The organism is bacterium, from assembly GCA_037147175.1.
Classification (GTDB): domain Bacteria; phylum Cyanobacteriota; class Vampirovibrionia; order Gastranaerophilales; family UBA9971; genus UBA9971.
The window spans coordinates 1-44,843 of the sequence record JBAWVS010000019.1; the positions used below are offsets into that span (position 1 = coordinate 1).

At 33.7% G+C, this 44,843-nt stretch carries 45 protein-coding genes and 1 pseudogene; 33 read left to right on the top strand and 13 right to left on the bottom strand.

Annotated features, from left to right (window positions below):
- Positions 1-56 precede the first annotated feature (56 nt).
- The gene (gene glgA, locus WCG23_06060) at positions 57-1,544 is read right to left on the bottom strand and encodes a glycogen synthase GlgA (protein MEI8389433.1); all 1,488 of its coding nucleotides are present in this window, start codon (positions 1,542-1,544) and stop codon (positions 57-59) included.
- 317 nt (positions 1,545-1,861) lie between these two features.
- Between glgA and WCG23_06065 the strand changes: the two genes are divergently transcribed.
- Entirely contained in the window at positions 1,862-2,227 is a 366-nt protein-coding gene (locus tag WCG23_06065; protein MEI8389434.1) for a hypothetical protein, read from the top strand.
- 48 nt (positions 2,228-2,275) lie between these two features.
- Here the strand turns inward: WCG23_06065 and argF are convergent, their stop codons facing one another.
- A complete protein-coding gene (argF, locus tag WCG23_06070) occupies positions 2,276-3,202 on the bottom strand; it encodes an ornithine carbamoyltransferase (protein ID MEI8389435.1) in 927 nt (308 codons plus the stop codon).
- A gap of 121 nt (positions 3,203-3,323) precedes the next feature.
- Here argF and WCG23_06075 point away from each other — a divergent pair, with 121 nt between their 5' ends.
- Positions 3,324-4,136 (top strand): HAD family hydrolase, encoded by an 813-nt coding sequence (locus WCG23_06075; protein ID MEI8389436.1) that lies wholly within the window; start codon positions 3,324-3,326, stop codon positions 4,134-4,136.
- 14 nt (positions 4,137-4,150) lie between these two features.
- On the top strand, positions 4,151-4,648 hold the full coding sequence (gene ispF / locus WCG23_06080) for a 2-C-methyl-D-erythritol 2,4-cyclodiphosphate synthase (protein MEI8389437.1): 498 nt from the start codon (positions 4,151-4,153) through the stop codon (positions 4,646-4,648).
- Here the strand turns inward: ispF and WCG23_06085 are convergent.
- Positions 4,638-6,254 carry a 5'-nucleotidase C-terminal domain-containing protein gene (locus WCG23_06085; protein MEI8389438.1) on the bottom strand — a complete coding sequence of 539 codons (1,617 nt, stop codon included), beginning with the start codon at positions 6,252-6,254 and terminating at the stop codon, positions 4,638-4,640. The two genes, ispF and WCG23_06085, sit on opposite strands and share 11 nt — an antisense overlap.
- Before the next feature lie 170 nt (positions 6,255-6,424).
- Here WCG23_06085 and WCG23_06090 point away from each other — a divergent pair, with 170 nt between their 5' ends.
- From WCG23_06090 to WCG23_06120, 7 genes are all read left to right on the top strand, one after another.
- Complete coding sequence (locus tag WCG23_06090) at positions 6,425-8,296, top strand: ABC transporter substrate-binding protein (GenBank protein MEI8389439.1); 1,872 nt, start codon at positions 6,425-6,427, stop codon at positions 8,294-8,296.
- Positions 8,297-8,318: 22 nt separating this feature from the next.
- Positions 8,319-9,287, top strand: coding sequence for an ABC transporter permease (locus WCG23_06095; GenBank protein ID MEI8389440.1), 969 nt, complete (start codon positions 8,319-8,321; stop codon positions 9,285-9,287).
- Between the two features lie 4 nt (positions 9,288-9,291).
- Complete coding sequence (locus WCG23_06100; protein ID MEI8389441.1) at positions 9,292-10,386, top strand: ABC transporter permease; 1,095 nt, start codon at positions 9,292-9,294, stop codon at positions 10,384-10,386.
- A gap of 157 nt (positions 10,387-10,543) precedes the next feature.
- Positions 10,544-11,014: a hypothetical protein gene (locus tag WCG23_06105; protein ID MEI8389442.1), complete on the top strand. Its 471-nt coding sequence runs from the start codon at positions 10,544-10,546 to the stop codon at positions 11,012-11,014.
- Between the two features lie 26 nt (positions 11,015-11,040).
- Positions 11,041-11,844: an arginine deiminase-related protein gene (locus tag WCG23_06110; GenBank protein ID MEI8389443.1), complete on the top strand. Its 804-nt coding sequence runs from the start codon at positions 11,041-11,043 to the stop codon at positions 11,842-11,844.
- An 83-nt stretch (positions 11,845-11,927) separates the two neighbouring features.
- Positions 11,928-12,800, top strand: a complete 873-nt coding sequence (locus tag WCG23_06115) for a VWA domain-containing protein (protein ID MEI8389444.1) — start codon at positions 11,928-11,930, stop codon at positions 12,798-12,800.
- 48 nt (positions 12,801-12,848) lie between these two features.
- Positions 12,849-13,373: a hypothetical protein gene (locus tag WCG23_06120; protein ID MEI8389445.1), complete on the top strand. Its 525-nt coding sequence runs from the start codon at positions 12,849-12,851 to the stop codon at positions 13,371-13,373.
- Between the two features lie 14 nt (positions 13,374-13,387).
- On the opposite strand, the gene WCG23_06125 is transcribed toward WCG23_06120, so the two are convergent.
- Positions 13,388-14,170, bottom strand: coding sequence for a hypothetical protein (locus WCG23_06125; GenBank protein ID MEI8389446.1), 783 nt, complete (start codon positions 14,168-14,170; stop codon positions 13,388-13,390).
- A 301-nt stretch (positions 14,171-14,471) separates the two neighbouring features.
- Here WCG23_06125 and WCG23_06130 point away from each other — a divergent pair, with 301 nt between their 5' ends.
- The 5 genes from WCG23_06130 to hydE all read left to right on the top strand — a co-directional run bounded on the left by WCG23_06130 (position 14,472) and on the right by hydE (position 18,484).
- Complete coding sequence (locus WCG23_06130; GenBank protein ID MEI8389447.1) at positions 14,472-15,572, top strand: transketolase C-terminal domain-containing protein; 1,101 nt, start codon at positions 14,472-14,474, stop codon at positions 15,570-15,572.
- Between the two features lie 159 nt (positions 15,573-15,731).
- Positions 15,732-16,499, top strand: a complete 768-nt coding sequence (locus tag WCG23_06135; GenBank protein ID MEI8389448.1) for a thiamine pyrophosphate-dependent enzyme — start codon at positions 15,732-15,734, stop codon at positions 16,497-16,499.
- A complete protein-coding gene (locus WCG23_06140) occupies positions 16,499-17,062 on the top strand; it encodes a 2-oxoacid:acceptor oxidoreductase family protein (GenBank protein ID MEI8389449.1) in 564 nt (187 codons plus the stop codon). The genes WCG23_06135 and WCG23_06140 overlap by 1 nt, the downstream gene beginning before the upstream one ends.
- 100 nt (positions 17,063-17,162) lie before the next feature.
- Positions 17,163-17,435 carry a 4Fe-4S binding protein gene (locus tag WCG23_06145; GenBank protein MEI8389450.1) on the top strand — a complete coding sequence of 91 codons (273 nt, stop codon included), beginning with the start codon at positions 17,163-17,165 and terminating at the stop codon, positions 17,433-17,435.
- Between the two features lie 14 nt (positions 17,436-17,449).
- Entirely contained in the window at positions 17,450-18,484 is a 1,035-nt protein-coding gene (gene hydE, locus WCG23_06150; GenBank protein ID MEI8389451.1) for a [FeFe] hydrogenase H-cluster radical SAM maturase HydE, read from the top strand.
- Positions 18,485-18,493: 9 nt separating this feature from the next.
- Here the strand turns inward: hydE and WCG23_06155 are convergent, their stop codons facing one another.
- From WCG23_06155 to WCG23_06170, 4 genes and pseudogenes are all read right to left on the bottom strand, one after another.
- On the bottom strand, positions 18,494-19,276 hold the full coding sequence (locus WCG23_06155; GenBank protein ID MEI8389452.1) for a glycosyltransferase family 2 protein: 783 nt from the start codon (positions 19,274-19,276) through the stop codon (positions 18,494-18,496).
- Positions 19,277-19,283: 7 nt separating this feature from the next.
- Positions 19,284-19,502: a hypothetical protein gene (locus WCG23_06160; GenBank protein MEI8389453.1), complete on the bottom strand. Its 219-nt coding sequence runs from the start codon at positions 19,500-19,502 to the stop codon at positions 19,284-19,286.
- Positions 19,503-19,513: 11 nt separating this feature from the next.
- Positions 19,514-21,568 (bottom strand): glycine--tRNA ligase subunit beta, encoded by a 2,055-nt coding sequence (gene glyS, locus WCG23_06165; protein ID MEI8389454.1) that lies wholly within the window; start codon positions 21,566-21,568, stop codon positions 19,514-19,516.
- Between the two features lie 42 nt (positions 21,569-21,610).
- A pseudogene (locus WCG23_06170) lies at positions 21,611-22,375 on the bottom strand (thiazole synthase).
- A 391-nt stretch (positions 22,376-22,766) separates the two neighbouring features.
- On the opposite strand from WCG23_06170, the gene WCG23_06175 reads away from it, so the two are divergent.
- The 4 genes from WCG23_06175 (at position 22,767) to dusB (ending at position 26,995) form a co-directional block, all read left to right on the top strand.
- Positions 22,767-23,057, top strand: a complete 291-nt coding sequence (locus WCG23_06175; protein MEI8389455.1) for a hypothetical protein — start codon at positions 22,767-22,769, stop codon at positions 23,055-23,057.
- A gap of 208 nt (positions 23,058-23,265) precedes the next feature.
- On the top strand, positions 23,266-23,625 hold the full coding sequence (locus WCG23_06180; GenBank protein ID MEI8389456.1) for a hypothetical protein: 360 nt from the start codon (positions 23,266-23,268) through the stop codon (positions 23,623-23,625).
- 159 nt (positions 23,626-23,784) lie between these two features.
- Positions 23,785-25,998 carry a tetratricopeptide repeat protein gene (locus WCG23_06185; protein ID MEI8389457.1) on the top strand — a complete coding sequence of 738 codons (2,214 nt, stop codon included), beginning with the start codon at positions 23,785-23,787 and terminating at the stop codon, positions 25,996-25,998.
- Positions 25,970-26,995 carry a tRNA dihydrouridine synthase DusB gene (gene dusB, locus WCG23_06190; GenBank protein ID MEI8389458.1) on the top strand — a complete coding sequence of 342 codons (1,026 nt, stop codon included), beginning with the start codon at positions 25,970-25,972 and terminating at the stop codon, positions 26,993-26,995. The genes WCG23_06185 and dusB overlap by 29 nt, the downstream gene beginning before the upstream one ends.
- Before the next feature lie 65 nt (positions 26,996-27,060).
- Here dusB and WCG23_06195 read toward each other — a convergent pair whose 3' ends face one another.
- Entirely contained in the window at positions 27,061-27,360 is a 300-nt protein-coding gene (locus tag WCG23_06195; GenBank protein MEI8389459.1) for a hypothetical protein, read from the bottom strand.
- Between the two features lie 234 nt (positions 27,361-27,594).
- On the opposite strand from WCG23_06195, the gene WCG23_06200 reads away from it, so the two are divergent.
- From WCG23_06200 to ruvC, 14 genes are all read left to right on the top strand, one after another.
- Positions 27,595-27,954, top strand: coding sequence for an NADH-quinone oxidoreductase subunit A (locus WCG23_06200; GenBank protein MEI8389460.1), 360 nt, complete (start codon positions 27,595-27,597; stop codon positions 27,952-27,954).
- Positions 27,955-27,988: 34 nt separating this feature from the next.
- Positions 27,989-28,615 (top strand): NADH-quinone oxidoreductase subunit B family protein, encoded by a 627-nt coding sequence (locus WCG23_06205; protein MEI8389461.1) that lies wholly within the window; start codon positions 27,989-27,991, stop codon positions 28,613-28,615.
- Positions 28,616-28,633: 18 nt separating this feature from the next.
- Positions 28,634-29,101, top strand: a complete 468-nt coding sequence (locus tag WCG23_06210; protein MEI8389462.1) for an NADH-quinone oxidoreductase subunit C — start codon at positions 28,634-28,636, stop codon at positions 29,099-29,101.
- Positions 29,101-30,294 carry an NADH-quinone oxidoreductase subunit D gene (locus WCG23_06215; GenBank protein ID MEI8389463.1) on the top strand — a complete coding sequence of 398 codons (1,194 nt, stop codon included), beginning with the start codon at positions 29,101-29,103 and terminating at the stop codon, positions 30,292-30,294. The genes WCG23_06210 and WCG23_06215 overlap by 1 nt, the downstream gene beginning before the upstream one ends.
- A 25-nt stretch (positions 30,295-30,319) precedes the next feature.
- Positions 30,320-31,447: an NADH-quinone oxidoreductase subunit NuoH gene (gene nuoH / locus WCG23_06220; GenBank protein MEI8389464.1), complete on the top strand. Its 1,128-nt coding sequence runs from the start codon at positions 30,320-30,322 to the stop codon at positions 31,445-31,447.
- Between the two features lie 4 nt (positions 31,448-31,451).
- Positions 31,452-31,928, top strand: coding sequence for an NADH-quinone oxidoreductase subunit I (locus WCG23_06225; protein MEI8389465.1), 477 nt, complete (start codon positions 31,452-31,454; stop codon positions 31,926-31,928).
- A gap of 35 nt (positions 31,929-31,963) precedes the next feature.
- Complete coding sequence (locus WCG23_06230; GenBank protein MEI8389466.1) at positions 31,964-32,554, top strand: NADH-quinone oxidoreductase subunit J; 591 nt, start codon at positions 31,964-31,966, stop codon at positions 32,552-32,554.
- Position 32,555: 1 nt separating this feature from the next.
- The gene (nuoK, locus tag WCG23_06235; protein ID MEI8389467.1) at positions 32,556-32,894 is read left to right on the top strand and encodes an NADH-quinone oxidoreductase subunit NuoK; all 339 of its coding nucleotides are present in this window, start codon (positions 32,556-32,558) and stop codon (positions 32,892-32,894) included.
- Between the two features lie 26 nt (positions 32,895-32,920).
- A complete protein-coding gene (gene nuoL / locus WCG23_06240; protein MEI8389468.1) occupies positions 32,921-34,846 on the top strand; it encodes an NADH-quinone oxidoreductase subunit L in 1,926 nt (641 codons plus the stop codon).
- 110 nt (positions 34,847-34,956) lie between these two features.
- Positions 34,957-36,507, top strand: coding sequence for a NuoM family protein (locus WCG23_06245; protein MEI8389469.1), 1,551 nt, complete (start codon positions 34,957-34,959; stop codon positions 36,505-36,507).
- A 30-nt stretch (positions 36,508-36,537) separates the two neighbouring features.
- Positions 36,538-38,049, top strand: coding sequence for an NADH-quinone oxidoreductase subunit NuoN (nuoN, locus tag WCG23_06250; GenBank protein ID MEI8389470.1), 1,512 nt, complete (start codon positions 36,538-36,540; stop codon positions 38,047-38,049).
- A 121-nt stretch (positions 38,050-38,170) separates the two neighbouring features.
- Positions 38,171-38,392 (top strand): hypothetical protein, encoded by a 222-nt coding sequence (locus WCG23_06255; GenBank protein MEI8389471.1) that lies wholly within the window; start codon positions 38,171-38,173, stop codon positions 38,390-38,392.
- 275 nt (positions 38,393-38,667) lie between these two features.
- The gene (locus WCG23_06260) at positions 38,668-39,249 is read left to right on the top strand and encodes a Maf family protein (GenBank protein MEI8389472.1); all 582 of its coding nucleotides are present in this window, start codon (positions 38,668-38,670) and stop codon (positions 39,247-39,249) included.
- Positions 39,249-39,725 carry a crossover junction endodeoxyribonuclease RuvC gene (gene ruvC / locus WCG23_06265; protein MEI8389473.1) on the top strand — a complete coding sequence of 159 codons (477 nt, stop codon included), beginning with the start codon at positions 39,249-39,251 and terminating at the stop codon, positions 39,723-39,725. Before WCG23_06260 ends, ruvC begins: the two co-directional genes overlap by 1 nt.
- Before the next feature lie 22 nt (positions 39,726-39,747).
- Here the strand turns inward: ruvC and WCG23_06270 are convergent, their stop codons facing one another.
- From WCG23_06270 to WCG23_06285, 4 genes are all read right to left on the bottom strand, one after another.
- Positions 39,748-40,428, bottom strand: coding sequence for a biotin transporter BioY (locus WCG23_06270; protein MEI8389474.1), 681 nt, complete (start codon positions 40,426-40,428; stop codon positions 39,748-39,750).
- A 17-nt stretch (positions 40,429-40,445) separates the two neighbouring features.
- Positions 40,446-40,976, bottom strand: coding sequence for a ribosomal protein S18-alanine N-acetyltransferase (gene rimI, locus WCG23_06275; protein ID MEI8389475.1), 531 nt, complete (start codon positions 40,974-40,976; stop codon positions 40,446-40,448).
- A gap of 127 nt (positions 40,977-41,103) precedes the next feature.
- On the bottom strand, positions 41,104-43,248 hold the full coding sequence (locus tag WCG23_06280; protein ID MEI8389476.1) for a polyribonucleotide nucleotidyltransferase: 2,145 nt from the start codon (positions 43,246-43,248) through the stop codon (positions 41,104-41,106).
- Positions 43,249-43,443: 195 nt separating this feature from the next.
- Positions 43,444-44,709, bottom strand: coding sequence for a hypothetical protein (locus WCG23_06285; GenBank protein MEI8389477.1), 1,266 nt, complete (start codon positions 44,707-44,709; stop codon positions 43,444-43,446).
- Positions 44,710-44,843 lie beyond the last annotated feature (134 nt).

Sequence of the window (44,843 nt, forward strand, 5' to 3'; positions counted from 1 at the left end):
GTGCTTTCGCAAAAAATATTTCATTTCTTAATTACTTTTTCAGAGCACTATAATTCTTAGAAAAATACTTTTTGTCTTTTATTAATTGCCAGTTCGTAGACTTCCACATATTTTTTTGCAGATTCTTCCCACGTGAAACGCTTTTTCATTGCGTTTTCAATCAGGCGTTTCATTGCATTTTTATTATTATAATAAGTATACACAGCCCATCCAACTGTGTTAAAGAGTGATTCAGAATTTAAATCATCAAATTTAAACCCTGTACCTTCCAATGTTTTTTCGTCAAAATTTTCTACTGTATCATTAAGACCGCCTGTGGCTCTGACTAAAGGGAGAGTTCCATACCTTAAACTGTATATTTGATTTAATCCGCAGGGTTCAAATTTTGAAGGCATCAGGAAAAAATCAGCTCCGGCCTCAATTTTATGCGCAAGTTTGTTATTATATCCAAAATAACAACCCATTTTATCCGGTAATTTATGAGCAGCATCTCCAAAATAAAAATGTGACCAGATTTCTCCATCGCCAAGCAATACAAACTGTGCTTCGAAATCAAAAAGTTTATAAATAGTTTCAGCAAGTATATCAACGCCTTTTTGCCTTACCATCCTTGAAACAATCCCAAAAACAGGAACATCGTCTCTTACAGGAAGATTAAAAGTTTTTTGCAAGTCCCGTTTACATTCTTGCTTGCCTGAAAGATCGTTAATTGAATAATTTTTTTTAATAAATTTGTCAGTTTCAGGATTCCATTCATCGTAATCACAACCGTTTAGTATTCCGTATAAATCAGCTGATCTCTCTTTGACTACTCCTTCTAAACCCCATCCGTATTCAGGAGTTTGAATTTCACGTGCGTATCCTTCGCTAACGGTTGTCAATAAAGTTGAATGATAAATTCCGCCTTTCATAAGGTTTACTTTATTGTCAAATTCGAGTTCCAAAAAATTAAAATGCTCCCAGCCAATGCCGAGAACATCCATAAGACCTTCATAAAACTCGCCTTGATACTGCATATTGTGTATTGTAAGAATGCTTGAAGCCTTTCCAAGTTTATCATTCTTATAATCTGTATTTAAAAATACTGGTATTGCGGCTGTTTGCCAGTCATTAGCCTGAATTACATCAGGATAAAAATCTAATTTTTTGCAAAGCTGAAGGCAGGCTTTTGAGAAAAAGGCAAACCTGTTGTCATTATCCATGAACCCCTGTCCATTATCATCGTTATATATGCCTTTTCTTCCAAAATAGCCTTCATGTTCAATAAAGTACACAGGTACATCTGTTTCAGGAAGCTTTGATTCAAAGACACTGCACCAGATTTCTCCCAGAGCGCCCAGAGGTGTTCCTAATGCACCGGGAATTTCTTTTAAACCGTATTTTTGTTTGTCAATCGAGTAATATCTAGGAATCACTACTCTTACATCATGACCCAGATTTGCGAGTTCTTTCGGCAAAGTTCCAACTACATCAGCAAGTCCGCCTGTTTTTACAAACGGAACTGCTTCTGATGCACATATTAAAATTTTTAATTTTTTCTGCATTATATTTCTGCCTATTCAAATTTTGTTAGTAAAGTGCAGATTAATTTAAATATTTTCAAAATATTATACTGCCTGTAATTATTATATTTGCTAATTTTTACTTATCTATAGTTGAAATTATATAATATCCCCTATTTTATAACTTTATACATATAAGTCTAAAATTTCTAAAGATATAATCTTTATGTAAATTTAATGTAACAGTATATACTTTTTACGCACTTTATAAATATTAAATGTTTTTAATTATATATACATATATATAAATTATAAATAAATTGTATTTAGTAAATGTTAAAAATTAAAAGGAGATTTTAATGACATCAGTAAATTCTATTTCATCCTTCCAGAGAACAGGAAATCCAAACACAGATGCTCAGACTTACGCAACAAAGAACGGCATATCTCTTGAAGCGGCAAAAGCTAAGTTGCAAGCGCAGTTTGGCGCTCCAACAAAACCTACTTCGATTTTCGATAATTCATCCAAGAAATCAACTGCTTCAGATTCTTCAAGCAAGTCAGATAAAAGTGGTGAAAAGATACTTGACGCTCTGGTTTCAATAAAACTTAATGTTCAACCAAAACAAGGTCTTGCAAAAGAAAATGGCGTAACAAGTATTGAAGATCTTTCTAAGCTAAAATCAGATGCTACAACAGGCAAATCTTTAAATATCTCCGCATAATTAAAACTATTATAATAATTACAAAAACCTCTGCTAATGCAGGGGTTTTTACATAATTGAAGCCATAATAGCTTTTTGAGCATGAAGTCTGTTTTCAGCCTGTTCAAAAATAATTGAAGCATGTTCTTCAAGTACATCTGCCGTTATTTCTTCACCTCTATGCGCAGGTAAGCAGTGAAGAACAATTACATCATCCGAAGCACTCGAAAGTAATTCTTTATTCAACTGATAAGGTCTGAAAATTTTTCTTCTTGATTCTGTTTCTTCTTCCTGTCCCATGCTTGCCCATACGTCTGTATAGGCTATATTGGCATTTTTGACTGCTTCTGTCTGGTCTGAAGTTATTTGGATTTGCGAGCCGGATTTTTGCGCAATTTGTCTACACTTTGCCAAATATTCTTCTTGAGGCTCATAATCTTTCGGGCAACCTATAGAAACATCCATCCCCATAATTGAGCAGCCCGCTATAAGACTGTTTGCCATATTATTTCCATCGCCTACATAAGCCAGTTTGAGATTTTCCAGATATCCGAAATGCTCTTTTATGGTAAGTAAATCAGCCATAACCTGACAGGGATGAGAAAGATCTGTAAGTGCATTAATAACCGGGACATCAGCATATTTTGCAAATTCTATAACGTCTTCCTGTGCAAAAGTTCTTATCATTACTCCATCAACATATCTCGAAAGAACTCTAGCCGTATCGGCTATTGTTTCTCTCACTCCCAGATTAATTTCATCTTGTTTAAGCACAACTGCACTTCCGCCAAGCTGCTGAATCCCTACTTCAAAGCTTACTCTTGTTCTCAGGCTGGGTTTTGCAAAAATCATCGCAAGTGTTTTATTTTTTAATATATGGTGAGTTTGTTTTAGCTTATTTTCCTGTTTGAGTTTTGCTGCTAAATCAAGCAAATATGACAAACTTTCTCTGTCAAAATCAAGCAGGCTCAAAAAATCTCTTCCTTTTAAGTTCATAAAGTACTCCTTAAGGCAATTAAAATCCACAATAATTATACCAACTGAAAAATTTATAGCTATTATGTATTGTTAATAAATGTTGTAGAATTATTAAATAAATTAGCAAGAAGAGAATTTTATGTCTAAAAAAGAAATAAAATTAATAGCACTTGATGTAGACGGCACAATAATGGATAAAAACTTTAATATATCAAGTCAAGTTAAAACAGCCGTGAAAAAATCTATCGAAAAAGGTATACATGTACTGATTGCTACAGGCAGAATGTATAGTGCTACAGTTCCCATTGCAAAGCATCTCGGGCTAAAAACACCTCTTATTGTTTATCAGGGCAGTCTTATTCAAGAATTTTACGAGTCCGATAAAATACTTATGCATCATACTGTCCCATCAGATGTTTCTTTGCAGGTAATTAAAGATTTAAGAGAATATGGCGTTCAAATAAATGCTTATTTAAATGACAAACTTTATATTGAAAAAGAATCGGCAATTCTAGTTGAATATGCTGCTAAAAGAAATATTACCCTGTATAAAGTTGATAATTTTGACAATATAGACAAATTTGAGCCAACAAAAATCCTCGGAATGCATTATGATACTGATTTAATCAATAAAGTAAGGAATGAACTCAAAGAAAAATACAAAAATTTAATAAATATCACAAAATCGACTCCAAATTTTTGTGAATTCGTAAACAATAATTGTTCAAAAGCAAATTCTGTCTTATTTTTGGCTAAAAAGTGGAACATTAGCCAATCGCAAATTATGGCGATAGGCGATCAGGAAAACGATTTAGAAATGCTAAAAATTGCAGAAATCGGCATAGCAATGGGAAATGGAGATAAGGGACTTCAGGATATGGCTGATTATATAACTGAATCAGTTGATAATAATGGTGTAGCTCACGCTATAGAAAAGTTTGTACTGGATTAAACGGGTAATAAATCATGCAATATAGAATTGGCAACGGTTATGATATACACAGACTTGTTGAGGGCAGAAAATTAGTCATAGGCGGAGTAGAAATACCCTACAAGTGCGGTTTATTGGGACATTCTGATGCTGATGTACTTATACATGCAATTATGGACGCAATGCTGGGAGCTGTATCTCTCGGGGATATAGGGACTCATTTCCCTCCAACTGACGAAAAATACAAAGATATTAGCAGTATTGAACTCTTAAAAACTGTTAAAAAGCTTATAAAATCAGAAAATTATTGCATAAGCAATATAGATGCGGTAATTCAGGCAGAAAAACCCAAAATGGCTGATTATATAACATTAATGAGAGAGATCTTGTCTGAAATTTTAGAGATAACAAAAGATAAAATCTCTATAAAAGCAACTACCATGGAAGGACTTGGATCTATAGGCGAAGGAAAAGCAATTGCTTCTTATGCCGTAGTTTTATTATGTAAAGAACAGCTTGATTTTACTGCATAAACTTTGTTATTAACGAAAGAAAATCCGTCGACTCAGGCTTATTGCTTTTTTCAAAAGTTATTCTGCCTGTTTCTATATCTACAGGTTTATTTTTCTCAGCAAAATCAGTTTTGAGATAATTTATCAAAACTTCTCTTTCTGTATCGTATTTTTGAATTATATGTTTATCATCAACCACTGTTTTATCGTTTTCAGTTTTAACATAATCTGTCATAATGCCTTTTTGGGAAAGATTTACAATCATATAATCCGTTAACGCAACAGTAAATTCTTTATTAGCTCCTTCCTCTGTAAAATTGCCTTGAGAATCAACAAGTTCGTATTGTTTATTACCATTTTTATCTACAGTATATAAGTTTACTAATTGTTTATCAGCATTTACAGTGTATTTTAAACCTGAAATTTGGAATAGTCCCTGATTTGCATTTTCTTTGCCTGTAGAATCAACTCCTAATTTTATTATGTCTGCGATTTGTTTTCCTGTACATTTAATTTTGACTACTGTATTTGAAAAGGGAATGCAATATTCCAGATTCCTTGATGTAAGCGGACCTGCTTCAATAAATGCTCTATAAGTTCCTGCATTTGTAAGTGCTACATCAGCATTAGTTGTTTTTCTCATAGCATCTGTACCGAGATTAGCAAGCGGATTTTCCTCTACTAAAGGATTTTCCGGTCTGATGGTTTTGCTCAATGTTCCCAATGGTAATGCCGGTTCTAAAATTTGGTCTTCATTGTCTTTTACATCCTGATTTTCGTTATAATCATATATTGATTTGGTTATATTCACCGGCTCGTGTCCTTTGGAAAGGTTTATCCTTCCTTCTTTATCAAATTCAACGCTTACTTCTCCGCAATTTCTTTCATTTCCTGCCTGAACAATCAAAACAGGTTCATTTTTCGGTGACATAAACAGATTTTGTTCAGGAACAACTCCTTTGAGAAGTGTATGAGAGTGCCCGCCTACTATAATATCAATATCCGGAACGCTTTTGGCTATTTCTCTATCTACTTTTATTCCCAAATGAGAAAGTAAAATAAATTTATTTAACGAAGGATCTTTTTCCTTAAGTCTTTCAATTTCTCTTGAAATATCTTTTTTGGTTTGTCCTAAATCATTTATTTTACAGTCATTAAATTTATAGTCATTAGCTGTAGCACCAACAATGCCGAATTTTTCATTATTTTTAGTAATTATTTTAGACTGTAAAAGTCCTTCTTCTTTGTATATTTTATCGTCGGCAGCAACTGAATTACAGGAAATATAGTTATTAAACAGCAGTCTTGGCGCTATTTTGAAAAGTTTGTTCAACTCACCGTAAAAATTTGTACCGTTATCCCATTCATGATTTCCAACAGCGGACGCATCTATGTTCATTTTTTTTAAAAGTCTGAAAATAAGAATATTTTTTTTTAGATCATTTCCTGCTGTAATATCTCCGCCTGTCAGCTTAAAGTTGTCTGTATCTTTATGATTATTATCAAATTCATCAGATGCATTTTTTAAACGTCTGAATGCAGGAATATTCCCGTGGTAATCACTAAAATAGAAGATATTTAATCTTTTTTGATTATTATAGCTTTGATTAGCTATTGAATTTAACATAAATTTATCTTCCTGAACAAAATTATAATGCAGCTGCTAACTATACAAAACATCTAAAAAAAAAAATTGCCAGTAAAATTAATAAATTTTTCTTGAAAAAAATCTATTTAATATATGATAATTTAAATTAAGCATTAGTTATAAATTAAAGTTCGAGATTTAAATATATAATGAGATACAAAAAATTATTAAACATATTATTGATTATAGGGATTATGGGCTTTGGGCTGAAATCCTGTATAAATGCTGACATTCCCGAAATTATAAAAAATAAAATTAAAACTGAAAGTTCACTTAAAATTGCTGATAAGCAACTTGCACCCTTCAAAACTGTTGTAATTAACGGTGTTGAATATCGTCAGGCAAGAGGCGAAATCGGGAAATATGGCGGAACTTTGTATTCCTCAAGTATAGGAGAAGGACCAAAAACTTTTAATCCGTGGGATTCAACTGATGCAACGTCTTCTTTAATGGGCGAAATGATGTTTGACGGGCTCGTATCAACTGATGCATACACAGGTCAGGTTATTCCTCTTATTGCAAAATCGGTTAAAATTGATAAAACCGGCTGTATTTATACTATAGAATTAAGAAAAGGTTTAAAATGGTCTGATGGTTTCCCAATTACCTCGGATGATGTTGTATTTACGTGGAAAGACATTATAGCAAACGGATTTGGTAATACAAGCATGCTCGATAATGCCTTAATTAACGGAAAAGCTCCGGAGGTAAAAGCTATTGACAAATATAAGGTGCAGTTTACAACTTCGCAGCCGTTTGCCCCGTTTTTAAGACAGCTGAGCCAGAGCATTGCCCCAAAACACATACTTGCGCCTATTGTAAAAAAAGGCAAAAAAGAATTTAATTCTTTCTGGGGGGTAATAACACCGCCAGATAAATTTGTAACCAGCGGAATGTTTAAGCTTTCCAGATATATTCCAGCCCAAAGAGTAGAATTTGTACGTAATCCCGATTATTATATGGTGGATAAAAAAGGTCAAAAGCTTCCTTATCTTGATAAATATATTATTTATATTGTAGGAGATTTAAATAATCAGGTTCTCAAATTTGAAGCAAAGCAGCTTGATATGATTACTCTTAACGGTGCTGACGTGGCAAGATTCAAAGAAATGGAGAAAAAATCTGATTATAAAGTCTATAACCTTGGGCCTGACACAGGAACTATGTTTTTGTCGTTTAATCTCAACACCAGAAAAAATGCAGACGGACAATATTACGTGGACCCGATTAAACAGAAGTGGTTCGGCGATAAAAACTTTAGAAAAGCTGTCAGTCTTTCTATAGACAGAGAAAGCATTGTAATTAATATTTTAAGAGGAGTCGGTGCGCCCCTTTATACAGCAGAAAGCCTGTCTTCAATTTTTTTAAATCAAAAACTTAAAAACGGAGAACCGAGAAATCCCGATAAAGCAAGGAAATTACTTAAAGAATCAGGGTTTTACCGGAGCAGTACAGGGCAACTTTACGATAAAACAGGACACAAAGTTGAATTTAATTTGTCTACAAACGCAGGAAACACTGAAAGAGAATCCGTAGGCGTTATGCTCAAACAGGATCTTGAAGAACTCGGGATTCAAGTTAATTTCAAGCCTATAGAGTTTAATGTACTGGTTGGAAAACTTGTTGATTCACTAGATTGGGATGCGGTTGTAATGGGGCTTACAGGAAGTCCTCTGGAGCCGCATGGCGGAAGAAATGTATGGAGCAGTACAGGTACGCTCCACATGTTTAATCAGAGAAAAGGAAAAGACTTAATACACCCCAAAGATACTTTGCCATGGGAAAAAGAAATTGATACAATCTTCGAAGACGGTGCTAAAACAGTTGATTTTAAGAAACGAAAACAAATTTACGATAAATATCAAGAAATTGTATGGATTAACAACCCTTTTATTTATATTTATTCGCCTTTAAGGGTTTATGCCGTCAGAAACAAATTTGGCAATATGAATCCGACTTCTCTTGGTGGAGTTACACACAATTTAGAAGAAATTTATGTGAAAAATAATAGTGATAAATAAAAAATCGACAGAAAGAAAATAAATGTCCTTACCTGTTTATATACTGAAAAGAATATTACAAGCAATACCATTGTTGATTATTGTGTCAATAATGAGCTTTATAATCATTAAGTTAAGCCCCGTTGATCCACTTGCAGAACTAAAGCTAAATCCTGCTATTTCCCCACAGGTTTTACAGGCAGAAAAACAAAGGCTGGGTCTTGATTTACCTGTTTATAAACAATATTTCAACTGGGTAGGAAATTTTGTTAAAGGAGATCTGGGTGTTTCTACTTCGGGGGAAAAAGTAGCAGACAGATTAATGGAAAGAATACCGAACACACTGCTTTTAACAATTTCAGTCATAATTATTACGTGGTTAATTGCGATTCCTCTGGGAATTTATGCTGCACTACATTGGAAGTCGAGTTTTGACAGATTATTAACAGTAATTTCTTCAATGGGGATGGCAGTTCCTACATTTTTCTTTGCTTTACTGCTGCTGATTTTTGCGGTTAAAACAGGTTGGTTTCCCGTTGGAGGACTTACCAGCGTAGGATTTGAAAATTTTAATCCTGTCCATAAATTTTTGGATATAGCGCATCACCTTGTTTTGCCTGTAATTGTCTTAACAACCGCAAGCCTTGCAGGTTTACAAAGGCAAATGAGAGGAAATCTTCTAGATGTTCTCGAATCAGACTACGTAAAAATGGCTAGAGCAAAGGGGCTTCCCGAAAACATAGTTATCTACAAACATGCGGTAAGAAATGCAATAAACCCTATGGTTACTCTATTAGGCTTTGAGTTTGCTTCTCTTTTAAGTGGAGCAGCGCTTACAGAATTTGTTCTTCAATATCCCGGTCTTGGCAGATTAATGCTGGAAGCTGTTATGAAGTCAGACATCAATCTGGTTATGGCTTCTCTTATAATTGGAACTTTAATGCTCATTGCAGGTAATCTTATAGCGGATATACTTTTGAAATTTATTGACCCCCGCGTTAGTTTGGATTAAATATATGAAAAAATTTTTTAATAAATTGTCAAATAATAAATTTTATAAAAAACTCACTAAAGACAAGTTTGTGTTTATTTCTCTGCTTATCCTCTTCTTTCTTTATCTTTCTATAACATTCGCGGGATTTTTTGCAACTTACGGAAAAATGTTCAGCGACAGAAGGCTTTCTTATGCTCCACCATCAAAAATATTCGTCATAGACCAAAATGGCAAACTTTCGCTGCCTTATACATACAATTATAAAAGAACCTTTAATCCTGAAAATTTTCAAATGGACTTTCAGCTTGACAGAAGCCAAAAATATTATCTGAGATTCTTTTCACAGGGGGATAAATACAAATTACTTAATCTTATTCCCTGTAAAACCCACCTTGTAACAGTAAATTCTCAGGGAAGACTCTTTCTGCTGGGCACTGATATAAACGGAAGAGATATTTTTTCCAGATTATTTTACGGTGGACAAATTTCTTTAACTATCGGCTTTCTTGCTTTATTGATTTCTTTTCCTATAGGGCTTTTATATGGCGGAATAGCAGGGTATTTCGGAGGAGCTGTAGACAATTACATGATGCGTGTTGCGGAAGCTATTATGAGCATTCCAAGCTTTTATCTGTTGATAAGTCTTGCGGCTATTTTACCTGCTAATATGACGAGTATTCAAAGATTTACACTTATTATCGCAATACTTGCATTTATAGGCTGGGCGGGATTAAGCAGAGTAGTTCGAGGAATGGTTTTATCAATTAAAAATCAGGAATTTGTTGAAGCGGCAAAAGCAATAGGCGCAAGTCCTATGCGAATAATTATAAAGCATATCCTGCCTCAGACAGCTAGTTATGTAATAGTTGCAATAACATTAAGCGTACCGGGATATATTCTTGCAGAATCCGGCTTGAGTTTTTTAGGACTTGGCATTCAGCAGCCTGATGCCAGCTGGGGAAATATGCTTAAAGAAGCACAGGAATATATTAATGTGCTATATCGTCCATGGCTGCTGACTCCAGGGGTTTTAATCTTTATTACGGTACTTGCTTTTAATCTTGTAGGAGACGCTGTAAGAGACATCCTAGATCCGAAAAGTCGAGTTCGAAAATAGAGATAAATGTTAATGTATTGTTGAAAAAACTAATAATTTCAGGTATATTATATTTCAGGGATATAAATTAGAGATACAAAGTTGTGACATGGAAATTATTAGAATAAAAACAGAAATTGTTTATATTTAATAGAGATCAAAAGGAGATTTAAGCTTAATGGATTATAAATGCACTGTTGAACTAAAAGGAGACCTGTTTGATTCTCTCAGGCTTACTTCTGTGCTTGATGAAATAGCAGACAGTGATTCAACATGCAAAATTAAAGAACTTAAAATAGGTGAAACAAGAACAGAACCTTCTTATGCAAGAATAAAAATACGTTCCGAAAAGAAAAAAACCCTTGATGAGTTAATTAAAAGCTTAAAAAAATACAATGCTACTCCTGTCAAAATAGTTTACAGAAATATAGAGATTCAGGGGCATATAGTAGATTCTTTAATTTTATCTAAAATACTCGATATGATATTTAACAGCAAAGCAAGATGTGAAATTCTGGAAACTAAAATAGGGGTGGAAAAAAAAGATTTTTCTTATGCAAAAATTAAAATTATTACTACAAACCAAAAAGATATGGATGATCTTTTAGAAAAATTGATTAAACAAGGCGCAGTCCTCATAGAACATTAATTCGTATTTAAAAGGATTTAAAAAATATGACTGTTAAATTTTTAATGTGTCCGCCTGATTATTATAATAATATTGATTATGAAATAAATCCATGGATGAAAAAGGGTACAGGATGTGACAATAAAATTTCTGTTGAAAAGTGGAATGAATTAAAAAGCATTATAACAAATCTTGGCGCGGAAGTTTTGACAATGAAGGCTCAGCCGGGGCAGCCGGATATTATTTTTACAGCAAATGCGGCATTGATTTACAAGAATACCGCAGTAATAAGCAGATTTAGACCTTCTGAAAGACAGCCTGAAGAAAAGTTTTATGCTGATTGGCTTCAGAAACAAGGTTTTGATATTGAATATATTCCTGAAAACATGCATTTTGAAGGTGCAGGTGATGCTTTATTTTCGGGAGAAACTCTGTATTCAGGCTATATAACAAGAACTGATATAACTTCTCATACTTATATTGCTTATTTATCAAATTTAAAAATAATTTCTCTTGAATTGGCTGATAAAAGATTTTATCACCTTGATACCTGCTTTTGCCCGCTTTCAGAAGGATATTTAATGTATTATCCGCCTGCCTTTGATGAATACGCAAATAAAATTATCGAAAAAGATTTTCCTGAAGAAAAACGCATTATAGTTACAGAAAATGAAGCAATGGGATTTTGTTGCAATGCTGTCAATATTGACAGGTCTGTAATAATGAACAATACAACTGACAGATTGAAAAACGAGCTGAAAGAAAAAGGATTTGACTCCTACGAAGTCGATTTATCGGAATTTATTAAAGCAGGCGGTTCAGCCAAATGCTTAACTCTCAGGCTTAATTAACTAATCTTTAATCTACAATCTACCGGTTAATATTCAGATTTATATTTATATTATAAATTTTAATTTTAATCGGAGAATTATTAATGAAAAAAAATATTTATCTATTATCAATATTTTTCCTTGTTTTTTTATTTTTATATTTAACACCTATATTAAACAAATCAGGTGCAAATAAAACTTTTCAATTCTGTCAGGCATTAATACCATCAGAAATAAGCAGCTTTAGCAACAAATCTGAATCAGATGATTATCACAATATAAAAAATTTAAGTTCATTTTCTTCCGAACCAACTTTTAATATTTACAACACTCCAAATGATTATGACCCGCAGGAAATTAACAACAGAGAAAATGTTTTAATAATTTTGGACTGTTCTTACAGTATGGATGATGAAGTTAGAGGCAAAAGAAAAATCGACATAGCTCGTGATGTAATTAATGATGTATTAGGACAGCTTCCAAAAAATATTAATCTAGGTTTCAGGGTTTATGGTCAAAAAGATGGCGGTTTGTTCGGTATTGACGGCTGTAAAGCAACAGAGCTTATGGTTCCGATAGGTTATAAAACACAAAACGCAATATCAGCAAAATTAAAAAACATAGATGCTGTTGGTTGGACACCAATATGTTATTCTCTTGATAAATCTATAAGCACCGATTTTATAGGGATAAGCGGCAGTAAAAGGATTATTCTTGTTAGTGACGGGATGGATACTTGCGGCGGAAGTCCCTGTGATTTTGCTGTTAATCTTATGAAAAGAAGAACAGATGTAACAATAGATGTTATAGGCTTTGATATCAGATCGGAACCTTCTGCAATAAGCCAGTTAAAATGCACAGCGCTCGCTACTCACGGAAAATTTTATACTGCTGATAATTCAGCTGAATTCACAAAAAGCCTTAAAAACAGTTTGAATATTAAAAAAGAAGTTGAGGGCAAAATTTTTTCAAAATAAAATTAAATGCTAAAATAAAAAAATAATTAAAAGATGAGGAATAAATTTATGGGAAAAAAATTAAAAATATTGGCTTTAGCTTTTGCAGCAGCAATAACAGTTTCACATACAGGTATTTGCGCTGATACAATCGCAAAAAATCCTATCAATGCAGTAAAAGCAGCCGAAACAACAACCTCTGTTTCTGCGGAAACTGTAGATCCTCTCGATCTTGTTGCTAATCCTCAATGCTATCTTAATAAAAAAATCAAAATAGTAGCTCTGTTTGATAAATTTTCTGTAATAGGGCTTGACTATGCACCTGTAAACAGAAGTTCAAAAGATTATATTTCTTTTATTATCAAAAGACCTGATGTAGAAAATAAAGGCTACTCAATTCCACTTTCCGAACTTAAATTTATTTTAAAAAGAGACAAAGCAGAGAAACTTATCGATCTTGAAAGCGGAAATAAAATAGAGATTAAAGGCACAGTATTTTCTGCGGCACTTGGAGATCCATGGGTTGATGTAGATGAAGTAAAAATTCTGGAAGCTAAGCCTTGTACCGCTAAAAAAGCTGATAGAATCAAATAAATCTGCTATCAAGATTATTTTTTAGTGCCGGCTTCATATCCTGAAGTTAAAAATAAAAGCGGCAAAATTCTATTTATACATAATTTCCCTGCAAGACGCGGGTCTGCCAATATTAAAGCCCATGAAACGTCATCAATGTGCATAAGACCGTCTTTTAATTTCATTGATCTTTTATAATGGTTTTTATTACCATCATAATAATTGTTAATTTTATTACATATCATAGAAGATAGCGGCATCCCGCCTCCTATGCCGACAATAACTGCCAAGATTTTTGCAGCTTTAGAGCTGAAAGCATTTTTGATTTTGGCTTTTTCAACTAATTTATCCAATCCTGTTACAATACTTGCCGGAATTACAATATTACCAAACTGATAGATTCCTTCTTTTATTTTATTTTTGGTATTTTGGTTTTTATCAGAAATAATACCGCCTGTAATTCCACCCAGTATTGAGCTGCCTCCTAAAATTAAAAATTCTTTCAGCTTTGTTTCTATATCCAAAAAGCTTGAAATCTTATTTTTCAGCGCAATTAAATTTGTTTTAATATCATTTGACTTGCTTATCATCTCTAAATTGTTTTTCAGGGATTTCCCCTGATATTTTCTGATAAACAATAATGAAGCAAAAGTAGCCAGTGCCGAGGTACTTAGTACAGGTAAATTGAGTTTATCTTTTTTTTCTTCTTTTTTTTCAAAAGAAGTATTTTTTGCTGCACAATTATTATTGGAACAGGTTTTAGCTGTTTCATAGTTATTGTATATTTCTTTATTTACAAAATTAGTCGTTATTGACATTACTACTTTTAACCGCTTTCTATAGTTATAAACATAAATAAATTCTTATTATTGCTAGTTAACTGGAATTTATTTAAAAAAATTAACATAATATTGCTGATAAATTCTTCGCCTGCGCATCGGTCTTTATTTATAAAATTTTTGTAAACTTGAAAGACAGAAATTTGTGTTTGTAGTATTTTATTAATGAAGATATTAGTTTACGAAATAGAAATTAAAGTCTGAAATACAGAATTCTAAGTTCGCAAGACTAAACTCTTTCATAGTCCTTAGCAAATTTTAACCTGAAAGGTACATAAGTATGGTAAAAAAACTTATTACAGAAGACACAAAATTATTTATGACGGGCAATGAAGTCATTGCTTATGCGGCAGTGGCAGCCGGTGCAGAGTTTATGTACGGTTATCCGATTACACCTCAAAACGAAATTATGCACACTTGGTGTAAATTACTCCCTAAAACAGAAGCCGGCTTTTTGCAGACAGAAGATGAGATCTCAGCCGGTTTTTCTACGTTAGGCGGTATTTTAGTCGGTAAAAAAGCTTTTACAGCAACAGCAGGTCCGGGAAACGTTATTATGCAAGACGCTATGTCAATGGCTGAAATGATGAGAATTCCTTTTGTATGCGCAGTTATGCAAAGAGGTGGACCTAGCACAGCTACAGTTATTTATGCACAACAAGAAACAACTTTAACATGTTTTGGCGGCAACGGTGAAGGACACAGAATTGTTTATTCAACCGCGGGTCACCAGGATTTATACGACTATACAATCAAAGCTTTCAACACAGCATGGAAACACAGATTTCCTACTTTCATTTTAGCTGACGGATATCAGGGCAAAATGAGAGAACCTGTAGTGGCTTATGATCCGGCTTCCAGAGGAATCGAAATGCTTCCTGCTGTTCCTACATTAAGAGGCGACGGCAAAATCGGTGTTGACAGAAAATCTGTACACATCAGAAATACTTTCAACCTTGAAGAAGAACTTATGGAAGTTCTTGATTCTTACGAAGCAGAATTCAACAAAATAGCTCCTGAAATTGCAGAATTTAAAGAATATAAAGCTGAAGACGCCGATATTCTTATCATAGCACACGGAATCGTAGCAAGAAGTGCTATGACAGCTATTGATATTTTAAGAGCAAGAGGAATTAAAGCAGGTTTATTCAGACCAATTACAGTTAGACCTCTGGCTGTACCTGCATTAAGAAAAGCTTGTGACAGAGCGAAGAAAATTCTCTTTACCGAATCAGCTAACGGTCAGCTTGCAAGAATGGTTCTTAAAGAAATTTACGGCTGCACAACACCTTATGACACATTATATAAAATGGGCGTCGGTGTAACAGGGGATGATCTCGTAAACAAGGTTGAATCTATGTCAGAAACCTTAGTTTGCTAGATATAACAATTAATTGTCATTGCAAGTAAGTGTTAAACACAGAACTGGCAATCTTTTCAAAATGTTTTTACTTTATACGCAAATGGAAAGGTGCTGAATTAATTTCAGAATGACAAAAAAGACAATAAATAAACAATATTATAGGAGAATAAATAAAATATGCCAGAATTATTAACATTACCTCCAAGACTGCCGAAAGCGCAAAATGAAGAAGTCGGAGCAAGCAAATTTTGCCCCGGTTGCGGTCACGGTATGATATTAAAGACTTTAGCATTTGCCATAGATGAAATGGAATTAAAAGATAAAACCGTTTTTGGCTGTGATATAGGATGCAGCTTATTAGCGTGGAATTTTCTTGATGTAGATACAGTTCAGACACACCACGGAAGAACAACACCAGTTATTTACGGTGTAGTAAGAGCAAGACCTGAAATTGTAGGAATTGCTTATATGGGAGACGGCGGTGGTCTTGCTATCGGTGCTCAGCATTTGGTAAACGCTGCTGTTAGAAACGAAAAAATGTTTGCCATACTTGTGAACAACACAAATTATGGTATGACAGGCGGGCAAATGGCTCCAACCACATTGCCGGGACAAGTTACAGAAACAACTCCTTATGGAAGAGACCCTGAAACAACCGGCAAACCTGCAAAAGGTGCTGAAATGGTAGCTGCTATCGTTGATACAGACAAAGCTTATGTTGCAAGAGCAACTTGCAGCAATCTAAGATCATTAAAAACTACCTTCAAAAAAGCTCTTACCAACGTATCTGAAGGCAGAGGCTTCTCGTTTGTTGAAGTTCTTTCAATCTGTCCGTTAAACTGGAGAACTAATAATGTTCAAACATTTGAAAGACTTAAAACAATGGAAGATTACTTTAAAGTAGGTGAATTGGTTGTTCCTCAAGGACTGGAAGGAGTTAAGTAATGTCAAGAACAAAAATAGTACTAGCTGGAGAAGGCGGACACGGTGTGCAGAGTGTTGCAAAAATACTTGTAGAAGCGGGATATGCTGCTGATAAAAATGTTTTATATATTCCTAACTTTGGTGTAGAGCAAAGAGGCGGAGTAAGTATTGCATTTTGCCAGATTGCTGACGAAGAAATAGGCGAACCAAGATTCTCAAAAGGTGACATTGTAATTATGTTATCTGACAGGGCTATTGAACGCTGCTCAACTTATGTAGACGAGAATACAACTGTTATATATGACAGTTCAATTTGTAATACAAAACCTGTAATGAAAGCAAAAGAAATCATTGATATTCGTGCTAACAAATTAGCTCATGATGAGCTTACTTCAAGAGTTTTCAACATAATAATTCTTGGTGCAGTTATTAAAGCAACAAATGTTATTGATCTTCAATACGTAAAACAAGCTATGGAACAGGCACTTGGTAAAAAATTCACTGCTAAACCCGAATTAAGAGAACTTAATCATAAAGCTCTTGAAATGGGAATGGCGTTAATTCAAGCCAAAGCGGCTGTTTAATAAACTTAAAATAATTTTATAATTATTTATGATTAATATTGTGAAAAGCAATATTTGATCAAAGAACAGAAACCTATATAAACAAGGAGATAAAATTAAAATGGTGGAAACTGCTTATAAAGGTATAAAAGTAGAAGGTTGCGGAAAAGGCAGAGCTACTTGGTACTTATACACTGATTTATGTAAAGGTTGCGGATTATGTATAGTAAAATGCCCGATCAACATAAAAGGTGAAAAATGCTTACAGTGGTCAAATGAAGTTGGAATTTACATGACTCCTGCTGTGCAGCCTGATCCGACTTTATGTATTGCTTGCGGAACTTGCGAAATGATTTGTCCTGACAGCGCAATCAGAGTAGAAAAAAATAAATAAATTAGAAAAATTAAATGAACTTTAAAGAAATAATTTACAAAGCAGAAAATACACACAATCTCACTAAAAATGAGATTGTGTGTATTCTTGCAAATGAGGATATAAACCAAGAGCTTTTCGAAGCTGCAGATAGAGTTAGAGAAAAATATGTCGGCAATGAAGTTCATCTTAGGGGATTAATAGAATTTTCCAATATTTGTTCTAAAAATTGCTTTTACTGCGGGCTTAGAAGAGATAATAAAAATATCAAAAGATACAAGCTTGAGCCGGAAATTATAATAGATTTTGCCCAAAAAGCTGCATCTTACGGCTATAAAACTTTTGTATTGCAATCAGGAGAGGGCAATATCTACTCTCTTGAGGAAATGATTTATATAATTTCTGAAATTAAAAAATTTGATGTAGCTATAACACTTAGCATTGGTGAAAAAACAGAAGAAGAATATCAATTATTCAAAAATGCAGGTGCAGACAGATTTCTTTTAAGAATAGAAACAACTGATAAAGAGCTATATAACAAACTTCACCCGGGAATGAGCCATGAAAACAGAATTAATTGCCTTAAAACCATAAAAAAACTTGGATATGAAACAGGAACAGGGTGTTTAATAGGTCTGCCCGACCAAACTATCGAATCACTGGCTGATGATATTTTGTTTTTTAAAGAACTTGGCGCTGATATGATAGGAGTTGGCCCTTTTATTCCTAATGAGGACACTCCTCTTAGTTCCGAAAAAGGCGGCGATTTTGAACTTGCTTTAAAAGTTATGGCGATTACAAGGCTTTTGCTCCCAGATATAAATATTCCGGCCACTACTGCAATGGAAACACTTAATCCTCAAGGAAGACTTATTGCTCTTCAAAGCGGTGCAAACGTTGTTATGCCAAATGTTACCGAAGGGGAATACAGAGCTTTATACAAGCTTTATCCGTGGAAAATTTGCATAAACGATTCGCCTATTCATTGCAGAGGTTGCATTACAGGAAAAATTCACGGCATAGGAAGAACTGTATCAAAAGAGTGCGGATTTAGAAATAAAATAGACTAACAAATATATTTATCGAATTTTAAAGCGAAAAAATATATCCAATAAATTACTTATAACAGGCATTACACTTAAACTTCTGCATTTTTTTGAAATAAATTCATAAGATAGTCTTTGGAATTTAGTAAAATATTTATCCAGCATGTTATTACGTTCAAGTGTTAGCTTTTCTTGCTGATTAATATTTGTAGAAAGACCTCCGATATTAAAAATATTTATTGGAAAGCCGAGGTATTTTGACTCGATTTTATGTTCCAGAAAAACTCTCAAAAACCATTCATGATCACTTACGATTTTATAATTTGTGTCAAAGTTGCCGTATTTAGAGAAAGCCGACTTTTTATAAAAACATCCCGGCTGACAGGGCGTGTTTTTCATCAGGTAAATTTTATTAAACTTATTATGTTTTTGTATGCAAATAGTTCCTGTTTGTTTATTTAGTACTGCTATATCTCCATAAATCACTTCTGCTTGAGAATCTTCTGCATTTTCGGCAACCAGTTTCAGAATATTTTCATGCAAAAATTGATCGTCAGAATTTAAAAAAAACAAATAATCTCCTGTCGCATGCTTAATTCCAGAGTTCATTGCATCATAAAGTCCATTATCAGGCTCACTGATAATAGTAGAAATTTTATCGCTGTATTTATTGACAATATTTAAAGTATTATCAGTAGAAACACCGTCAATTATTATATATTCAAAATTTTTATAAGTTTGGTTAATAACGCTAAGAATGGCGTTTTCAATAGATTTTTCAGAGTTTTTACAAACAGTGATTATTGAGAATTTCATTAAATAATTAATCTCCCATTTGCTGCATTAATAACTGCCCGTTACTGTCAATAGTTCCCGAAACGCTACCCTTAAAGTAACCTACAAATAGACTTGGATTCAATTTCAACAATGCTACTCCCATTACAATCGCAACTAGTGCTGAAACCAGTAAAAATTCCTGTAGAGATTGACCATAATTTCTTTGAGAGGTTTTTTTTAGAATTTTCATTAATTTAACTCGCATATTTTATTAAATTAAAAAATTATTTTGCTAAAATCTGCAATATTTAAAAATTTATCTCTCAAAATCCCGAGAAGATTTAGCCTGTTTTGTTTAATTTGCTCGTCATTGTCCATTACCAGCACTTTATCAAAAAAGTTTTCTATTTTTGGAATACAGTCTTCAAGATTTTTAACCAGTTGATTATAATCATTACTGTTATCAATTTTAGAAACATATTCCCATAATTCTTTTTCTGCATCTATTACAAATAAATCTGATTTTACTTTTGGGTCAAACTTCTGATTTTTGATAATTCTGATTATTCTGTTTGCTGATTCGTGAAATGCTTTATAAGAATCTTTTTTTAACAATTCGTTTACTGTCTCAACTCTTGTGATCAAGTCAGAGAGGTTTTCCAGAGAATCCTTTGCAGAAAGTGCAGCTTCTACTACATCATGTTTATATTTTTCCGTTAACTGATTTTTTAGCCTTTGAACAATAAATTCTTTTATATCATTAATAAATTTATCTTTATTTTCTATATCCAAAGGCTGGACATAAAGAGTTTTTTCTACCAGCAATGATAAATTAATATCCAGTTTTTTATCAATTATTGTATTAATTATACCAAGTGCTGCTCTTCTTAAGCCAAGTGGATCAGCCGAGCCTGTTGGTGCTTTCCCCAGTGCAAAGACTCCGCAGATTGTATCAATTTTGTCAGCTATGCCTACTACTTGCCCTGTAATAGTATTAGCAAGTTCTCCTTCAGAAGAGATGGGCATATAATGTTCTCTTATCCCTTTTGCGATAAGCTCGTCTTCTCCGTTTAATTTAGCATAATCACCGCCAATAATCCCTTGCAGCTCTGTAAATTCTCTAACCATTGTGGTTACTAAGTCTGCTTTGCACAATTCTGCTGTTCTTATTGCTTTTAAAGTCGTTTCATCTTCAAGTTTTAAATCACATCCTATAAATCCTGAAATTTGCTTTATTCTCTGTGTTTTATCAAAAAGATTTCCGAGTCCTTTTTGGAAAGTCACACCTTTTAAATCGTCCACTCTTTGGACTAAAGTCTTTTTAGTATCTTCTTTGTAGAAGAAAATTGCATCATCCAGCCTTGGTTTTACCACTTTTTCGTTGCCTTTTCTGATATTATCAAGGTTTGACTCATCATGATTTGCTATGGTTATGAAATAATTTAGCAATTTTCCTTCTTTATTATAAATAGGAAAATATCTTTGATGATGCGCAAGCACGCATACAATTACATCATTTGTAATCTCGAGATATTTCTCGTCAAAACTTCCAATTACAGGCGTTGGCCACTCAACAAGATTTGTTACTTCATCAAGGAGTTCAGCGGGAATCTCCGGCACGCCGCCTTTTGAGGTAGCAGCTTTATTAATTAAATTAACTATTTCCTGTTTTCTTCTTTGAGGATCAGCTATAACTTGTGCTTTATAAAGATTTTCAAGATAAGTATCAGGATTATCTATTTTTACCTGTTTATTTTCAGAAAATCTATGACCTCTTGAATATTGAGAAGACTCAGCATTGCCGATTTTAATTTTTACTTCTTTATCATCAAGAATAGAAACAATCCATCTGATTGGGCGTGAGAACTTTATTTCAAAGTCAGCCCATCTCATAAAACGTCCGCCTTGAATACTTAAGATAATTTCCGGAATAATATTTTTCAGAACTTCTTCAGTAGGCTTACCATCCTGTTTTATGGAAGCATATAAATATTCCACGCCTGCAATTTCTTTTTTTGAAAGTATATCCGGATTAATACCCTGCTTTTTGGCAAAACCAAGAGCTGCATTTGTCAAATTTCCACTTGCATCAAAAGCAATGTTTGCAGGCGGACCTTTAATTTCTGTTGTAAGATCAGGCTGTGACTCAGATATACTGTTGACTATTACACATAATCTTCTTGGTGTTCCATAAGTTATTATATCTTTGAATTCAATTTTATTTTCTTCAAGAACTTTTGTCAGTGATTCTTTTAGTTGATTTAAAGCTGAAGAAATAAATTTATAGGGTAATTCTTCGGTTCCAATTTCTAATAAGTATTTCTTTGTCACTATTTTGACCTTTCAATATATTCATTGCAAAACTTTAAAAAATTATTTTCCAACAATGCCTACAAGAGGAGAAGATGCGCTCGCATATGCCTTTATTGGAATTCTACCTGCGTTATAAGCCATTCTTCCAGCTTCTACACCAAGCTTAAACGCTTCCGCCATTTTAACCGGATTTTCTGCAAGTGCTATAGCAGTATTTACAAGTACACAGTCAGCACCCATTTCCATAACCTGCGCTGCTTCAGACGGAACTCCAAGTCCTGCATCAACGACAACAGGAATATTTGATTGTTCAATGATTATTTTGATATTTTCTGCTGTTTTTATCCCCTGACCGGTGCCTATAGGAGAAGCAAGCGGCATAACTGTTGCACATCCAATATCTTCCAAATGTTTTGCAAGTAGTGGATCGGCATTTATGTACGGGAGGACAACAAAATCTTCTTCAATAAGTCTTTTCGCTGCTTCAAGTGTTGCAATAGGGTCGGGTAAAAGATATTTAGCATCAGGAATAACTTCTAGTTTTATCCAGTTATTTATACCCATTGCTTTTGAAAGTCTTGCCACTCTTAAAGCTTCATCTACAGTTTGACAGCCTGCAGTATTTGGGAGTATCCAGTATTTGTTTGTATCAATATAGTTCATTATCCCTACATGCCCCGGTGCGCATGAATCAACCCTTCTTATTGCAACGGTAATAATTTCTGCACCACTGGCAATATGAGCCTGTTTCATTACTTCAAAGTCATTAAACTTGCCTGTTCCTAACATCAGGCGGGAATTAAACGTTTTTCCTGCAATTGTTATAGACATAATTAAATTCACCTTTTTAGTTTTAATTTGATTCTTACTTTTGAGGTATAAAAAATTTTTTATACCAGCTTTATTACTAATAAGATACAACGTAAAAACTCTCAATTCAAAGATTTTTTTATTATATCTTTTCAAAAAAACAATTCGAATTTCATAATATATATTTGAAGATATATAACCAATAAATAAAATAAATTTAACGAAAGAGATTTTTTAAGTATTAAAAGCTTTTAGCCATATTGTAACAAAATATTAAGTCAATTATGTCAAATTTAGCAATTTTTGCGAGTATCTACTCTTTATATATATAAGAGATATAAAGCATACACAAACACTAATAAAACAAGATTTTAGCATTAATAGATAACATAAAAGGAGTACTACTATGGGTATTGCTGCAAGTCAAGCACGTTTAACAATGATTACCGCTCGTCAAAGTGATTTAGAATTCCAAATGCAATCAATTTCACAACAAAGAAGTGTACTAGCTTTGCAGGCTGCACAATCACAGGATACAAACTCAAGTCAATCTGCACAATTACAAGCAGTAGATAAACAACTTGAATCTAAAATGCTGCAACTTCAAACACAACAAAAAATGGTTAATACAGAGTATGATTCAGTAAAGAAAACAATGGATGACAGCATTACAAGATCATTTAAAACATTAGCATAAATAAAATTTAAATAATTCAAACAAAAAGCCCTCTAAATTTGATTAGAAGGCTTTTTGTTTTTGTCTCATGCAAGTCTAATTGTAAATAAAGTTTAAGATTATTTAAAAAGCTGAAATTTAATATTTTTAAAAGGTTTATATATATTAGCGGGGTTTTTATTTAGTTTAATTTTGGTTTTATCTAAATATATAATAGAGGAGGAGATTTATGAGTATTGGCGCAATAGATTCTTTTGGCAGTACAACACAGGCTAACACAAATTTTAACACGGGTATTCTTCAGTTGCTGATGTCACTTTTGTCAAATCAAAATGCTTTAAGCTCCCAGAATACAGCTAATATTTTCGGAACTGCAGACTATAATAATTTATTAGGGTCTAGCAGTAATTCAGGAGTTAACAGTATTTTTAATAGCGCAACTATTCCAACAAACTCAAGCACAATAGATTCATTGACATTAAATTCCCGTCCAACTGCTGATGAAGAAAAAATGCTTGCAAGCGGATATGCGTCTTACGTTAAAACAGCATTAGATACAAAAATCCCATCTATGAAAGCAAAAAAATAAATCATAATTTATTTCAACTAATTTTCTATAATTTTTTAAAAAAAACAATAACGAGAGCGAATATTTCGAGCTTGTTATTGTTTTTTATATATCAAAATTCATTAATATTTAGACCTTTATGTTAATATATTTATTAAATTCAGGAGGTTTTCGATATTTATGAGTAGATATGTAAATATAAAAATTAAAAACTTATTATTCTTAACAGCAACTTTGTTTGCATTTATATCTATAAATAGCACTGCTTATGCTCAAATACCTGATGTGGATTTCCAAACAACCCCTGATATAAACTCATTTCAGCAATATACAGATGAAAGTGATGTTTATTATAAGAATGGCATGGAATTTCTTAACTCCAAGCAATACACAAAAGCCATTGATTCTTTCGAAAAAGCTTTAAGCCTCGCTCCTGACAGAACAACTACAAGAATTAATCTTGCTGTTACTTATATAAATAGGGGAACATATTTTTATAATCAATTAAAAGACTTTGACAAATCAGCCAGCGACTACAGAAACGCTATTTATCTCTTAAAATACGACAATTTTGTTCCGACTTCTGATATGGCTGCTAAAAACCTTGCTGTGGTCAAAGCTGACCTTGATAACATTTACAAGGATGCCCAAGTAGCCTCGACAAAATCATCAAGGCTGAGAATAGCAAGAGAATTAAGAGGACAGGGAAAATTCAAAGAGGCTTTAGTCGAATTTTATGAATCGTTAGAAGGAAATCAAACTGATTTTCCTATTTACACAGCTATAGCTGATATATCATCTGTTCTTCAAAATGAAAAAACTGCCATAAAATACTACCGGAAAGCTATTGAATATAATACGAATAATGCTGATCTTCATTTAAAACTTGCACAATCTTTAAATAATTCGGGCGACAGCGAAAACGCTGTAAAAGAATTTAATATTGCCCTAAAAACAACAAAAAAAGAAGATCAAGCTGAAGTTTTACAAGATTTAGAAAATTTATGGGTAAAAAAGCTTCAAGACAACCCCCAAGACGCTTCAGCACACATGAATTTAGGAGTTGTGCTTCAAAAAAAAGGGGATTTTGACGGAGCTTTAAAAGAATACCAGTTTGCTGAAGAAATAAATCCAAACGATATAACAACAAGGTTAAATATTGGAACTTTGTGTCAGGCAAAAAAAGATTATACTACTGCCATCAACGCTTATAATACAATTCTTCAAGTCAATCCCGATAATTTATGGGCTCATTATTACAAAGGAACTGCCTTAAGAGATATGGGGCAGCTTGATGATGCCATTAAGGAATTTCAGTTTGTCTTAAATAAAGATGCTTCAAATACTAACGCAAAAGAGGCACTCTTTGATACTGTAAAAATGTTTCCTGATAATCAGGATGTATCAGCCATATTCAAAACTTTTGCGGATAATAATCCTACAGATGCGATTGCTCAATATAAATACGGGTTTCATTTGCATTCTTTGAAAAGATTAGATGAAGCTTTTGAATATTACAAAAAAACTATTGCACTTGATCCAAAATTTGCTGATGCTTATTTAAACATGGCCGTTATGTATAAAGAAAAAAATCAAACTAATAACGCTATTTCTTCACTACAAAACGGGCTAAAATCCGCACCAAAAAACCAGAAATTAAAAGAAATGCTCTCTTCTCTCAATTCTCAAACGGTAACATCAAGGTACCAAAATGCCCTTAACAAGCATAATCAAGGAAAATATGACGAAGCAATAAAAGAATATTTAAGTATAATTCAGATAAGCGAACCTGATGCTGACCTTTATATAAATCTAGGAGCAGCTTATCAGGCTTCTAAAAAACTAAATGACGCCGCAGGTGCATATATCAAAGCTACGCAAATAGACAGTAAAAATTCAACAGCTTTATACTATTTAGGAACTGTTTATTCTGCGCAGGGAAAAAACGAAGAAGCTTCCAAAGCTTACAGGAAAGCGCTTGTTTTAGATCCTGAAAATAAAGATATTAAGCAGGCATTAAAAGATTCTAATCAATCAATTAAGGATAGTTCCCTGCAAACAGGCATAAATGAATACAATAAAGGCAAATACAGTGAAGCTTTATTGATATTTAACACTCTTTCAATGAAAGACCCAAACAACGGAAATGTTTATTATTACAGAGGAATGGTCTATGATGCCCTCAAAAAATATCAATTAGCTATTGCAGATTATAAATTAACAATAAAATTCAGCCCTGATCTCTCTTATGCTTATTACGCAATTGCTGTTGATTATGATACACTCAGGAATTATCCTGAAGCTAAGAAATGGTACAGCTTTTTTATAATTAAATCCATTAATAAATCAGACCAGTACGTAAAATATGCCAGAGACAGAATTAAACAGATTTAACAAAAATATGCAAACAGAAAAACTTATAAATACAGACTCTTTAAAAATTGGTAGCCTTAAACTTAAAAGTAAAGTTGTTGCTGCGCCTATGGCAGGGATTACAGATACTGTACTAAGGCAAATGATAAGAATGTTTTCCAAAGATTGCCTTTTAATGAGCGAAATGCTTAGCTCTGAAGCACTTAAATTCAATAAAGAACAGAAAATTCTTTTATACGACAAAACTGAATATCCTTTGTCTTTTCAGGTGTCAGGGCATAAACCTGAATTAATGGCGGAAGGCGCAAAAAAGCTTGAGCCTTTTGCACAAATTATTGATATAAATATGGGCTGTCCTGCTCCTAAAATAGTTAAAAACGGCGATGGGGCAAAGCTTATGACAGACCTACCTCTTGCTTCTTCAATTATTAAAGCAGTTAAAAAGTCCGTGAGTATTCCTGTTACAGTAAAATGCAGATTAGGCTGGGATTGCAATTCTAAAAACTATATAGAATTTGCTAAAATGGTTGAGGATTGCGGAGCAGACGGGATTATCGTCCATGGCCGCACAAAATCACAGATGTATAACGGTAAAGCTAATTGGGAAGAAATAGGTAAAGTTAAACGGGCGGTAAAAATTCCTGTAATAGGAAACGGAGATATAGATTCGCCTCAAAAAGCCAGAGAATGCCTCGAACATTCGGGTTGTGACGGTATCGCTATCGGTCGGGCAATTATGGGCGATCCGGGATTAATCGGAAGGATAGAAAAGTATATTTCAACGGGAGAATTACAGCCTGAGCCCTCTCAAAAAGAAAAACTTGAAATTGCTTTGCTTCACTGCAATAAAGAGATTGAACATATGAAAAATGAACTTAACGGGATTAAATTTATGCGAAAGTTTTTTGCTCATTATGTTACCGGGATCAGAGATGCTGCAACCTACAGGGCTGATTTAGTCCGATGTAGCAAACTTTCTGAAGTTGAAGAAATTTTTACCCGAATATTACAAAATTAAACGGTTGTTATAAATTTCAGAATTTCTCTATCTTAAGATTTTGCCTAATATTACTGCTTTAAAGTTTATGCTCTTGCAATAAATACGGATAATGTAGAGCCTTCTGGTATACTTTTTGCTAATCCTGACAAAATTTCAGGCTCACTTTTAGCAGTCTGCGAAATTAAAGTATTATTATTAATAAAAACATCGCAACCATTATACTTAAGCGTTCCTGATAAATATTTAGTGTCTTTTATCGGGTCTACTTGAAGAGATATATTTTTTGAGTCCATTAATTCTTTTAGTCTTTCCGGAGAAATACCAAAACTTAAAGATTTTTTTTGTGGAACTTGTCTATTCAAAACTGAATTTAAATTAAGCACCTTTACTTTTCCTTTCTTAATTTATTTATTCAATTTATATAAAACTCGTAAAGAAAAATGTTGATGTTTGAGGATTATAAAATTTACATAAATTTACAATTTTTTGAACAAAAAAATAAATTAACAGTCTGAATAATTAAAAAGATAAACTTAACATTTTGTTGGATATAATTGTTTATAAAATAACTTTAAGATATAAATTTTAGTAATAGAGAAATAGGGTTTAGATTGAATATGTACATATCGGGTTACGGGATGTTAATTGCTTTTATTTTATTTTCTTTCGCTTTTGCCGCGGCAGCTTTGATTATGTCATTTCTGGTTCAGCCAAAAGCACCGGGAAAGCAAAAAGAAAAAACTTATGAATGCGGAATGAAACCGTTCGGGGATTCAAGAATTCAATTTGATTTAAAGTATTATCTTTACGCTTTATTATTTCTAATATTTGATATTGAAGCTGTTTTTCTTTTTCCATGGGCGGTGAGCTATAATAAATTAGGACTGTTTGCACTGGTAGAAGCTTTAATATTTATAGCAATACTAGTAGTAGGACTGGTTTATGCCTGGAAAAAAGACGCTTTAAAGTGGCAATAAGTGGAATTTAATTAATCAAGGACTTACATAAATAATGCAGATAATTTTAACAGCAGTCGATTTTATATACAACTGGGGAAGGTCTAATTCTTTATGGCCTTTGACATTTGCTACTTCGTGCTGCGGAATTGAAATGATTTCAGCAAGTGCAGCAACTTTTGACATATCAAGATTCGGCTCGGAAGTCTTTAGGGCAACGCCACGTCAAGCTGACCTAATGATAACTGCCGGTACTGTTACTCACAGAATGGCACCTGCTTTAGTCCGTCTTTACGAACAAATGCCTGAGCCTAAATATGTAATTGCAATGGGAGCTTGCGCAGTTACAGGCGGAATGTACGAGAACGATTCTTACTCTGTAGTTAGAGGGGTAGACAGACTGGTTCCTGTTGATGTTTATTTGCCGGGATGCCCTCCAAGACCTGAAGCACTTCTTGATGCAATAATAAAGCTTCAGAAACAAATGAAAACAGAAACTATACTGGATAGAAAAAAATATCTTGACGCGCATAAGCCCAGAGTGACGCTTTCAGAAGATGAAAATTGTGAAGTTCTGCTTCCCAATTCCGAATTTGAAGTAATTCACTGGGGCGTACAAAAAATAGGTTATGACACTGATTATAATTGCAAAGAAGCACAAAGCGCTGACGTTGCAATATAAAAATTAACGGAGAATAGCGTGCCTGAAACATCTAATATTACAGCAATTGACGAAAAATTCGAGGTAAAACACCTTGATAAAACCTCTGATGGCATTGAAATAATTGAAGTACCAAAAGATAAGTTAATTGAGCTTGTTACATACCTTAAAATGCACGTAAATACACAATTTAATATGCTTTTTTCTGTAAGCGGGCTTGATAGAGTTGATTGTTTCGAAGTTGTTTACAATTTTTATTCAACAGTTTTCCATAAAAAACTTCTTTTAAAAGTTAATCTTGAGAAAGAAAATCCGGGTGTAGAAAGCTTATGCGGATTATATTCGGCGGCTGATTGGCACGAAAGAGAAACTTATGACTTATTAGGCATAAATTTCTATAATCATCCTAATTTAGAAAGAATTTTGTTACCAAAAGACTGGATTGGACACCCTTTAAGAAAAGATTATGTGAATAAAGATAAAAGATTGAACTGGAACGAAAGATAATGGTAGTAGAAAATACTTTTAATAAAGAAATGATAATAAATGTCGGGCCTCAACATCCCAGTACTCACGGCGTTTTAAGGTTAGTTATGTCGCTAAATGGCGAAATAATTAAAGAAACAAAACCCGTAATCGGATATTTGCATAGAGGGATGGAAAAACTTGCCGAGAGCAGAAATTATTTTCAGTATTTACCGATGGTTGACCGAATAGATTATTTATCGAGTTTCTTTTGTTCAGCAGCTTTCTGTTATGCGGTGGAATCTATTGCAGGGATTGTGGTTCCTAAAAGAGCCGAATATATCAGGCTAATCACGATGGAATTTAACAGAATTGCCTCGCATTTAATGTGGGTTGCTTCATTTTTGCTGGATTTAGGAGCGACTACTCCTATGTTTTATGCGTTTAGAGAGCGTGAAGACATAGTTAAACTTTTTGAAGAACTGACCGGACAAAGAATGATGTATAATTTTTACACATTTGGCGGAGTAAAAAAGGATTTGCCCGAGGGTTGGATGAATAAAGCTCTGGATTTATGCAAAATAATGCCTAAAATGTTCGATGAATACGAAGCAATTATCACTAAAAACCCTATATTTTTAGAAAGAACAAAAGGTGTCGGTATTTTAACTCCGCAAATGGCAACAGATTACGCAATTACAGGAGCAAATATCAGAGCATCGGCAATCGATTTGGATTTAAGAAAAATAAATACTTATTCGGTTTACAACGAAATCGATTTTCAAACACATCTTGCTGAAAATGGTGATAGTTACGACAGATATATAGTAAGAATTGCCGAAATGAGAGAATCTATCAAAATTATAGAGCAGGCAATAAAACAAATTCCCGGTGGTACACCAGAAAAATTAAAAGTTAAAAGCGTAAACTGCGGCTGTAAAGACGAAAATTGCGAATATTGCGGTTTCGACACACAACTTATAGCGAAAAAACTAAATGCCGCTGTTTTTAAACCACCTGCAGGTGAAGCAATTTCCACTATTGAAGCGCCAAGAGGAGTCATAACCTGTTATGTAGTGAGCGACGGTACAAATAAACCTGTAAGAGTCAAATGGAGAACTCCTTCGTTTTCTTCTGTACAGGTGTTACCTGAGCTGATAAAAGGCAAAAATTACTCTGATTTAATGCCGATTTTTGGAAGTCTTGACGTTGTACTTCCTGAAGTTGACAGATAAGCAAAACGGGAGAAATAAAGTTATAATGCACGATTTGTATATAAATATTTTTAATAAACTCGGAATACCGACATTTTTTGCAGAAATCACATGGCCGATTATTCCGTTTATATGTGTAGCTGTTTTGCTGATTTTAGTGGTATTATTCCTTGTTTTAATGGAAAGAAAAGTTCTTGCGTGGCTCACAGTAAGAAAAGGTCCCAATAGAGTCGGTCCTTTTGGCTTTTTTCAGACGATAGCGGACGCAATTAAACTTCTTTGCAAAGAAGATATTATGTCTAAAGATACAAATAAAATCCTTTTTACGCTTGCGCCTGTGATTGTATTCGCGCCGATAATGGTTATATACGGTTTAATGCCTTTCACAGAAAAGTTTGTTGCGATTAACCTTGCAGCAGGGTTATTTATGATTTTTGCACTCTCATCAATAACAACTGTGGGAATCGTTCTGGCAGGATGGGCAAGCAATAACAAATATTCATTGCTTGGAGCAATGCGCTCTGCGGCTCAGGCAATTAGCTATGAAATACCTCTTATAATTGCTGTATTGAGCATTGCAGTACTTGCAGGAACACTAAACCTTTCTGATATAGTGGCAGCACAATCCGGAGGTGCTTCCGACCAAACATTCCTTAACTGGAACGTCTTTAGCTGGAACATAATACCTTCTTTTATCGGCTTTATAGTTTTCTTTATATGCTCAATTGCTGAAGTAAACAGGATTCCTTTTGACTTACCGGAAGCTGAAAGCGAGTTGGTAAGCGGATATAATACCGAATACTCAGGCATGAAGTTTGCGCTGTTCTTTCTTGCAGAATATGCCGCTATGTTTATAATGAGTGTTTTAATAGTTACACTATTCTTAGGCGGGTATTTATCGCCTTTTAATGATTATTTATCAATAACTTTATTCCAGAATATAATACATAACCGGAATATTCTTGATCTTTTTGTCCATATAGAGCAAGGGTTCTGGATTATAGCAAAAACATATTTTGTAATATTTATTATTATATGGATTAGAGGCACTTTGCCGAGATTAAGAGCTGACCAGTTGATGTCTTTTGCATGGAAATTTCTTTTACCTCTTTCTTTGCTCAATTTAACGATTGTAGCCGTATTCAAATACGTCGTAACTTTAATAAACGGATAAAATTATGAAAATTATATTTAACAAAACAGTAAATGGAATAATTGAAATAGCAAGAGGCATGTTTACCATCCTTAAGCATGCTTTTAGACCTGCTATAACCCTAGAATATCCAGAAAAAAAACCTGTGCTTTCTTCAAGAACAAGAGGAAGGCTGGCGCTTACTACTAACCAAGATGGAAATCTAAGTTGTATTGGATGCATGTCGTGTACAAAAGTTTGTCCATGCGGCGATTTAATACAGATTGAATCTGCAAAAGACGAAAATAACAAGAATATAATTAATAAATTTACCATTGATATGGGCAGATGCATATTCTGCGGAAACTGTACGCAAGCCTGTCCTAAGGATGCGCTTATTATGACTGATGAATTTGAACTTGCTGATTATTCCAGAGAATCTCTGGTTTTTGATAAAGATAAATTAAAGCTTTCTCCTGAAGAATCTGCAAAATGGAGAGATAAAAAAGAACGGGATGTTTAATTAATAAACAAGGTGTGTTGAGGTTTTAATGTATTATGGACATAATTTATAATTTATTTTTCTATGTTATTGCATTTGTGCTGGTAATTGCAGCTCTGGGAGTTGTATTTTTGCCGAGAATTGTGTACTCTGCAGTAGCAATGATTCTGGCTTTTATTTCAGTGGCAGGAATTTTTGTGTTATTAAACGCTGATTTTGTTGCTATATCGCAAATAATTATTTATGCAGTAGGCATAACAATAGTTATGATTTTTGCAATTATGCTCACCGGAAGGATTTCAGAAAAAAAACTCTGGATAGCTTTTGCGCCAAGAACATTGTTTGCTTTTGCCACTTCGGGAGCATTTTTTGTTACTATTTTGTTTGCAATAACTGACGGATTCAAGTCTTTAGCGAGAGAAAGCAATATATTTTCGGCAACATTACCTTCTATAGAAACTATTGATACTTTGCAGAACGAAGGAACAACCGGAATTATAGGCAAAGCTCTCTTTACAAAATATGTTTTGCCGTTTGAAATATTGTCATTATTACTGCTGGCAGCAATTATAGGGGCAGTAGTTCTGGCAAAAAAAGACAGGGATAATCTTGTTAACCCTACAACAAACCTGATAGAGGAAGATTAATATGAGAATAGACATTATTTTAAACCTTTTCAACGTAGGACTTACTCATTACTTGATTTTGGGGGCTGTTTTATTTTGTATCGGTATAGTGGGACTTATTATTTCGCGAAATATAATCAGAGTACTTATGTCAATTGAAATTTTACTTTGTGCGGTAAATATTAATTTTGTTGCTTTTGCAAATTATAGCGACATTAATAATTTACAGGGACAGGTATTTGCTATATTTATAATGGCTATTGCAGCAGCTGAAGCAGCTCTTGGGCTTGCCATTCTTCTATCGCTTTACAGGAACAAACCTACAGTTGATACAGAAGAAATGAACGAATTAAAAGGATAAAAATAATTTAGGAGTGTTTGAATATAATGCAGTTTTTTGTAGAAAATGCCGGTTTAATAGCGTTATTGCCCTTGTGGGTTTTCTTGATTATTATATTTGGTCAAAATTTATTTGTTTATGAAAATAAAAAATTCACGTTATGGCTGACGACAGCAAGCACTTTTGCCGGTCTTGTTTGCTCAAGTTTTATATTAGTCTGGACTTTTAATCACACTGCACCTTATGTTCAGAACTTTAACTGGATCCAGGCTGGCAATATCAATTTATCAATAGGAATTATCGTAGACAGGCTTGCTGCAATGATGCTTATGGTTGTTACAAGCGTAAGTTTGCTTATTCAGATATATTCTCATGAATATATGAACAAAGACGAAGGCTATCACAGGTTTTTTGCATACCTCAACCTGTTTAATTTTTCGATGCTAGGACTTGTTTTAAGTTCTAATCTTTTTCAAACTTATATTTTCTGGGAACTCGTGGGAGTTTCGAGTTATCTGCTTATTGGTTTCTGGTTCAGAAGACCGTCTGCTGCGAGTGCAGCAACTAAAGCTTTTATCATGAACAGAATCGGTGATTGCGGTTTGCTGATAGGCATTTTAATGTTTTTATTTTTCTCAATCGGCTGGTGGGCAAGCAGTAGTGATATATTTTTAAGTTTTACCTCTATGCCCGAAGCTGCAAAATATGTTCTTGACTCAACAAATCCCTTTTTATATACAGTTATTGCAATTTTAATTTTTCTTGGACCGGTGGCAAAAAGCGCACAATTTCCATTACATACTTGGCTTCCGGATGCAATGGAAGGCCCGACACCAATCAGTGCTTTAATTCACGCAGCTACAATGGTTGCAGCAGGTGTTTATCTTATCGCAAGAGTTTATCCAATTTTCGAACTTTCTCCTAATGCAATGACAATCATTGCATGGACAGGTGCAATTACTGCATTTATGACTGCAACTATAGCTATAACGCAGCAGGATATAAAAAAGGCATTGGCTTATTCAACTTGCAGCCAGCTTGGATTTATGGTAATGGCTATGGGCGCCGGTGCATACTCTGCAGGTCTGTTCCATCTTATGACACACGCTTATTTTAAGGCTATGTTGTTCCTCTGCTCAGGCGCAGTAATACATGGATTGAATGACCAGCAGGACATGAAATATATGGGCGGCTTAAGAAAACATATGCCGGCTGTTGCTTATACTTATTTAATAGGTTGTTTGGCTATTTCGGGGATATTTCTGAGCGGATTCTGGTCAAAAGAAGAAATTTTTTCAGGATTACTAGAGCATAACCAGCTTGTTTTACTTGTAATTGCAATCTCAGTTGCAGGAATGACGGCTTTTTATATGTTCAGAACTTATTTTCTTACATTTGAAGGGGAATACAGAGGACATGAACATCCTCATAATGCCTCAAAAACAATAACTCTACCGTTAATTATTCTGGCAATTCCGTCTGCTATAATAGGTTTTATTCTTTGTGGAAAGTTCGGATTACCTTCGTTCGATGCTTTTATAAACACAGCAACGGAAACTGCTTCTCGCGGAGAAAGTTTATTGATTCCTGTTGTTTCTTTATTAGTTTCACTGGCAGGGTTTGGGCTTGCTATGATTTTGTACGTCGATAAATACAAAAATATGTTCAAAATCAATCTGGATAAATTTATACAAAAAATTAAACCCGTTTACAATTTTTCCGCAAACCTCTGGTATATCGATCGTTCCTATTACAAATTTGTTGATTATATTGTACTTCCTATTTCTGAATTTTTGTCAGCTTTCGACAAATTTATTGTAGATGGATTAGTCAATCTGGTGGCTATCTGGGTGCGTTTTAGCGGTTGGTTACTGAGAATTTTTCAAAATGGAAATGTCCAAACTTACGCCACAATACTTTTTGGCGGATTGATGTTTTTAACGTTCATATTCACTATTTACTGGTTATTGTAACCGGCTTAGCTATATTTTCGAATTTAGTTAAAGCCACAGATGAAAGGTTAAAGTTACGAAAACAAGGCTCTAAATCAAGAGTAATAATCTAGACAAAAGAAAGGTTAGTAATGGAATTTTTATCTCTAATATTATTGATATTTCTGCCCGTTATAGGGGCAATAATTATATTCGGTCCGTGGTTTCCCCAAAATGAAGTAAAAATAAGAAGGTTCGCAAAAGGCTGGAGCGGTCTTGTGTTTATTTATTCGCTGTTTTTTATAACATTTTTTAATCCGTCACAAACAGGTTTTCAGTTCGAAAATATATTAAAACTACCCGGAGGAAAAGATTGGATTGCGCCTCTAGGAATAAATTTTGCATTTGGTGTTGACGGAATATCTATTACACTTATTATTTTAACCACATTTTTGGTTCTTATTTCACTTATTGCAAGCAAATATAGCATAACAAAAAGACACAAACTTTATTACTCAATGATATTTGTATTGGAAACTGCTATTTTAGGGGTTTTTGCAGCAAAAGACTTATTCTTATTCTTTTTATTCTGGGAAATAGAACTGATTCCGATGTATTTTCTGATTTCTATATGGGGAACAGGCAGAAAAGAATATTCAGCAATGAAATTTATTCTTTATACTTTTGCAGGAAGTATTTTCATGCTTGCATCTATACTTGCTATTGTGTATTACCACTATTCACAGACAGGCATTTTGACTTTTGATTTAGGAATTTATACGTCATTAAAAGATTACAGCTACCCATTAATTTTCTCTATACTAGCTTTTTTTGGATTTTTCGCTGCATTTGCAGTAAAACTCCCTATAGTTCCTTTGCATACTTGGCTTCCTGATGCGCATGTTGATGCTCCTACACCTGTAAGTATGCTTCTAGCAGGGATTTTGCTAAAAATGGGCGGTTACGGATTGATAAGAATGAATTTGCAGATTTTACCTCAGGCGGTTAAGGTTTTAGCACCGTTGCTTATTATTTTAGGAGTCATAAACATAATTTATACAGCCTGTATTGCGCTTGTTCAAACAGATCTCAAAAAACTAATTGCCTACAGCAGTGTCAGCCACATGGGAATCGTTTTAGTCGGACTGGGCGCTTTAAATACTGCCGGAATTTCCGGAGCTGTTTTTCAGATGGCGGCACATGGCATAATAAGTGCAGGTTTGTTTATGATAGTCGGCATTATTTATCTGAGAACGCACACAAGAGAAATTCCTTTGTTGGGCGGGCTGGGGCAAAATGCTCCAAGAATTATGTATTTCTCTTTAATGATAGTTCTTGCGAGTTTAGGTTTACCTTTATTAATTGGTTTTGCTGCCGAAACGCTGGCTTTTTACGGAGCTTTTACGTCATATGCAATAAACGGGCTTTCTTTTTTCGGCTGGTATATTCCTGTTTCTATACAAGTATTGACTGCTGCAGCTATTTTCGGAATAATTTTAACGGCTGCTTACCTGTTATGGATGTTTAAAAAAGTTTTCTATGGCAACTTACTCCCCAGATGGAAGAAATTCCACGATGCTACACCTCATGAAGTAGTCATACTGCTGTCATTAATACTTGTAATCGTAGTATTCGGGTTTTATCCAACAGGATTAACAAGTATTTTCGTTCCTACAGTCAATAATATTGTGAATTTAATTTAATCTATAAAATCTATTAATTAGGAGATAAAAATGAATCTATTGTTTGATATAGCAAATGCCCTCTTGCCTGAAATGCTGCTGGCTATTTTAATTATAATATGCCTGATTATGACCTTTAGTTTCAGGAATGATGACCAAAATTTAGTTTTTGTTGCCGCTATATCAGGGCTTGTATTCACTATTATTTCGTTTGTATTTTTGCCTCATTCTCAAGAAATAACTGCATTTTCAGGAACTTTTGTTTCAAACAGTTTTACTATTTTGTTCAGAGTGCTTATTTTACTGGGGGCAATTTTATCAATTTTATTATCAAAAAGATATGTCTGCAATTTTGGCAATAGTATCGGGGAATTTTATACTTTAATTCTCACTGCTACTTTAGGAGCAATGCTTCTGACAGGTGCGAATGATCTTATTATGTTTTTTGTGGCGATTGAAACATTAAGTATTTCAAGCTTTGCCCTGTGCGGATATACTAAACTTGACAGACTAAGTAATGAAGCCGCATTAAAATATCTCGTAATCGGAGCTGCTTCAACAGCTATAATGCTTTATGGGTTTTCATTTCTTTACGGCATTACGGGACAAACAAATATTACAAATATAGTTAATTTTTTATCACATTATGAGCACAGTACAGCATTAATTATAAGTTTTATTTTTATTGTAGCAGGGTTTGGATACAAACTTTCCGCAGTGCCCTTTCATACCTGGACTCCTGATGTTTATCAGGGTGCGCCTATTCCTGTTGCGGCTTACTTATCAGTTGTTTCTAAAATAGCAGGATTTGCAGCCATAATCAGATTTATGACTCTTGTTTATGCGGATATTTCAATTTTTACTGTCGTAATTGCGGTAATTGCCGCAATTACAATGACAACCGGAAATTTAATGGCAATAGGTCAAAAAAATATAAAACGATTAATGGCATATAGTTCAATTGCTCAGGCGGGATATATTCTGCTGGGTCTTTCTGTTCTTACATCAGAAGGGATTGCAGGAATGATATTTTATTTAATCGTCTATTTATTTATGAATTTTGGAACCTGGGCTGCTGTTGAAATTTTTGCAAGCCAGACAGGAATGGATTCTATTGACGATTACAACGGACTTGCGCACAAAAACAGGTATTTTGCGCTTTGCTTATCTGTATGTTTATTGTCTTTAGCAGGTATTCCGATTACGGCAGGTTTTTTCGCAAAGTTTTATTTATTCAAAGCCATTGCCTTTGCCGGATTTAAATATATGCCTGTATTAATAATTGCCTTAATTAATACAGTTTTTGCGGTTTTTTATTATGTAAAAGTTATAAGGGCAATGTATGTAAGACCTGTCGGAAAATTTGCAAAACAAAAAGATGAAATAAAAATTTCTTTATCTTTGCAAAGTGTTTTAGTTGTGACCGTTTTAGCGACTGTATTATTAGGAATATTTGCAGGACCTGTTATAAATCTTTCAAAATCATGTGCAGATATTTTAACTATCAACAAAAAACAGCACTTCGAAAAAATAACGAGCATTACTTCCTACTTAAGACAATAATTTTTATTTATATTAAGAACTCTTAATAATTGCCTTTCAAAAAGGCAATTATTTTGTTTATAAAAACTTTAAATATATAAGAGGTCTTTTAAATTCACAATTATTTTACGGGAGCAAAATTATGGCTATCGGACCACAAGATTATATAGATCAAATGCTTGCAAAAAAATATTCTGCAGAAAAAGTTAATAATATTTCAGAAGATGTAAGCAGACTGGCAATTTCCAAAGAAAGATACTGGGAAATCCAGAAAGACATTGCAGAAGTACAAAGAGCTCTTGTAATGGTCAACACAAAATTTCAAGTCGGTAGAATTATGGCCAAAGCTGCCAGTCTTACATAAGATTTATTAAATTTACACGAAAAAAATACTGCAACTAAAATTAACCGCAGTATTTTTTTTGCATATATTTTGACCTATTATACTGAAACGAGTTTGTTTTCCCGAAAACCGGCAAAGCCGGATTTTCTCGAAAAGCATCACTCCTAAAAGATATAGTGCTTTTGCAAAAAATATTTCATTTAATAATTACATCTTATAGCACTATATCTGTTTTATCGAAAATAAACTCGTTTTGGTATAGAATTAATGTAAATATACCAAATGGAACAGATATTATGCATAAAAAAATCATTCTTGCTTCAGCCTCTCCAAGAAGAAAAGAACTTCTCGAATTAATAGGGCTTGAGTTTGAGATAATTCCTTCCTGTATAGATGAAAACGTAGAAAATAAACCGTTTTCAACAAAATTAATTGAAAATCTGGCAGTTGAAAAAGCAGGCGATATCGCAAATAAAATCACTATTCCTGCAATTATCATAGGCTCTGATACTGTCGTAATAATTGATAATAAAATCCTGGGCAAGCCAAAAGATAAAAAAGATGCCTTTAATATGCTTAAAATGCTGAGTAATAATACTCATCAAGTTATTTCTGCAATAGCCGTTATTGATACAGAAACAGGAAAAACTATGAAAGATTCTGTTATCAGCAATGTAAGTTTTAAAGAACTTTCTGACGAAGAAATAAACGCTTATATAGAAACAGGCGAGCCGATGGATAAAGCAGGAGCATACGCTATACAAGGATTGGCAAGCATGTTCGTTAAATCAATAAATGGCTGTTATTCAAATATTGTCGGGATTTCAGTTTTCAAGCTCACAGAAATGTTAAAAGAATTCGGGGTTAAACTGCTCTAATGCGTATAATTGGTATTGATCCCGGCATGGCTATAGTCGGATACAGCATTTTAGATTGCGAAGCCGAGTCGAAAAATATTTTAGTTAACTGTGGATCTATCCAAACGGATAAGACCCTGAGCAACGCAACAAGACTGCTTGAAATTTATAATGACCTCTCACATCTTTTGAAAACATACAAGCCTAATATTGCTTCTGTTGAGCAGCTGTTTTATTTCAAAAATGCAAAAACTATTATTCCTGTTGCCCAGGCTAGAGGGGTAATTCTTATGACCTTAGAAATGTTTAACATCCCAATCTATGAATACACTCCGCTGGTTGTGAAGCAAACTATAACAGGCTACGGAAGAGCAGACAAAAAAGATGTTAAAGAAATGGTAGAAATTCTATTAAGCGGTCAAAAGCTTCCAAAGCTTGATGATGCTGTAGATGCTATTGCAATAGCACTTTGCCATACTATGTGCGATGTCGGATAATGCTTTTATAATTGCCTGTTCGTTAATCCATTGCAATCCAGAGAACTTTTCTCAAAAATCTGCCCATAATTATTGCAAGCACAGAAAAAATCACATCATAAAAAAACTGCATTCCGCTTAACTGCCATATCCATCCGAAAACTGTAAAGATTGATTCATGTTTTATAAAAAGTACAATTGTTAAATAAATTACGCCTATAAAATGCACTGCGGTTACACCAACTATCGAGGCTCTTATGGTCGTAAAAGATTTTAGTTTTCCTGAAAGAATGTTTCCAACAGTGTATACACCGGGAATAAATCCGAGAATATACCCAAAACCGTGCTGCATGTAATAATTTATGCCTCCACCACCTGCAAATATCGGAAATCCGACCAATCCTGCCAAAATATACAGAATTACCGACAGCATTCCGAGTCTGGGTCCCATAATAGCCGCAATCATAAGCACTATTGGGATTTGAGGAATATAATAAAAAACATTTGTAATTTTTCCCATTGAATTTGCTTTAGCAAAAAAATCTGCCGGATTAATAAGCGCTTCCTGGGGTATTGAGAGTATTAATTGAGGAATTGGTGTAAAAGTTGATATTATTATTAAAAACGTGCAAATCACAACAATAACAAGAGAACCCGTATTTAATCTCGGAAATCTTCTCAGAAATTTGGTATTTTTAACATTTTTTATAATTCTATTATTCATAATCCGTCGTAATTTTATTATGTTCTAGTAAGGCTATTTCGCAATTTCAATTTTTCTTTTAAATCTTTTAACAGGGCTGTAAAGCTTGTATCCCATATATTTTCTGTCCACATTATCAAAGCGTCTTCTTCATTGTCCTGATAGTATTTTTTGCGTAATCCAAGACTCTTAAAACCATATTTGTAATAAAGATTTTGCGCCGGAATATTTCCTGCTCTTACTTCAAGTGTAAACCATTTTGCATTTTTTGCGTAGCCGACATCTATCATATGTTGAAGCAGTGTCTCGCCTAAACCTTTGTTTTGAAGATTTGGCTTAACCGCAATTGTTGTAATATGCGCTTCATCAAAAATAAGCCAAAATCCTGCATAACCGATTATCTCGTTCGTATCTCTATCTAAAGCAGTAAAATAATTTCCGTATTCATTTTCGATTTCACTTATAAAAGATTGAGGAGTCCAGTGATATTCACCAAAGATAACAGATTCAATTTCCATAATCTGCTCAATATCTTTAGTTTCCATTTTTCTGACTATTATATTACTCACTTTTTTCGAACTTTCTTTATCATAATTGCTAAATAAAATTATATATGAAAACAAAATTTTTTATATATTTAAAAAGAGGAAAGCATAAAATCTTTCCTCTTTTCGTAAATATTTTCAAACAGCTAAATTAATTACAAATAGCCTGCTCTTTTTCTTCTTCGGTTACGTCTTTGATAGAAAGATTTACTCTGCCTCTATCATCAACACCGATAATTTTAACGTAAACTTCATCTCCAAGATTTACAACATCTTCAACTCTGTTTACTCTCTGGTTAGCAAGTTTTGAAATATGAACCAGTCCGTCTTTTCCCGGTGCCATTTCTACAAAAGCACCAATAGGAAGGATTCTGACTATTCTACCTTTTATTATCATACCTTCTTGAACTTTAAAGGTAAGTGCTTTAACTCTGGAAATTGTTAAACGCATCATATCAGCTTCTGAAGAAGTAATGGTAACTGTTCCATCGTCCTGAATATTTATATCAGCGCCTGTTTCTTCAATAATTGCTTTTATTGTTTTACCGCCAGGACCGATAAGACCTCCTATGGTATCAGGGTCAACTCTAACAGTTTCAATTCTTGGTGACCATTTGGATAGTTCTTCTCTTGGAACTGAAATTGCTTCCAGCATCTTATCGAGAATAAATAATCTTCCTTCTTTTGCATCATCAATAGCTTTTTTCAGGGTATTAAAGTCAATTCCTGTAATTTTCATATCCATTTGAAGAGCTGTAATACCTGCTCTATCGCCTGTGACTTTAAAGTCCATATCTCCGAGGAAATCTTCAATTCCTTGAATATCTGTAAGAACAACAGCTTTTTCGCCTTCTTTAACAAGCCCCATTGCAACGCCTGCAACGATATTTTTAAGCGGAACTCCTGCATCCATAAGTGCTAAAGTACTTCCGCATGTGCTTGCCATACTTGTTGAACCGTTTGATTCAAGAACTTCTGATACAACTCTTATTACATAAGGGAAATCTTCTTTTGAAGGTAATGCAGGGAGCAAAGCTCTTTCTGCAAGAGCGCCATGCCCGATTTCACGTCTTCCTGCTCCTCTTTGAGGTTTTACTTCACCTACAGAGTAGCCGGGGAAATTATAACTGTGCATATATCTTTTATCTTTTTGAGGATCGATACCTTCAAGGCTTTGAGCAAGTCCCGGTCCTGCAAGTGTAGCGATAGAAAGAACCTGTGTTTGTCCTCTTGTAAAAAGTCCTGTTCCGTGAGTTCTAGGAAGAAGTCCTACTTCTGAACTTATAGGTCTGATTTCATTAACTTTTCTGCCATCAGCTCTAACTTGTTCATCAACAATCATTGCTCTCATTATTTTCTTTTCGAGAGATTTAAATTCTTCTCCTACAAAATCAAGTCCTGATTCTGCAAGAAGTGTTTTAATAGAATGATCTTCAGGAAGAGCGCTTACTTTTTCTTTTATTTCTGCTTTTGCAGCGTCAAGAATTGCTCTTCTTGTTTCTCTGTCAAACTGGTGGTAAGCTTCATAAACTTTGTCTTTTGCAGATTCAGACACTAAAGCTTTTAGTTCTGATGTGTCGAATGGATTAACAAATGCTTGTTTAACCACACCGCATTGAGCTGCAAAAGCTTTTTGAGCAAGAACCTGTTTTTTGATTTCCTGTTGAGCAAGCTCCACAGCCTGAAGAATTTTTTCTTCAGTCACAAAGTTACATCCTGCTTCAACCATAATCACTGAATCTTCAGTTCCTGCAACAACTATATCAAGGTCACTTTTTTCTGACTGTTGGAAAGTAGGGTTAATAATTAATTGCCCGTCAAGTTCACCAACTCTTACAGCACCGATAGGACCTTCAAAAGGTATTTTTTCCGCCAATGTAAGTGCAAGAGAAGAACCTAGTACAACAAGAGTATCAGGCTGAACTTGCTCATCAGAGCTGAGTGTTGCTGCAACTATTTGCACATCATTTCTGTAGCCTTTAGGGAATAAAGGTCTGATAGGCCTGTCTATAAGCCTGCTGATTAATATTTGTTTATCGGTAGCTCTTCCTTCTTTTCTGGTAAAGCTTCCCGGGATTTTACCCATGCAATATAATTTTTCTTCGTAATCAACTAATAACGGGAAAAAATCGATTCCCGGTCTTGGTTTGTCTGTACATACTGTTGACACAATTATAACAGTGTCTCCGCATTTTACAGTAACAGAAGCTGCTGCTGATTTTGCAAGCTTACCTGTTTCAAATTCCACTTCTCTGTCGCCAACCATAAGCGAATACTTTTGAATTGAATCCACCATTTTCTTCTAAATTTCCTTTACTTCTTTTCTAATTTCTATAGTTCTTTCGTTTATATAAGTATATATTAAAAAAAAATGATTAAAAATATTTTTATACTTTATTTTTATAAATTAGTAAATTTTGAATAAATTTAAAGCTATTTAAGATAATAAAATAATAACAAAAATCAATCAGCAATTTGCATTATGTCGATATTATATTTTGATTTTTTTAGAAATTTTTATGATTTCATTTTCAAGATCATTTGCAGAAAATTTTTCTAAACCGTAATCTTTTAAGTAAATTGGTTCAATTTTATAAGCAATTGTGCTTTTTTCGTTTTGTTTTACTCTTGGAGCCATAAATTCGAGTTCAAGATACTTTGCATTCTCTTCACCAAGGCAAAATGCTTTAAATATGTCGTTATTAAATTCATTTCCGCTGTATATACTTCTCATTAAGTAAGCTTTATCTGAACCTTCAACTGCAAATACTGCCCAGTTTGCTTTTTTACCGATAAAGCAATCCGTATTGCCTTTTTTAGACGGATCTAATAAAACAATATCATCTTTTATTTTCCATTTAGGATTGTCTTTAACCGTTGAAGTGTCTTCTTTGAAAGTGTTAGGAAATATAACAATAGCTTTTTTGCCATCGGGAATTTTAAAAGGTGCTATAGACCATGCGGAAAAATCAATTTCTCTATTATTGTTATTCTGCTGATAAGCAATAATAACAGAAGAATCATGGTTTATTGCAGCCATTCCTCTTGGATTTACGCCATAAGCCTTCCCTACAGAATCAGGAGAGGTAAAAAGAACGGCTTTATTACTTTTATCAATAAATGGTGTAGCAACGCCATTTTTATTTCTTGTATCTTCAGAAGGAGGCCATACCCTGCCAACTTGCGTTTTAGCCCAATCATCCTGATTTGCGGGATCAAAACCTCTTATTCCATTACCAATAATATGCGCTGATTCTTTATCCATAACATTGCTTTTTATAAGCTCTTCTTTTGTTATAAAAAGCTTTTTTCCATTTTCAGTTATTTGAATATGTCCATGTCTGTCAACGCTTATGCTGTTGTTTAATGAAGAGTTTATGTTGTTAATTTGAATTAGAGAAACAGGAAAATTTTTATTCAAATTATTTATCTTTGTTAAAACTTTTGTGGAGTGAGCTGAAATTTCAGTATCATTTTTTATTGTCGGCAGATATTTATTAACATACTGTATAACTTCAGAAGCATCTCTTTTTGAAAAAGCATCATCAAGTTTTGTACTTAAAGTTTTATTAATTTGAGAATCATCCCCACTAAAGCTTAAATTCAAAGGTTTTCTGTAAATTTGAAGCATTTTGGTAGTTTTTTCATAATTATTTGCACAATTATAATTTAGCTGAGCAGATTTATTTTCCAGACCGCTGTTGATTTGTTTTTTTTGCAAAATTATTGGACTATAATTGCACTTAATGTTTAACATTAATATAAAATTCCATTAATTATCTGTTATAAAGAACTATTCTGAATATTTTTATTTGACAGTTTCGCATTGAAATCGTAACACTTTGTTACAATCGTTAAATAACGAAAGGAGCAAAATAAATGACAGAAGTA

Excerpts from the sequence above, each read along its gene's own strand:
- glgA (MEI8389433.1), bottom strand. The coding sequence starts at position 1,544 with ATGCAGAAAAAATTAAAAATTTTAATATGTGCATCAGAAGCAGTTCCG.
- WCG23_06065 (MEI8389434.1), top strand. The coding sequence starts at position 1,862 with ATGACATCAGTAAATTCTATTTCATCCTTCCAGAGAACAGGAAATCCA.
- argF (MEI8389435.1), bottom strand. The coding sequence starts at position 3,202 with ATGAACTTAAAAGGAAGAGATTTTTTGAGCCTGCTTGATTTTGACAGA.
- WCG23_06075 (MEI8389436.1), top strand. The coding sequence starts at position 3,324 with ATGTCTAAAAAAGAAATAAAATTAATAGCACTTGATGTAGACGGCACA.
- ispF (MEI8389437.1), top strand. The coding sequence starts at position 4,151 with ATGCAATATAGAATTGGCAACGGTTATGATATACACAGACTTGTTGAG.
- WCG23_06085 (MEI8389438.1), bottom strand. The coding sequence starts at position 6,254 with ATGTTAAATTCAATAGCTAATCAAAGCTATAATAATCAAAAAAGATTA.
- WCG23_06090 (MEI8389439.1), top strand. The coding sequence starts at position 6,425 with ATGAGATACAAAAAATTATTAAACATATTATTGATTATAGGGATTATG.
- WCG23_06095 (MEI8389440.1), top strand. The coding sequence starts at position 8,319 with ATGTCCTTACCTGTTTATATACTGAAAAGAATATTACAAGCAATACCA.
- WCG23_06100 (MEI8389441.1), top strand. The coding sequence starts at position 9,292 with ATGAAAAAATTTTTTAATAAATTGTCAAATAATAAATTTTATAAAAAA.
- WCG23_06105 (MEI8389442.1), top strand. The coding sequence starts at position 10,544 with ATGGATTATAAATGCACTGTTGAACTAAAAGGAGACCTGTTTGATTCT.
- WCG23_06110 (MEI8389443.1), top strand. The coding sequence starts at position 11,041 with ATGACTGTTAAATTTTTAATGTGTCCGCCTGATTATTATAATAATATT.
- WCG23_06115 (MEI8389444.1), top strand. The coding sequence starts at position 11,928 with ATGAAAAAAAATATTTATCTATTATCAATATTTTTCCTTGTTTTTTTA.
- WCG23_06120 (MEI8389445.1), top strand. The coding sequence starts at position 12,849 with ATGGGAAAAAAATTAAAAATATTGGCTTTAGCTTTTGCAGCAGCAATA.
- WCG23_06125 (MEI8389446.1), bottom strand. The coding sequence starts at position 14,170 with ATGTCAATAACGACTAATTTTGTAAATAAAGAAATATACAATAACTAT.
- WCG23_06130 (MEI8389447.1), top strand. The coding sequence starts at position 14,472 with ATGGTAAAAAAACTTATTACAGAAGACACAAAATTATTTATGACGGGC.
- WCG23_06135 (MEI8389448.1), top strand. The coding sequence starts at position 15,732 with ATGCCAGAATTATTAACATTACCTCCAAGACTGCCGAAAGCGCAAAAT.
- WCG23_06140 (MEI8389449.1), top strand. The coding sequence starts at position 16,499 with ATGTCAAGAACAAAAATAGTACTAGCTGGAGAAGGCGGACACGGTGTG.
- WCG23_06145 (MEI8389450.1), top strand. The coding sequence starts at position 17,163 with ATGGTGGAAACTGCTTATAAAGGTATAAAAGTAGAAGGTTGCGGAAAA.
- hydE (MEI8389451.1), top strand. The coding sequence starts at position 17,450 with ATGAACTTTAAAGAAATAATTTACAAAGCAGAAAATACACACAATCTC.
- WCG23_06155 (MEI8389452.1), bottom strand. The coding sequence starts at position 19,276 with ATGAAATTCTCAATAATCACTGTTTGTAAAAACTCTGAAAAATCTATT.
- WCG23_06160 (MEI8389453.1), bottom strand. The coding sequence starts at position 19,502 with ATGCGAGTTAAATTAATGAAAATTCTAAAAAAAACCTCTCAAAGAAAT.
- WCG23_06175 (MEI8389455.1), top strand. The coding sequence starts at position 22,767 with ATGGGTATTGCTGCAAGTCAAGCACGTTTAACAATGATTACCGCTCGT.
- WCG23_06180 (MEI8389456.1), top strand. The coding sequence starts at position 23,266 with ATGAGTATTGGCGCAATAGATTCTTTTGGCAGTACAACACAGGCTAAC.
- WCG23_06185 (MEI8389457.1), top strand. The coding sequence starts at position 23,785 with ATGAGTAGATATGTAAATATAAAAATTAAAAACTTATTATTCTTAACA.
- dusB (MEI8389458.1), top strand. The coding sequence starts at position 25,970 with ATGCCAGAGACAGAATTAAACAGATTTAACAAAAATATGCAAACAGAA.
- WCG23_06200 (MEI8389460.1), top strand. The coding sequence starts at position 27,595 with ATGTACATATCGGGTTACGGGATGTTAATTGCTTTTATTTTATTTTCT.
- WCG23_06205 (MEI8389461.1), top strand. The coding sequence starts at position 27,989 with ATGCAGATAATTTTAACAGCAGTCGATTTTATATACAACTGGGGAAGG.
- WCG23_06215 (MEI8389463.1), top strand. The coding sequence starts at position 29,101 with ATGGTAGTAGAAAATACTTTTAATAAAGAAATGATAATAAATGTCGGG.
- nuoH (MEI8389464.1), top strand. The coding sequence starts at position 30,320 with ATGCACGATTTGTATATAAATATTTTTAATAAACTCGGAATACCGACA.
- WCG23_06225 (MEI8389465.1), top strand. The coding sequence starts at position 31,452 with ATGAAAATTATATTTAACAAAACAGTAAATGGAATAATTGAAATAGCA.
- WCG23_06230 (MEI8389466.1), top strand. The coding sequence starts at position 31,964 with ATGGACATAATTTATAATTTATTTTTCTATGTTATTGCATTTGTGCTG.
- nuoK (MEI8389467.1), top strand. The coding sequence starts at position 32,556 with ATGAGAATAGACATTATTTTAAACCTTTTCAACGTAGGACTTACTCAT.
- nuoL (MEI8389468.1), top strand. The coding sequence starts at position 32,921 with ATGCAGTTTTTTGTAGAAAATGCCGGTTTAATAGCGTTATTGCCCTTG.
- WCG23_06245 (MEI8389469.1), top strand. The coding sequence starts at position 34,957 with ATGGAATTTTTATCTCTAATATTATTGATATTTCTGCCCGTTATAGGG.
- nuoN (MEI8389470.1), top strand. The coding sequence starts at position 36,538 with ATGAATCTATTGTTTGATATAGCAAATGCCCTCTTGCCTGAAATGCTG.
- WCG23_06255 (MEI8389471.1), top strand. The coding sequence starts at position 38,171 with ATGGCTATCGGACCACAAGATTATATAGATCAAATGCTTGCAAAAAAA.
- WCG23_06260 (MEI8389472.1), top strand. The coding sequence starts at position 38,668 with ATGCATAAAAAAATCATTCTTGCTTCAGCCTCTCCAAGAAGAAAAGAA.
- ruvC (MEI8389473.1), top strand. The coding sequence starts at position 39,249 with ATGCGTATAATTGGTATTGATCCCGGCATGGCTATAGTCGGATACAGC.
- WCG23_06270 (MEI8389474.1), bottom strand. The coding sequence starts at position 40,428 with ATGAATAATAGAATTATAAAAAATGTTAAAAATACCAAATTTCTGAGA.
- WCG23_06280 (MEI8389476.1), bottom strand. The coding sequence starts at position 43,248 with ATGGTGGATTCAATTCAAAAGTATTCGCTTATGGTTGGCGACAGAGAA.
- WCG23_06285 (MEI8389477.1), bottom strand. The coding sequence starts at position 44,709 with ATGTTAAACATTAAGTGCAATTATAGTCCAATAATTTTGCAAAAAAAA.